Below are 57,671 nucleotides of genomic sequence, written 5' to 3'. Positions count from 1 at the left end.
TGTTTTGGCTACCATCGCTATTCCTCCTAATTTTTATCTTCTAAACAAACTTCTACCTAACAAACTTCTACTTCTGTATATATCTGATAATAACACAAGTGGAAGTTCGTGAGAATATAAAGTTAAATGTAATACAACTGTAATATTTGATGAAAGATCTAACCATAAGTAGAAAAGTAGAAATATCTACTTATGTGAGGATGAACTTGTTATTAACGTAAGTAGATAAGTAGAAATATCTACTTTTGTGAGAATAGAGATAGTTCTAACATAGGTAGAAAAGTGGGAATATCTACTTCATTTATAAACTGAGCTTAATTAGCTATAAGTAGAAAAGTAGAAATATCTACTTATGTGAGAATAGATTTATTATTAACATAAGTAGAAAAGTAGAAATATCTACTTGCGTTAAAATGAATTACTTTATAACAGAAGTAGAAATATCTACTTCTGTTATAAAGTAATTAGAAGAAATTTTAGTTTAAACCCTTAGGAGACAATGTTTGTAGACAATATAAAGTGCTCGTAAATTATCACGCTAACTACATAAGTAGAAAAGTAGAAATATCTACTTGTGCGAAGTTCAAACTAAATATTACGTAGGTAGAAAAGTAGAAATATCTACTTTTGTGAGAATGAAAAATATTCTAGCACAAGTAGAAAAGTAGAAATATCTACTTGTGCAATAATAATGATATATTCTCACTAAAGTAGAAAAGTGGAAATATCTACTTATGCTAGAATGCTCTCGTTTATAACATAAGTAGAAAAGTAGAAATATCTACTTATGCGAAAAAGAATTTTATTCTAACAAAAGTAGAAAAGTGGAAATATCTACTTTTGTGCCCTTGGAAACCCTGATATAACGCTATTTACAGACTCTATTCATTGCTTTAGGTTATGAGGTAGAAGGAAATCTGTAGAGTTATTATTGGATAGGGAAGGGGGCTGCTTTGTGTTAATGATGACTAATGTTTTTGAAATACTTCTCCATGAAGGAATCCATAGTTACAAGAAAAAAAACTCATCTGCCCCTCTTCCTCACTTAATCGAAGATCAGAAACAAACAAAGAAACATAAAAAAGGTGCGATTGGCGTTACGCGTTCCAAGGAAGATCTATCGACACCTGGTGGTGTCAAAGGGTACGTGATTACGTCGAAAGAGACTCTCTTGGAGGATTCTGTTGAACTTTCTCATTGGACCCCCAATGTACACAATTACTTAGGGTACGTCGATAAAGAAAAGTGGCATCTCAAGGGACACACCGAAAAGAACCTGCAGCAAATCAATACGTTCGTTGTCGACATCGACACGAAGAAACAGCCGTATACGGAAATTCTGACCGCTTCGCTCGATTACAGCGTGGGAATTCCAACGATGGTCCTGGAGACGCCGAAAGGGTTTCAGGTCTATTTCGTGCTGGAAACGCCGCTGTTCATCAGCAACCAGAACGACTACCGCGGCTTGAAGGTCGCGAAACGCATTTCCGAGAACATCCGGCGCAGCTTGGCCAAGGTGTTGCAGGGAGTGGATCTTTCCTGCAATGACTTTGGCTTTTTCCGCATGCCTTCAGAAGACAACGTCCGCTGGTTCTCCGAAAAGATGGTCTTTTCCCTGCACAACCTGATTTCGTGGTCGAAACGGCAAGACGATGACCAAAACCGTGGATTATTCGTCGTGGAAGCGAAAGAGGAGGCACTTGATCCGACACACGCCGAGTGGTTCCGCGAGTTATTGGCCACCCGTTACGTAAAGGGAAGCGCGGGGCAAATCGGCCGCGACAACTTGATGTACACAATCGCCTTGGCTTGTTACAGTGCCGGAAAAGGACAGGGGGAGACACTGGATCTGCTAGACGAATACAATTCCTCCCTTGAAGTGCCTGTGCGTCACAGTGAGGTTCAGAAAATCGTCAAGAGCGCCTACAAGGGCCGCTTCAAAGGTGCAAGTCAGACTTATATCCAGGAGTTATTAGAAGCCTGGTTGCCAGGGAAGGATATTCCGGTCACGAATCACCTCGGAGGTTGGTACAAATTCAAGAAGGATCGGAAGGATCGCGTCCGCAGCCACTACGACGAGTGGGAAGAGGATCTGCTTGCCTATATCCAATCGGAGACCAGTACGGTTCAGCCAATCAAATGGACAACCCAGAGCGCATTATGTGAAGCCGTCGGCATCCCCCGCAGCACGTTCAACGAAGTGGTCCGCAAATCCAAGAAACTGCTGATCAAACGAACCGGAAAAGGGCGCAGCGCACAGACGGGATTGACCTCTGTCGCCGTGCTTCTTCAGTGTGCTCTTGAATTCAACCAGCAACATCGTGCTCTGTACTATGAAGCAATCTCGTTAATGAACGGCTCACGTGAGAACGCAAGCGCTCTGTGGGAGCTTGAAGTCCAACTGGCTTTGCTGACAAGTTTCCCTGAAAACCGTTCTTCAAATGGAAAAAAATTCAATTCTTCTTAATTGTCCAATCTGCCAATACATATCTGTATACGTGCTCTTTTTTGAAATCCTTATTTTACCTACTGGTTTTTTTGTGCCTTAACGAATTGATTTTGGGGATCTTATGTCGACCTGTTAAACTAAATGTAAAGAAGGGCAGGGGAATGAAGATGCTGTATGGCTATGAGGAGTATCGATTAAAAGAAGGGATTTCTCCTGGTACGCTGGTGACGGAATTGGAATTGTTAAAGTCATTTGTTCGTTTTGTGAACTTGCGGAATGAGAAGCAGCTGGAGCTGTATGAAATCAAACCTGCGGATGTCCGGGCATTCTTGGATCAGGAGAAGGCGAAAGGGTTGAAGCCGGCTACGGTCAAACGGAAACTGTCCCATATCCGTCAGTATTTCCATTACTTGTGGAAGGTGGGGAAGGTGCCGGTTGATTTCATGCCTAAATTTGAATACCAACTGGTGATAGAGAAACCAGTGGCGCAGCTTGTGTATCTGGAATTTGTGCAGGAAAAGAAAAAGGTGCTGCAGCATCCAAATTTGATGTTGAATGCCAAGCTTTATTTCCTGTTTGCGATGGCCGGGTTTCGAATGCGGGAGATTGAACGGTTACGAAGTAGGCATTTTCATGATTTAGGGGATCGAGTGGAAATGAACTTTGTAACGTCTCAAGATGTTTTCTGGCAGCTGGTTTTTGAGGATCCGACAGACGTAGCGGTTATTGTACAGGCGATGGAGCGCGCGGTTTTTCGGGAGCATGATTACCTGGTTTCATCGGATAAGAAATACGGACCGGATTATGTGCGGAACAACATGAAGGATATCTATTCTGGTTTAACTGCGCTGTTACCCAAACCGTTTAAGACGGAAGAGGTTCGGATGGCCTATATTTACGACTTGTATAAGGTGCAGGAGAAGTCGTTTGATGAAATGGTGGGATTATTGGGAATTACGCCAACGTCGCTTACATCGGCTTTAAAGCTCGTTTTTGAGCGTTATAAGTGAATGTTGAATTACCAAATGAAATTAGGGAAAACTTTTGTTTAGTAATTTCATTTTAAAAAAGCAAATAGAGTTTAATTTTCTTCGCTCATTCCACGACTAGCGTTACAACTGATAAAGGTAATGGATGTTCATTTTGAAGGGGGAAGGTTTTTGAAAAATAAAAGAAATGCGTATTTAATAATAAATATCATTTTATTTTTAATATCTATAAATCCATTATGGCAATCATATCTAGATAATATAAAGTTAATTGAAATAGTACTGGCTTATTTACTAATTGCTATAATTTTCAATATAATGATTTTCGCTTCGGATTACTTATCAAATAAAATATTTAATTGGTATGAGAAGCGATTAAAAGCTAAATACACCTTGTATGAGTGGCTAGGTCACCCCTATCCATCGATAGATATAAAAAAACGATTATCCGATAAAAAAAATTTTACTGTAGAAGAATTTGAAGAGAATTGTAATATGATCAAAAAAGAAATCTCTTTAGAACTCAGAGATTTAAAAGGGTGGAAGAGCTATAAAAAGTACTTAGAACTTAAAATTAATAGCCCGCGCTTCCCTTCTCTTTTGAGTTCCTCTCAAAGTATATTAATTGCTTTAATTGGAGCCGCTGTAATCACTTTCTTAAATTTCTCAGATAAGAGCAATATACAATTAGTTATTAGTTATTTTTTTCTCTTAATAGCAGGGGTAGGTTTGGCAAAAGCAATTGATTTATGGAGTAGTATAATTGACCGAGACAGATTTCTACTTGTATTGGTCAATGAATATATTGAAGAAAAGGAAAATGAGATATTGCAGAATGAGGCAACCTAATATCCAAGTTTATATGTCTTTTCAGTTAGCTTTTATATGATTAAGGAAAAAGAAAATTTTTACTTATAAAAAGCTCAGGAGCCAATAAAGTAAAAAGGCACCTGAGCTTTTTGATGTAAACTGTTGTTTACATTATAATTTTTTTGGCTTTGGTGCGTTCATGGTTAGTTTTCAGTATTAGAAGAATAGTCTCTCTTAACGGTACTTGTACCTCTTTCGTTGTCTCGTTATGATGACGTCACCGCGGCCCTTATCTAAAAAAAACTAGAAGACATTGAAGAAGAGAACCGAAGTTTGAAAGAAGAGATGCGAAAGCGCGACTTCTTGTTCGTCGAAGTCTTGGAAGAAATGAAACACAAATTGAATCGGATAGGAGAGCATTAGCAGCAACTAGCTCACTATTGCTTGTGGAATTCAATATAGATGCGCCAGAATCCTCCTTATAGCAAAAAGAAAGTGAACCTCAGGCGATAACACCTCCAAAAGACACGCGAAATTTATGGGCAAGGATCTGGAATAAATAAGCGAAGGTAGTGTTCAGTGTGGAATGGAATTGGAATAAGACCAGTATTAATCTTCCTTATTCCTCTGAAAGTCTTAAAGCTCTTTTAGATGCCGTATGCAAGAGAGAAAACTCATTTCCTCAAGTAGATTTTTGCATGTGGTGCGATAATTTAACGATGGCTTGGAAAGATGAAGATTTAGATGAACAAGAAGAATTAGCTTTTGTTATTGCAAGAGATATTGAGTGTCAATGGGATTTGCATTGGTATGAGTTTTATTCTCATGAAAAGCTAATGAAGATGGACTTCTCCAAGTTAGAATTACCTCCCGATTGGTTTAAAGGATGGGCAGCTGAGTTAGATGGAAAATAACCAACAAAGACTAGGTTTTGAATGTAACTTAAGTGCAGTTAAGTTACATTCAACTATACATATAAGACGTTACTAAAAAGTTAAAACTATAGATTAGAGGGGCAGCTATGGATGAGTATAAAGTTGTTAAAAGTATCATTGATGAATGGGACCCGATTGGTTTATTGGACCCAGAAGGCCCTGAGAACGAATACAACCCTGAAATCAAAGATATTGTTGCACTCTTGCCTAATGTGGAATCGGTTGATGAACTTGCATTAAGAATCCGGCAAGTTTTCATAAAATGGTTTGAGATTTTTTTATCAATCGAAAAGTGCTATCCGATAGCTTTGAAAATATGGGAAGCTGCTAAAAAAACATAAGCTACTTATTATTGATTTTGAATGTAACTTAATGTGAATTAAGTTACATTCAGATATAGACAGGATGTAAATCAGAAGGAGGGGTATTTTGCTTAAAAAAATCTACTCGATTCTTTCAGCAATTTGTTTTGCTTTAATGATTTTACCGTTTGCACTTCCTTCTTCTCCAGGAAGCTTTGACCTTTTAGTATTTATCATGGAGATAAACTTCTATTTGCCGCTAATTTTCGGTGTAGCAGGGATCATTCTAGGATTACTCGGACTTAAAGGCAATGTAAGACTCTATTTAGTTTCGTTTAATGCTTGTGGTCTAGCCATATATCTATTCCTTACTTTTGTAGCCATCTATGGTTTTAAAGAACCTTAATCAGTTTTTTGAATGTAACTTATTAGCAATTAAGTTACATTCAGTTCTGCAATTTCTTTGGGTGGAAAACGGAAGACCGAAAATGGAGGTGCAACGGATGGAATACAGTGGTGGCTATTTTCTTCTTTCCTCAGCAAGTGCCAATCAACCCTTTTATCAAACCCAAGTGAATGATGGCGGATTCCACCTCGAAAAGCTGATTTCAATGGATGAGGAAGTGGGCGGTGTTTTTCCCAACATTTTTGACATTTGGGCGGACCGAAAGCCTAAAAGGCCGACACCCGTCTTATCTAAGTCGGTGCTGGATAAGGTCTTGGTATCCATGATATTTGGTACGCTGGAAGACGCACTGGAAGGCTATTGGGAAGCAAGACCCCAGGATTCATCGGTGAGTCTGGTCGGCATCAGCCTTGACGAGAAGCATCTTCCGGACTTTCACGACTGGCGGGACCCTATCAATGACGAAACTGGAGAAGAAGAGGGAGTCGTCTACTGCTTGAAAAAAAAGCAACCAACCAGCAGCGGTGGGATATTTGCAGGGTACGATATTGTAGGCTATGAGTTGGGCGGCCGGTTTCTCTCTTTCTTGGGTAATCATCTTTTCAAGGATTTTCTGGCATTTGATCCAAACCTTTCAATCAATACATACGGTTTGTTTCCGGAACTGCAAACGGCAGAAGCTCTTGCCCGTTACACGAATGAGGTGCTCGCTGAACAGGGAATGGCAGAAGAAGACTTGATGTGGCTACCATGGAAAATAACAATTTATGAAGGTTTATAAACGGAATTAAATCTTTCTTTTTTGAATGTAACTTAATACTAATTAAGTTACTTTCAAATTCCTGTCTTATAAGGACTTACGAAAAATAAAATAACCTCATTCTCTTTTTCAGTTATACTAATATTTAGAAATAGAGGGGGTTATTGGGGTGGAGAAAACGTTAGCTATTTATATCGCTTTTGGTGCAGCCATAGGATTCTTTTTCGGGGGGATCTGGGAGGCAATTGCGGCAATGGTCTTAATTTATATTGCGCTAAGAATTGATCATCTTATAAAAAAATTCGAATACAGAAGATAAACTCAACTAAAAAAGAATACGCAAATTAAAGGTCGTGTTCGAAAAAAAGAGCACGACTTTTTATTGAATTTGAATGTAACATAAGTGCAGTTAAGTTACATTCAAAATAGGAATTTAAAGAAAATGTTAAAACTATGAAGTGTCTATATACAGTTAAAATTCAAACAACAATTAAATCTTTTGCTAACACTGCTTACCTATTGTCAGATTATAGAAGTGTAAATCTGAAGTTAATATATACCAGAATTAACCCACTGAACAGACTCGTTTTTGTAAGAGTCTCTTTTTCAGTGGGCTATATAAATATCGGCTATTTATTAGTGTAAACTGTTACTTTAATTCAATTGTAACGGGACTCATAGAAGTTTCCTTATGCAAGTCTTCAGCTCCTTTTGAGTAGTAGATGATGGGCGTAATCGTCAGCGAAGTTGCTTCTTTGTTCAATGAGTAGATGGTTGTTTGGGATTCATTTGAAGTACCCTCATCATAGCTGATACTCCCATTTCCGCTAACTTCATATACGTTTCCTAAATTATCTTTCGCTTCAATCATTTCGATAGAGACAAACGACCACTCTTTCAGAACGGTTTCGTCAATTTCATATCCGAAGTCCAAAACTGCCGCTAGTTCAGATTGCTCCAATGACTTCATGGTTAACGTAATCCCGTCTTGTTTCGTTGATTCATCCAACGGAATAAGGCTAGTGGATAGACGGGAAAGTGCGAATTCAAACTTCCAATCGCCGTCGATTTTCTCATTCGTCTGGGTATTGGTCAATGATTTGGGAATCCATTGAACATGAATTTTGTTCGGACTTTCTTTCTCGAAGTCGGGGGACACTTTTTCTACTCCCACGTATGTGGTAGCGTTAATTTTTTCAATCGAGCCAGTTCCACTCATTCCATTTGCTTCTTTGATGTCAATCCAACCCTCTGCTCGTGGGCTTACTCCGAGTGCATGCTCTGTTTGAATGGCATAAGTAACCATGACATTGGTTCCGTCATAAACAGCATCCTTGATCATGACATCAACTCCGTTGCTCGTCTGGACCTGTTCCACGACTGTCGCAAGATCTCCATACGTATTGGGAAGCTCATCGTTTTCGAAGTATGCTAAGACATTTTGGAGGAACGGGACTTGTCCAGCAATTGTTGGCAGTGCAAAGTAACTGGCTGAAACAAGGCTTATTCCTAATATGGCAGCCGCCATGATTTGTTGAACATAGGCTTTTTTCTTGGGTGTCTTCTTAGCGTGTACATGCGCTTTGATATTCTTTTTCTGTTGTTTGGATAAAGGTTTCGGTTCAAGTTGATCGATGTCTAAATCAAACTGGCGTTTCAATCGATCGTTCATATGGATCGCTCCTTTAGATGGGGATGAATCGCGAGTTTTTTCTTTCCGCGATATAATCGATTTTCAATTGCTGGCACAGTAAGATGAAGTATTTCCGCTATTTCAAGGTTCGACAAAGACTGAAAATACTTCATGATAAAGATATCGCGATCGATGTCAGGGAGTGTACTCATTGCTAGCAATAACAGGTTCGTTTCTTCTTTTTTTAATAAGTGCAATTGGGCATCTTCATTAGTCGGATGCAGGTAAAGCAATTCCTCATTGGTTTCACGTGCTCGTTGTTTCTCAAGCTGGCGGAACCGATCGATGGCTTTGTATTTCGCGACTGTTCCAATCCACTTTTTAAAATCTTCAGGCTCCCCCTGAAACTGGCCTGCATGTTGCCAAACCGTCAAAAACACATCATTTACACATTCATCCACTGCTTCCTTGCTTATATCCGATAAAATTTTATAGCAAATTGCATTGATCAGAGAAGAGTAGTGTTCAATGATGTAGTCGAGAGCATCTTCTTTTTGCTTTTTTAATCGTTTCACAAAATTGGCCGCATTACTTCTCATGTAAATTCTCCTTCTTGTCGAAAAGCTTCTTCACTAACTATATCGAATCTCGATAGACATAACTCTCACCTTTTTCTGTATTAATAAAAAAGAAAGTGCAAAGCATAAAAATTATAGTTCGGGGGAGAAGTGAGACGGATGGCTCATAGGGCAGAACCAAAAATCAATGATCTACAGGGACTCATGTAACAGCATCTGCGAAGTAATCTGAACGAATTGAAAAAGCCTCTGCAAAATCCAAATGGAAATTTTGAGGCAAAGACTAGAATTTGAATGTAACTTAATGTGAATTAAGTTACATTCACTTTCCCGAAAGAATTACAGCGGAAAATGAATATAGGAGGTTGTTATGGAAAAACTCTATACAAAGAGAGATTTAGAAAACCTGGAAGATCGGTTTGAATTTTTATTTCCAGTTCCTTATGAATCGGATACGATACCAGACAGATTGAAGGAAATGCGAAAAGTTTCTTTTGACGCAATCACTAGCCAGTTAATCCAGAACGATTTTTCTTTGATTGTATGTATTCCCCACCTGCCAGTAGTTAAAGTATTAAAGCAAGCCGAAGTGCTTAGTACAAGCCATTCGTTTAGGTTCTTAAGAATACCGTCTCAAACTTACAATTCTGCCATCGAAGAATTTTTAATGGAAAACTCTACTGACTTAAAGTTTTTTTGGATAAAGGATATTCAGAAGTTGCAGTTCGAGTTGCCAAAAACCAGTTACGAAAGAATAAAACTAGTGAACATGAATCAAAATGAAATTTATAGTTTTTGGCTAGAAGATCGAGAATGTACAATTGCAACGTGGAATTAAATGCGTCTTGCCAATGCCTTATTTAAAATCTTTTCTTTTGACTTTACTTAATAAAATAGCCGAAAAACGAATGTAACTTAATGCTAATTAAGTTACATTCGCTTCTAAGATTTATTGGTCACCCCAGCACGTAAATAATCTAATGAAAAGCGAGGTAGAAATATGAGCAAGTATCACTTAAATCATGCTTTGATAGTTATCTTTTTTACAGCCATTTTAATTTATGATCTTTCAACAGGCGGATTTATTTTAACGGTAATCGCTGGTCTTTTAGGAATTACTTTGATCATCATAAATCACAAAAAGAACAGAAAATCTACACGAACCACTCCTAATAAAACGACTACCGGTAGTTAAATAGAAACAAAATTTATTGGACTACCGGTAGTCATTCAAAAGGCCAGATAAGAGAGCTCTCCTATCTGGCCTTCGTTGTTACTCTGCCTTATTTTCAAACTCTATTTTCTTCTGATTGCACTTTTTTACTAGGATGTTTAATTCTCCAAAGGAAAAACATAGTTAGTAAAACATAAAATACTGTAGCAATAAGAAAAAAGGGTTTATTTTGAGAATAGGAAAAGGAATGACTAGTGAATAAGATTAGAAAGTACACCGTCCACATTCCGACGATTTGAAGTAGCTGGTTCATGAGATTAGATTTAAACATGTCATCGTCCCTTTCGCTAGAAAAATTTTAATAATTTACTTGATATCATATATACCATTTTTCTCCAGTGAGGTTTCGTTTTTTCTCAAAATCAGATTTTAAAGTTTTTGAATGTAACTTATTAGCAATTAAGTTACATTCAGATTCAATGTTTATAACCCTATGATTTTCAGTTTATAAGCCAAGTATTGCTATGAAAATTAATGTGAACACGAAACTTGCAACGATGGACATTACCCAATGAGTCTTGTTCGTTATTCTTAAAAGTTTATTCACGATAAAATTAATGATGAAAATAGCTAAAAAGACGACAACGAACGTTACTAGAAAATAAATGAACAATTGGTTTCTCCACCTTTCATACATACGCTAAAGAAATAATAATTCACTTTTTTATACCTATTTATTTCCAGTAAGGTTTCGTTTTTTCTAAAAATGAATTTCATATGGATTTTTCTACTCAATCTGAATGTAACTTAATGCTAATTAAGTTACATTCAAATTCATTAACGACAAGGCTTGCTTTAAGAGCTTCTAAAGCAATACTTTGGAGAGGTCTTACCCTCTTATTAAGCAATAATTTTTGCAAACCAAGCTACATAATGGGCTCCTGGAATAAAAAGAATTTGGGCAAACACTGTGCCTAGTAGCCTTGAACTCATCATCATGACAGAAGCTCTTTTTAGCTCAGAATAATTCCCTTTTTTATTGATGACATCGTCGGCTAAAATGGAGATTTTAGGATCAATGAATATGATCAATAACATTGTAGCTATACCGTTTATCAATCCCGAGGCCATAATTGCCGTTGTTTTATACTCAGGAACCAACAAACTAGCATATAAGGCCGACAAAACCCCAATTGTATAAACAGCCGTAATGACGACGTTGATTACAAATAATTTTATCGGAATCTCTCTTATCCCTATTCCTCGTAAATAGGACAGGCTTGGCTTTCGTATATATTTGAATCCACGACGCATATAATCGAACGTAAAGCCTTTTTTCAATAAATTTGGGATGGAGCCTCTTTCATTCGCCAAATGAATAATAGCTCTAGAAAAAATGGCTACAAAAGTAGGCAAGCAGATAATGCCTAGTAAGGTACCTAGCGAAGCTGAACCTATGAGGATTCGGAATTGGTTTTCAACAAATATGAAAGCATTATCCGAAGGAGCTTTATCGATCAAACTCCCTGTAAAAGGTTGCTGCATCATATTTGATAACCTTGAAACCATCACCATTACATTAAAAAGTGATAAAGCTGATGCTAATAAACGGACGCGCGCCCCAGAAAGGCGCACTGCATAGGCTAATGTTTCGATTGAATGAATGATCAGGATGAATAGAGCGATCATGATGAGTTTTTCTGTTAATAATTCTATTATTTCCACCTGCCCAATTTATATTGTTAGATTTGGACGTTTTGCATTTCAGTAAGTTTCTTCAAAATTTTATAAAAAAAACCAATCATAAAAATCTGTCTTTGAATGTAACTTAATCCTAAGTAAGTTACATTCAAAACCCCCATTCCATTGACTTCTCAAAAAAGAACGAAGAAACTAAAATTACGAGAAAAAAAGATACATTCAAACCGTTGATTCCACTGGGCTCGAAATTCCTTGGCTGCGCTCTTTTTTCTTTTAACCAAAACATCTTGAGTAGTTCGCTACATATATGAATTAACCACTTAAAGACATACTTTACAATCTAATAGTACTAGCAAACAGAAATGACCATAAGGGGAAAAGGGTTTATGAAGAAGAAGCTTTTATTGGTATTATTGATTGTCAGTGTTGGCATTAATTTCTTTCTGTTGGGGGATTGGCTGCTATTTAAATATGGGACCCAGCCGACAGTGGAAGAAGGAATCGCGTTAAGCGAAATGGTCCAGAAAACGGTGAAAAGTGCCGATTACCAAACGATTGCGAGCGAGGAAAAGATTATTGCAATTGACAGGTTCATGGACAAGTCAAAAGGGGGCGCTTTCCCCTATTACTTTGCTGTAAATGTTTACACGGATACGCAAACACATATTTTTTCTTGTACGGATGCTGCATGTTCTACCATGGAAAGTGCAGGAACCATGTATTCGATTTACAAAGACGAAGACCGATGACTGCCCTTTAACTAATAAAAGTCTTGAAAGAAGTACCACTATGTGAAATAAGCAGAGTGAAATTAAAGCTGCCGTTTCCTTAGACTGAATGTCACAAAAACGGATACCATCTCTGTCTAGAGACGGTATCCGTTTTAATCTGCATATCTTGCTGCTTTTTTCCTTCAAATTTAGTTAAAGCAGAATTAGCAGGTGGATTTAATCTTCCCAAAGCTCATCCATTAACTCTTCGATCTCTTTTCTTCGCTTCTCGGTTTCCTCATTAAGAAGGGTCACTCGATCTCCATTGATTTCAACAAAGTCACCCGGCTCCGCTGTGGCTGGAAAGATGCTCTTGTCGAAGTCGCGAGTCATCCCTTCAATTTCAACAACTGCAATGTTCTCCTCAAACCGATCGATGATTCCTTTTAAGGGCTTCATGATTATTTCACCGTAGCAACTGTGATTTTGGTTCCGGTTGAAGTGAAGATAATGTTGCCTTTTTGGTCCGTCCGATAGATAGTCGTCTTATACGGCTTGTATCGGTTCAGCACTTCAGTGGATGGATGGCCATACGAATTCTTTCCAACGCTAATCACCGCATATTTCGGCTGTACGACTTTTAGGAAGTCCGCATTGGAGGAAGTCTTGGCTCCATGATGACCGACCTTAATGACATCGGCAAGGAGCGTCTGCTTGGCCTTAACCATGTCTGATTCAGCTGTTTTTTCGGCATCACCAGTAAACAGGAACTTGTTCTTGTTATAGGTGATATGAAGTACAGCACTCCAATTGTTTAAATCGCTTTTCCCATAGTCGCGTGTCGGTCCGATAAACTTGGCCGTCCCAGTCTTCAGAGGAAGTTTCACACCGGCCTTGGCTGTCTTGATAGTCAGTTTCTCTGCCTTGACAGCAGTCAGGAAATTCTTATAAGCATCGGTCGTATGGGCCACTTTCGGTGCATAGACCGACTCGACTTTGTAGGCTTTGAGCACTTCATCCAGCCCACCCAAGTGGTCAGCGTCAGGATGCGTGGCAATCATAATCTCAATGTCATCGACTTTCTGTTTCTTGAGATAAGCAATGACTTCATCTCCCTGTCCTTGACGCCCACCGTCAATCAGGACGTCCTCGCCGCCCGGCATCTTGATGTAGGTAGCATCACCTTGGCCGACGTTAATAAAATGTACTTTCATTGTTGGGGTAGCCGCCGTCGAAGCGGAAGGCATAGAAACAAGCCCAGCCAACAGGATGACGGACATAAGGATACTTAGGGGCTTTTTCAACAAATCTCCTTCTTTCCTGTAAGTTATTTACATCTTCATCATAAGCTACGAAGATCCAACCGACAATACATTTCTTCTGGTTTTCTTGAGTATTTTCAGCATTACAACGGAACAAGCAATGGAATCTAAAAAAGATGACCCCGGCCCAATACCGAAGTCATCTCCTCGCAGCGTAGCTGCAGGGTGCTTTTATTAAGTTGTCCATTAAATGGGGCACAGTTCAGCAGAGACGTATCTGTTTTTTATTCGTAAATATCTTTTCGATGTCCGACATCGATGATGGTAATAATGATTTTTTCGTCTTCGATTAACGCCAGGATGCGGTAATCACCCACACGGTAACGCCACTTGCCCTTGTGGTTTGCGACCAAAGCCTTTCCATGTGTTCGTGGATCGCTGGCATCCTGCAAGTTCTTTTCGATCCAGCCAATCAGGAGAGAGGCCTGGTACCGGTCCATCTTTTTTAATTTCTTCAACGCGACATCTGAAAAATGAACAGCATACATCGTCTGTTATAAACCTAATTCTTTTTTGACGTCATCCAAGGAATGGGTTTTTTCCATATTGGCAAGGACCCGGTCAAAATTCTCTACGTCGATTTCATCCTCAATCTTTTCAATGATGGCATTTCTCATTAAATCAGAAACAGATGTCTTTTTTAGTTTGGCGTAGTCGCGGATGAGTTTGCTGTCGCGATCATCCACACGCAAGGAAATGGTGGCCATGGATAAAACCTCCTTCAGTTCTTTGTAATACATTGTATTACAAATTCTCTTGTTTGTAAAATGATTGACCTCAACCTCTTTATGTAAATAGTATCTTTATAGGTTCTATCCATATACAAGTATCAGTATGAATAATAGAAGAATACGCAGCATTATACAGATTTTATTGGGTACCGAATTTATTGAAAATGAAGATGCTTTAACTTTACCTTTGAAACGTCATCATAATGGTGGAAAGTCATTGAAGATTATGGAGGATTTTTTTAAGATTGTTGACCATTATTGCGGCAAAATTTCTTTACCAGAAAGCTTAAATTCATATCAGTGGTTCAAGAAACTCTATTATGAGAGTAACGTAGGGTATATCGACTCGGGATTTTATAGAGAAGGTTTTTCGGATCACAAGAAAATAATTTGCAGCAAGAGAATAGATTACCGCGAACTGGGCTGTTCAATACTGATTTTGGATGGTACAGCTTCTTGTACAAGAAAAATTTACAACGAAGAATTCGAAATTTATTCTCTGCCAATCCATACAAAATATGAACGAATGACGATATACCAGAGAAGCATAAATACTTCTGCCAGTAAACGGAGAAGCTCTTCTCAATCAGTACAACGCTTGATTGCAAATGACATACATAAAATTCAAATGGAAAAAGGAATTAAGCCTTTTCCATTAATGAATAAATTTGAAGTAAAAGAATACGTCAAGCTCAATGCAGTTAGTAAGGAAGAGTATGAACAATATTTTCAGGTTTCGCTTTTGGATGAACAGACCTTACCGATAAATATTTTAAATACAGTTGGGAAAAATCATTTGGCAGATCGCAACAGCCTGTACTTAACCTCGTTGCCGAACCGTCCTCCTAGCTACTATCAAGCCATAGCCATCAGTTTGCATAAAGATGGAGACATACCGTTAAACTTGTCTACGAATAAGCAGAATACGAAAACTAAAACATGGTTTGCAGATGAACGTGTGGAAGAGATTTATAAGGAATGTTTGCTGGGCGAAATAATCCAAATTATACATCGTAGTAATACCCGCAACCTGATGGTACCTTCCAATGAGAAAGTTCACATCTTTATTGCCACTCAGTACGATAGTTTAATACAACGGCTACTGGAATCTTTAGATAAAGAAGTTAGTTTTGAACGTAATAATGTAGAAAAACTGTCCGATTTTACGAAAAAACTTGAAAGAGAAGTCGCGAAAATTACAGAGAAGATTAAAAGAGAGAAAATTACCTTGCCTAAATCAGTAGGTAGAATCGAAGATGGCGCAGTAATGAAAAATATGTTTCAAAAGAACTGGCCAGACAATGAAAAAAGAATGCAAATTAAAGCGGTTTTTCGACAGCATAAGTTGGACGTTATTGAGGTACCAACAAAAACTAATCCTGAAAAGATGGAGAAAAGAATTGTGCACTTTGTAGAAGATTGAACTGAACCCTCTTTTAGCTAGAATTTATTTAAGTGCTTAATATTTGGAGAGAAGACCAGAAAAAGATCTGTTCTTCTCTCTTTTAACTTCCGGGTTTAGCTATCCCAATCGAACATACAATGGGCGCATCTGCTATTTGCTACGACACCATCGCATATCTGGCATCTATAAGATTGACTGTAAGAAGGACGCACAGCATATTCGAAATCAGAAATATCTATAGCACGGTCGAACTCATTTCTGGAAATGCGTTTCTCTGGTATAGGAACTTCACCTTGTGTCGAAACAGAAAAATAATCTGTGAAAACTTCAGTAATCGATAAGATGAAATACTCTTTAAAAAAAATGCCGGCTTCGACGCTTTGATTTACTATTTTCCACGAATTTGAGCCAGGTTCAACATTTAAATTCCATCGGTATTCAATTTGATTGCCATCTTTACAATGGATTACGTAATTTTTGTAAGGTTCTATTATCATATTTTTATGTCTCCTCTAATAGCAGTTTTTTAGATAGGGACCGAGTAGATTTCAACTCAGCCCATATAAATTTAATTAGCAAGATATACAGTACGAATAACAGGATTTCGGGAATTCGTAGAATCAACGATGTATATAATGCCCTCATATTCTCTTTTTTCAATTCCATTCATACTGAAAAGATGGTTGCTAGCATTAACGTTTGATTCAATAAATGTCTGAATAAATTCAGCAGATTCATCTGTAATCCTTTCTTTAAATCTTTTAATTGCATGGTTAGTTATAGTCATTGATATTCCTCCTTAGTCCTGAGTGATTATTTTTAATCTTCACAGAATCCTCCCGGAGGGAGTTCTTTACCAATTTTAAGTGGTTTATAAATTTACTTATATAGAGTTATTAGATTCACTTTTGGCATTTTAAAATGCTTTAGCATGGTAAATTAAGGAATAGTTATCATGAAAATGTGATGTTGTTTGGGGAGTAACTACAAATAAGTGGCCTTTTTTGCTGCTAATATGGACTCAGTTTTATTGAAGGATTGGATTGGAAAGATTAACATCAATATTAATGAGGTATTGTCGATTTATATGATACTTCTTAGTATGAAGTTTGCGCATGGAACCGTTTTTAAAATTTATGGACATTGAAGTCGATGCATCATGTTTCTTGTAATCTAAGAACATGGTAATTTCGGTCTGAAAGAGCGAAGTGACTTCCATCTCCGCATGCGACGGAAAACTTCGGAAAGATTTTCTTTTTTACTAGAGCTTGCATAATATCTGTAATAAACTGAGTGGTAGGGAAGGTCTCTTTTCTATTTATTCATTTGCCCAAAATATTTTACGCTCACAGATTTATAAATCAAACAGAGAATGGAGATAAAATAATGGATTTAAGTAACTTAATCGCAACCATAGTAACTTCAACCGCTGCCCTAATAGCGATTATAGGTGGATTTTTGATTAGCAGAGTTATCACCCTTGCAAGTGAACAAAGTGGAATAAGAAGAAGATTAAGAGAAATACGGAACGACGTCTTTGCTAAAGACATGATATTGCGAGATTTAGAAACTAACTTATTAATTGAAGATGGAGTAGATTTCGTTGAGATTTATTATAAAAAAATAATTTTTAAAGGAAAGTCAATAGACGATATTTTAACGGAAGAAGAGGGATTTAGAGGAAGAAAAATAAAAGAGTTGGAACCATATGTACAGGAATTACATAATGTGTATCGTGATATATCTGAATTAACAGACATGGGAGATAAGATGAATGAAACTTTCAAGGATTTTGCAGATTCTCATGAATTCAAATTTCCTCACAGAAAATATTGGTACAAATTGTTGTTTGACGAGTTGGAACTAATAGAACAAGAGAAAGCGAAAGAAATGGAAAATGCAAACTTGCCTTGGGTAACTGCCATAGCAGGACAAAGTTTTAATGTCATTAGTACGAGTGTTTCAAATATAGAAACAGAAAAATATGAACGAAAAAAAAGAGATCGTACTAGATTAAAAGACGAGTTAACGGTTCTGCGAATTCAATTTACAGAACAAAATCAAATTTTTGAGGACTATGGTAAACCGAAAGGGCTGTGGTGGGGATTATTCGTTCTCGCCTATGCAAGTATTGTAGGTATTGCTTACCCAGTATCACTTTTACCTTATGTAACAGGAACTTATGATGATGCAACTACGAAAACATTCCTTCTAGGATTGTTTTATAGCCAATTGGCTGTTTTATTCATCTATTTAGGTATTTACATGTTTGCGTTAACAAGGAAAGAGGCAGAGCCAACACTAGATTTAGATACTGATGACATAGACGCCTTAAAACGTAATATAAAAGAAACGAGAAGATTATTTTTCCTTCATTCTGATATGAAGAAAAATAGATGAAACAAAAGTACCCGCTTTACATAAATTGATGAATGTAAAGCTATTTCTCAATGAAACTATTAGATACAGAATAAAATAGCTAAACGCAAGAATTTCCGTCGTAAATCATTTTAAAGTGAGGTAGAAAAATATGATAAATTTAAAAATTGATCAAGTAAGTATCGGCAATTCATATGAATTCGAAAACCAGTGCGGTTACTCTAAAGTATCTAAGCGGTTAGTTTATATTCGTTTGAAAGAAACTAAAGAAAAATACAGGTTTTTCATATACCTAGATCCAAAGTTAAAGGAATGGAGACCTCAACAGTCAAATCCTATACATGCAAGCTTAGAGTGTTCAATTTGCAAAGAGAAAGGTAAAAAATATGATAAAGGAAATATGTGCAACGGATTAGAAATAAAAGATTTAGAAGATATTTGGAATAAAGTAAAAAATAAAGGTCAGGTTAAATTCCAGTTAGTTCATAAATTGAAAATGAATAAAAGAACATACGGGTATAGAACTCTTTAATAAAACTTTTGTAAATCTCCCTTTCTAATTTTTTGAGAATACTTCAAAAAACCTTCCAAGAATATGGAGAGTTTTAATGAAGAATAGAATTTTTTAATGATAAAAGTCAATTGAGTTTTACGAACATTTGGAGCAGCTTAGCACTTCAAATGAAAAATCTGTTGACGCGTTTTTTGACCGGCATAACCTCAAAGTGGTGGAAGCATCCCTTGAATTAATTCAAGGAAAAGTGGAGCCAACAACTTTGCAACTCTTTAAGTTAGGGAGCAAGTTATTTCTCACTCACTTAGAGAAGGTTTTTTTGATGTGAAAAATTCAATAAAAGCATAGAGGACAATCAGGAGGAATTCTCAAGAGTGATTAAGTTTCTTCGGAGAAAAGATTCAAGTTGCGACGAAGCCATTAAACAGTTAGAGGAATTTATCCGAAACAACTATCGAGTGGCTACTTTTGTAGAAATTTAGAAATGGTTTGTGCGGCCGTTATCTTTCGATATTTGTCAATTGGCAAAAAGAATACAACAAAATGACAATCTTAGCTTCATAGAAGAATGTCGTCAACAGAAAGAATTAGAGTTATAAAAAACCGAAAGGAATTATTCCTTTCGGTTTTTCTAATATTAATTAGTATAGGAAATAGAGGATTGTGATAAATAAAGCTGCATTCCCCTAATTCGAGGAAATGCAGCTTTATCTACTAATAGGTTTAATGACTCCTTTCCCACAAATGAATCACTGCCTGCTCAATCGCTTGCCAGGTGATATCCGCAGCATATGGATATTGCTTCTGATACCGATTCCATAATTGCGCCATATGCTCGCTTTCGAAAACTTCCCTTAAAATCGCATCGCCTTCTTCCAGTAAACCACCCGATCCGCGGTGGTTTGCGGTAGAGAGGAGTGCTTTTTTTACCTGGCCGGCCAGCAAGTTTTCTTCCTGAGTACCGAACAAAGCATAGATGTCGTAGAAGTCTCGAAGTCTGGTATTGGCTGTCCCACGAGAAATCATCGTCTCCAGCTTTTCGGCAAGTACCGTTTCAATCGTGTAAGCGAGGATGTCGATTGTTCGCTCTTCCAGCAACAGCCGGTAGTGATACTGAATTTCTTTCGGCGTGATTTTGTCACCTGTCGTCAAGTCCACTTTTAGAGGCAGACGCACTTGATCCATTTGTGCAAGTATGGACAAGCGGAAGCCATTATACTCCGCTTCGTCCCGAATCGGTTCCACTTTTTCTAAACTTAAGGTGACACCATCTTCAAGGGGGGTGGCCACGATATCTAGGAATGCTTTTTCAATGGCTTCCCGGTTCATGGGGTACCCTTGGATGGTTGCATCCATGTCCATGGTGGAACGCAAATCTACCCCGATTAGGGAAGCTACGAGGACACCGCCTTTTAGCACAAAGTGCTGATTAAAATCCGAATGAACAATTCGCTCAAGCAAACGCTCGAATAGATAATTTCGGAGAAGCAGTTGTGGATTGATTCCTTTTTGTTTGGACATATTTTTAATGAGGTCTTTCACTTGGCGCGAGCTCTTCACAGCAGAATCTCCACATATTTTCGAATTGGGGTAGATACCCGCAACTGTTCAGCGTAGCGCAGCAGCTGCGGAATATTCTTCTCTTTCCGCGCTAAGTAACGCTTCATGCTGTCGTTCAATAGGTCGGCATCCACTTTGTTCCGCTGTCTGAACAGGTCACAAAGCGTCCGTTCCGCATTGTAAAGTCGAATCGGCCGGCCATGGATTGTAGCGGTTTCGGTTACGCCAAGCTCATGCCATTCTTTTTTTACTGAATAGACCTGTACACCGTTGTCAGTGAGAAGCTGACTGTGATATCCCAGTGGTACGGTAACGGAATAAGTAATCGGGTCCCTGTCCGTTAAGTCGTGCAGATACAGCGCCGTTTCGTGAGAAAAGATCAATTGCGGGCTCCGTGCCTGCAGTATATACAGATCGTCTCCCAATGTGTCAGGGGTCACGTAAATACCGTGACTGACACGCTCGATCACACCTTCTCGTGCCAATACCGTTAGATAATGCCGGGGAATTCCCGCGGCTTCAGCATCTCGCGTCAAGACGAGGCCATCCTGCTGCTTGATCAAGTCGAGGAGTTGAGTTTTATACGGCATCTATAGCACCCCTTTTTTGCATTTATACTTATATTATATAAGAATTAAGTATAAATGCAAAAATTCTAGACTTAACAGTTCTTTTTAATCTCTAAATTCATGCGGAATGTAAAGATGATAAAAAAACGACCCACCGTGGTCCGCATTGTGAAGAGGCGTGGTGGGTTCTATAAATACCAAGATATATTTAAGCATTTGAAGCGTCCATTTTTTCTTTTGTTCTATTAATAGAGGATTAACAGTAGTTATAGGGAATTACTTCTAAAGGGATTATAATACATTTTAGTGAATCAATATAATTAAGTTGTCGTTATAATTGTATTTCACAGGATGGCAATCTCTTAACTAAAGAAAAGGGGAAAGAAATGAGTTATTTATATATTGATGAAAAAGGGCCGCAAGAAACAATAAGAGCATCGAATCCTTATAACGAAGAAAAAAAGATTAAATTAGGAAATGACAACATGCATGTTTACGTTGCTGATGTAATAAAAATCAACAAAAATAGTCTTTCCGTAATTGAAGAGAATTATAAGTTGTTAGAGAAAAAATACATAGCTTCTAGAAATTTTGATAAGGAATTAAAAGGAAAAGATATTTTGGATAAGAATTTTAAGTTCGGAATTGCCAGCATGAAAAATCGAGAGATAGATTTTTATAATTCATTAATTGATTTGCTGCATGAAAATCAGGTAGATAATTTATTATTGTCTATAAATAAAATGTCGTTAGTTGCTGACAATCGGCTAACACACTGGATACTTGAATTAGAAAAGAAAAGGTTTATAGAATCAGCTTGGCTGCTAAAATACTCCTTGGTTAAATATTTAGAAATTGAAGCGAGTGCTAGTGTGATTCTATCCATTTTCGATTCGAATAAAAGTAACAGAGAAGTTCTTACAGAAATACAAAAAGACTTGGGAGCTTTTATCGAAAGAAACAAAAATATCAATAGAATGAGAGGGCAAATAGGAGAATATAAGATGTTAATCCAAACTATTAAAACCAAGAAGCATTTAATTTCAACTTCTTCATTTGAGGAAGTTTTATTTGATTGGGAAAAGTTGAGCTTTGATATTGACTTGTGGATGACAGAAATGAGCCAAAATACCAAATTCCATATACAATCTACTGAACTCATCCTTGATGAGGGAATACCTTTACAACCATTTAACAAATTTGATTTCTTATCAGTTAAAGAAGAAGAAGATTCGGTTGATCATGTCGGACTTCGGATTTCTGATGTTTTGATTGTATTTATGGGTAAAATGATTTCCAAACTAGCGAATGACGTAAGATATGATAAAAAGCAACCCGAAGAAAGAAAACTGCTCTCCAAATCTTGGTTTGCATTAGAAGAAAAACAGTTTGAGTTGTTAAAAAAAATGAAGGAGTATTTTTTTCCTGATAACTCAACCTACTGTTTTGTAGTGGATGTCTATTTTGATGATGCAGCCTTACTGCAAACTTATTTTGAATATGTCAGTACTTATGAATCATTTGATAGCTATAAAGCTCAGGCTGAAAACCATGTAGATAATCACTTCACACATTTTTTTGCAGTACTCAATTCTAGATGGGCTCTGGCAATGAGAAATGAAAAAGTGATCAGGAAGGAACACGGAAGCATGTTTGCTGCCATAGAAGCCGGAGTAATGCGTCCTCTATGAATGAATTATAATTATATTGAATCTATAAAAATCAGTTCAATACTAGATTGAGCAGAATTAATTTCTCATTTGTATTTGCTCTTAACCAGTGGATATATCTAAAAGATAGCTTTGAATTTTTATTAATTATGCTTTTCATATTAAAATAGATTATTTATTCAGCACTTTATGTTTCTTATAGTAACCAAATAGGGGTGAGAAATTGTCTGTAATGTACGATTTAAAAAAAGTTGATCAAGCTTTAATTACTACTGACGAGGAAACTCTTCTAGAAGATGTAGATGTCCGATATTCTCTAACCATTCCATTTTTAGATCGAAAAGAAGGCTTATCAGTAGGTATCATATTAATGAATCCATCAAAAGCCAATAAGAATATATCAGATAGTACTATTAATAAGCTAATAAAATTCTTTTATGACTATCAGGTAAATAAACGCCCAATTAAAGATATTACCGTTTGCAATATTTTACCCATCTATGCCAGTAATACAAAATCAACTATGAAAAAAATTAGGGATTTACATTCAGCAAATATTCTAGATAAAGTTCAAAATTGTAATGAAGATAAGCTGAAATTGAAAATGGAGAATAAAAATCTAATAGTATTAGCATGGGGGAAACCAGGAGTTAGAAGTATACCTAATTTACTTTATTACAAAGAAGTTCTACGCGTTGTTAATTTAGTTTCTACATTACACGGGGATACTTCATATGTCTTAGACATTGAAAATGCTAAGAGCACTTTTACTGAGAATGGAGACTCACGGCACGCTGGACGTTCTGTTACTTTAAAGGGTTTGATAAAGATAGAAGCATCAGAATTGTTTGGTCTATAAAAACTGTAGTTCCATTTTGAACATCCATTGATTAACTTGTTCTGTTGTAGGAAGCTGTTTCTTCTTTATTTCACAATTGAGCCAAAGGAAGGGCGTTGAAAAGCGTTAAAACGTTGTTGGCTGTCAAATGTGTATCAATTGTAAGTTCTAAATAGTTATGAACATTTTGATAGGCTGTTTGAGTACAAAATATTTGTTTGGACACTAAGCATTAATAATACCTACTTAATTGAATTATACCTAAGCGAAAAAGAGGATTTCAGTAAATTGAAATCCTCTCTTTATTTGAGTTTCTTCTATATTATAGTGTAACGGATTCTTCTTCTAATACTCTCACTAATTTATAGAAGCTCGTCTTTTTCACTCCAGCTTCCTGCATGGCTTCCACAGCAGTTAATTCTTTTGCTTTCCATTTTCTATAAACCTCTTTGAATTCTTCGGAGACAACGACAGGGGTTCTGCCAAACTGAATGCCATTTTGCAATGCTAGGTCGATTCCTTCCCGCTGACGTTTCCGGATGCGCTCCCGTTCCTCTTCAGCCATCCAGGAAAGAATCTGCAAAACCAAGTCTGCAATAAATGTTCCCATGCTATCTTTATATTGAGTTGTATCCAATAACGGCATATCCAACACCACAATATCTGCTTCAATATTTTTCGTGAGGTCATTCCATTCCTGGAGAATCTCTTCTTTGTTCCGGCCGAACCGATCCAGCGAATGGATATACAAAATATCTCCTTTTCGAATAACCCGTTTTAGCAGCTGATAGTTCGCACGCTCAAAATTCTTCCCACTTTGCTTGTCCAAATAAATGTCCCGTTCAGTGATACCCATTTTCCGCATGGCTTCCAATTGACGGCCTTCGTTTTGATCCTTGCTGCTGACGCGTATGTAACCAAATTTGCGATGTTCCATAATTCACCTCTATAAACGATTCTTTTCCTCTCATTATACCTGAAAAGCGTTCGTAAAAGTGTATGCAATTTCGCGAACGTTCGTAAAGTCGTTTGACACGTTTACGAACGCTCTTTTCGGCCATTTTCAGCCCTTTTCAAAGCGTTCGTAAAAGTGTACTTTTACGAACGCTTTATTTTTAATAAATGACTATTTTAAATCTAGTTTTAGTAACTTGAATTTTATATATAAGAAGAAAGTATTGAAGTGTAGCTGTTTGACCATGTACCTAAGTACATGGTTTATACTTTCTCTGAGGTGAAGAAAGTTGAGCTATCGAATCAGTGAACTTGCAACCCTATGTGAAGTGAATAAGGAAACCATCCGGTACTATGAACGAAAAGAGCTATTGCAAGAACCGGCCCGGAATAATTCGGGGTATCGGATTTATTCAAAGGAAACGGTCAAACGGGTAGGATTTATCAGGCGACTGCAGGAACTGGGATTTTCGTTGAATGAGATTTATAAATTGTTAGGGGTGGTCGACAAAGACGATGTGCGCTGTGAAGATATGTTCGATTTTGTTTCCAGAAAAGAAGTGGAAGTCCGAAAGCAGATTGAGGATTTAAAGCGTGCGGAACGGATGCTGAGCGAGTTGAAAGAGCGGTGTCCAAATGAAAAAGAGCTGCATGAATGCCCGATTATTGATGTTTTGATGGAGGAGGAGTAGAACATGAATAAATATCGAGTGGATGTCCAAGGGATGACCTGCACAGGATGCGAAGAACACATTGCAGTCGCGCTTGAAGCGATTGGCGCAAAAGAAATCCAAGCTGATTTTCGAAAAGGTGAAGCTATATTTGAACTGCCGGAAGACATGGAGGTTGAAAAGGCAAAAAAAGCAATTGCTGATGCCAAGTATCAGCCGGGAAAAGCAGAAGAAGTTCAAAAACCAAAAGCGATGCAACCGGATGAAGAAGGCGAGTATGACTACATCATCATCGGTTCCGGGGGCGCTGCCTTTTCTTCCGCCATCGAAGCTGTAAAACACGGGGCGAAAGTGGCGATGATCGAACGGGGAACGGTAGGCGGTACCTGTGTGAACATCGGCTGTGTTCCTTCCAAAACCTTATTACGGGCGGGAGAAATCAATCACTTGGCCAGGAATAACCCGTTTATCGGGCTGCATACCTCTGCGAATGAAGTGGATTTGGCTCCGCTGGTCAAACAGAAAGAGGAATTGGTAACGGATCTCCGGAACAAGAAATATGTCGATTTGATTGAAGACTACGGTTTTGAGTTGATCAAAGGGGAAGCCAGGTTTATAGATGAACATACTATTGAAGTGGATGGCCTGAAGCTATCTGCCAAACGGTTTCTGATTGCGACGGGGGCAGCTCCTGCTGTGCCAGCCATTTCGGGTCTGGAAGAAGTGGATTACCTGACCAGCACGACCTTATTGGAGTTAAAGAAAGTGCCGAAGCGCCTGACAATCATCGGTTCCGGCTATATTGGTGTGGAACTGGGCCAGCTATTTCACCACCTCGGATCCGAAGTCACGCTGATGCAAAGAAGTTCGCGTTTGTTCAAGGAATACGATCCGGAAATCTCGGAAGCCCTTACGAAAGCGTTGACCGCGCAAGGCATTCGGTTAGTGACCGATGCCTCGTATGAGCGGATTGAACAGGTCGGAGAGGTGAAAAAAGTTTACATCGAGGTGGACGGCCAGAGGCGGATCATTGAATCCGAACAACTGCTGATTGCAGCCGGCCGAACACCCAATACGGAAAGCTTGAACCTGCAGGCGGCGGGTGTTGAAACAGGGCGCCTTGGGGAAATTCGGATTGATGATTATGCCAAGACCTCCAATGAACGGATTTATGCAGCAGGTGATGTTACGCTCGGCCCTCAGTTTGTCTATGTCGCGGCTTATCAAGGGCGAGTGGCTGCTGGAAATGCGGTCGGTGGGCAGAAGGCAAAACTGGATTTGGCCATTGTGCCGGGTGTTACGTTTTCAGCGCCGGCGGTTGCCACCGTCGGTTTGACGGAGCAACAGGCAAAAGAAAGCGGCTATGACGTCATTACTTCCGTCTTGTCGTTGGAGGCCGTTCCGCGAGCGCAAGTGAACCGGGAAACGACCGGGGTATTCAAACTGGTGGCAGATGCGAAAACACGCAAGCTGCTGGGCGGGCATATCGTAGCGGAAAATGCTGGAGATGTTATCTATGCGGTGACGCTTGCTGTGAAATTCGGTTTGACCATTGAAAATCTTAGCGACACCCTTGCGCCGTATTTGACCATGGCGGAAGGGGTGAAATTGGCTGCTCTCACGTTCGACAAGGACGTTTCTCAACTGTCTTGCTGTGCCGGTTAAAAAGGGGTATACATTCATTATCTTAAACAAGTGAATTCTAATGGAAAATAGTATTCCCTAGTTGATATGGTTATGGTTAAGTAGATTGAAATCAGAAAAGAATCTATTTGCCAATAGAACTCAAAGGTTGAAGGGAGTATTGAAGTTGATTTATACGATTTTCTTATTTGTCATCGCAGGAATAGCTGAAATTGGTGGAGGGTATTTAATTTGGTTATGGCTGCGAGAAGGGAAGCCTGTATATTTAGGGATTTTTGGCGGCATCGCATTAGCCTTATACGGAATCATCGCGACTTTCCAATCGTTCTCTTCATTTGGCCGTATTTATGCTGCCTATGGAGGAGTTTTCATTATACTTTCCGTTTTATGGGGATGGGGAATTGATAAAAAGACCCCGGATCTCTATGACTGGATCGGGGCAGGTGTTTGTTTAGTTGGTGTTTCTGTGATTTTATGGGCTCCACGTGGATAATAAAATCTAATTGGTTTGCATACCAGCAATTAATAGGAGCTACATATTTCAATAAAGAAGGAACGGAATATTTATTCTAGCATCTGTCTCATTCTTAAGGTAAAAGCTTATACTAATACATATAGAGCTACCAGAAAAAAGACGCTTGAAAATCGAGCAATTTATGGCTTAAAAGCTCTGTATGCCCTTAATGTGCCAATCACGGTTGAAAATTGTCCCGTTTCTTCAATTGCAGCGAATCCGGTTTCTTTTAGGAGACTTGGAATAATGCCTTTGACATGAGGGGAAGTGGTCTCGAATCCGTCTAACAACTGGACGGGGAAAAATGCAACACGCATTAAACCGTTTTGCGGCTTCTCAAAATCAATAATATGGAATTGGCCGCCCGGTTTGAGTGTCCGGCGAACTTCCTCAAAAGTTTCCTTCTTCTTCTCCAGCGTCAAATGATGAATGAATAAACTGGTAAAGACATGATGAAACAGGTTACTAGAAAAGGGAAGCCGGTCAGAAAATCCTTCCTTGAAGCTAATGCCGTTAGTTTGATTTCTGTTGATTTTTTCTTTCGCAATTGCCACTATTTCCGGGTCTGCATCGACTCCAATCACTTGAACATGGGAGTGTGATTGCCGTATTAAGAGGACCAAGGTTCCTGTGCCGCAAGCCAGATCCATTACCACTTCCCCAGGTTGAAGGACTGCTTGATTGACCAAATGCATTTTAAGCTTTTTTTCCTGCATCCCCCATTGGATTAACGGATCATAGAACCGGGTCATCCAGCGGTATTTGAGTGCCGGGATATACGCTTTGTTTTTATCTGCCTTCATGAAGTTCGCATCCTTTCAATTAAGTGGATTTTTGTTCCGAATAAATCCGGTTTGAAAAAATAGGGAAATCGCCAACTTATTTGATTTATCATCACTTCAGAAAGTCAGAGATACTCTTCTAAAATCCATACCCTTTATCTTGAGGAGTAATAAAAGAATGTTTCAGATTCGTCATACTATGTAGTTCAGAAAAGAGCTTTCCATTTGGCTGGAAAGCTCTTTTCGTTACTCTTTTACGCGCATCAGCCGTAAGCTGTTGAGCGCGACCAGAAGGGTAGCACCCATGTCTGACATAATGGCGATCCACAGGGTCAGCCAGCCCGGAATGACCAACAGCAACGCAATCACTTTGATGCCGATTGCGAATGCAATGTTCGCTTTGATGATGTTCAGGGATTTCCGGCTCAACTTCACCGTGAACGGCAGTTTGCTCAAATCATCGCCCATCAAGACCACATCAGCGGTCTCCATCGCGGTATCGGTTCCAGCACCGCCCATGGCAATTCCGACAGTAGAAGCAGCGAGTGCCGGAGCATCGTTCACGCCGTCTCCAATCATCGCGACGTTGCCGTATTCAGCTCGTAAACGTTTGATGAAATTCAATTTATCCTCCGGCATCAGTTCGGCCTGGATTTCGGTGACGCCGATTTGCTGGCCAATGGCCTGACCGGTACCTTTGTTGTCACCGGTCAGCATGATTGTCTTCTTGATGCCCATTTGATGCAGCTTCTGGATGACTTCCTTGCTGGATTCACGGACTTCATCTGCCACGGCAATGACCGCCAGGATATTTTGTTCCGTTCCGATGATCATCGCCGTCTTGCCCTGATTTTGAAGAGTTGTAACGTTTTGTTCCAAGTTCTTATCGGCACTTGCAGCGCCCAGCTCATTGAAGAGAATCGGGCTGCCGATGTAGTACGTAATCCCTTCGACAGTTCCCTTAATCCCTTTGCCGGTAATGGAAGAGAAGTCCTCGACCAAGACCGAAGAATAAGAAATGTTTTCTGCGTCCGCTTTTTTCATAATGGCCGAAGCAAGAGGGTGCTGTGAGCGATACTCCAGCGCTGTGACGATGGAAAGCAGTTCTTTTTCATTGAGATCCTTGTTCAATACCTCAAAGTCCGTGACGACGGGAACCCCTTTGGTCAGGGTGCCGGTCTTGTCAAACGCAATCGCTTTGATGGCGCCCATTTCTTCCAGGTACACGCCGCCTTTTACCAGAACGCCTTTTTTCGCTGCGTTGCCAATCGCGGATACAATCGAAATTGGAGTCGAAATGACCAATGCACACGGACAACCTACGACTAGCACAGCCAGCCCTTGGTAGACCCAGGTTTCCCAGCTGGCGTCAAACAAGAGGGGAGGGACAATGGCCACGAGTGCGGCAACGGCCATGATGATCGGTGTATAATATTTGGCGAATTTATCGACAAACGCCTGTGAAGGAGCGCGTTCGCCTTGCGCTTCCTCGACCAGGTGAATGATTTTCGCAATGGTCGTGTCTTCGACCAGTTTGGTGATTTTAACTTCCAGCAGACCTTCTTCATTCAGCGTGCCGGCGAAGACTTCATCATCCACCGTTTTGGCGACGGGCACGGATTCACCGGTAATCGTTGCCTGATTGACTGCCGAGTAGCCGTTGACCACCATACCGTCCATCGCAATCTTTTGCCCGGGTTTGACGATCATGATATCCCCGACGGCAATGTCGTCCACCGAAATCAACTGTTCTTGTCCATTTCGACGAACCAGTGCCTCTTTCGGGGCAATGTCCATCAACGAACGGATGGATTGTCGGGCCCGGTCCATGGAAAAGCGTTCCAATGCTTCACTGATGGCGAAGAGAATCACCACGATGGACGCTTCCGCCCATTCGCCGATAAAGGCCGCCCCGATGACGGCAACCGTCATGAGTGTCTTCATATCGAAATCCAAGCGTATTAAATTCTGGAAACCGACTTTAAAGAGCGAGTATCCGCCAATAACAATCGCTGCCACGAACAGGAGGGACGTCATCAAGTTTTCTTCCCCGTTGACGAACTGGGAAATGTATCCGAAGACAATTAACAGGGTGGAGTAGAGCAAGACGTTGTACTTTTGATAGAACGGCACTTTTTTCTCTTTTATAGCTGTCGCTTTATCGGTTTCCGTTTTCGAACCAGCTTGCCGACTTGTGATTTCAGGAGCGACCTTCAAGTTTTCAAAAGCACCGGCTTTTTCCAATTCTTCAACCGAGGCCGCCCCGTAAACGGAAATTTTCGAGGCCCCAAAATTCACTTTTGCATCTTGGACTCCGGGGATTTTCTTGACGTTGCTCTCAAATTTCCCTGCGCAGTTCGCACACGAAAAGCCTTCCACACGGAAGACGTTTTTGTCTTCGACTGCCACGTTCACTTCAGGAGCCGCCTGGCGTTTCGGTTTTTCCGGTGCCACTTTCAAATTCTCGAAAGCGCCGGCTTTTTCCAGTTCCTCGACAGTCGCCTCGCCGTAAACGGAAATTTTAGAAGCGCCGAAATTCACTTTCGCATCTTCCACACCGGGAATTTTTTTGACGTTCTTTTCGAACTTCCCGGCACAGTTGGCACAAGAAAATCCCTCAACACGATAGACAGCTTTTTCCTCTTCTATCTTTGCTTTCTCAACCAACTTCAACAACCCCCTTCTGATGAGCGAAGGCCACTTGAATCAGATGTTTCACATGTGCATCATCCAACGAATAATAGACCAATTTTCCTTCTTTGCGGTATTTTGCTAATCCCATATTTTTTAGCAATCGTAGGTGATAGGAGGCGGTGGCCGTAGAAGAGCCGATGATATTGGCTACGTCGCAAACACAGAGTTTGTCCTCCAGCGATAAGGCATAAGCGATTTTGATTCTCGTATCGTCGGACAATGCCTTGAAAATTTTCGCCACTTCCAACGGATTTTGTTCTGCCAGCTGTTGCTGGACTCTTTCCACCTTTTCCTCGTCTACACAGACCACATCACAAATATCTTTTGCCAATTTCTTTCACTCCTTTTTCTGACTCGCTGTTTTACAGCAGTCTTTCTCTTCTATAGAAACAAAGAGCATTAAAAACCAATTCAGTTCATCAAACTCCAAAGGAAACGGAATGTCCCATTCTCCACCAGGATCATAATGCCCAATCCAATAAAGACAACCGGCACAATCCAACGTTCCCACTTTTCGATTGTTTCAGAGACAGCTTTAACGGATGCCAAACGGTAGCTAAGATAACACAAGACGGCGACCATGACGGCAAAGACAACCAGCATCACAACGGTTTCACTCAAGTTCAAGGTTGAAAAGTAGGGTATGTAAACGCCGATGTTGTCGCCGCCGGCCGCCAGTGTAATGACCGTGACGGTTACAAACAAGCGATTGGACTTTCCGGAAGATAAGCGGGATAAGATATCCTCTTCATCATTTTCTTCTTCTTTCAACCACACTTTAATTCCCAGATAAATCGGAATGAGTCCGAGTAGCCCGACCCAATGTTCTGGCACGAGGGCAAGGCCGTATGCAGCCAACAGACTGACGCCCACCAATATGGCTGTTCCCAGATATTGACCGATGACAATGGACTTTAACTGACCCTTTTTCATCGTCTGCGAAAACAGGATCAGCAAAATGATGACATAATCAATGCTGGTCGCAACGTAAGCTGCAACAGCGGAAAAAATCGTCGTAATCAGCACCACCAACTCCTTTATGGATACTAGAGCCAACTAATATCCTTCTAATAGTTAAACATTCAAACGAACGTTTGATTAATGCAAGTGTACAAATATTTCGCTAGATTGTCAATGATACATTCAAATGATTGTTTTAATATTTGAACATGCTTGTTAGAATGAACGAAGCAATAGATTTTACGATTATGAATACATTACGTGACGAATGGAAAACACCACCTGTAATCTATGGCAAATCAGTAGTGATAGGAAAACAAGTTGAATATTAATTTAGCCATTGAGTAAGCACGACCACATGAACGATTGGCCACTTATTAATGTTATGCATATTTTGATGTTTCCGGGGAATAGATGACTAAAGGACAGATGATTCTGCTGTGCATTTAGAATCCACGTAATTTTTCTAAAATCGAAACTAAAACAGGAGTCAGGGAAAGGGGACGTATCATGGCAAAAGCTCATAAATCCACCAAGAATATCAAGTTGGCTTTCATGATCAACCTTCTATTTTCAATAGGAGAACTCATTGGCGGCTTTTTAATTAACAGTGTCGCAATCATGTCTGATGCTATTCATGATCTAGGAGACGCTATTGCTTTAGGGATTTCTTGGTTTCTACAAAACTTTTCAAATAAAGAAGGGGATGAGAAGTTTTCGTTCGGCTATAAACGTTTTTCCCTTTTGGGCGCATTAATCAATGCAGCTGTTTTGATTGCTGGCTCTATTTATATTTTTACTCAGGCTATCCCTTTGCTGTTTAATCCGGAACATTCCAATGCCCAAGGGATGATTTGGTTTGCCATTGTAGGCGTTCTTTTAAATGGTTATGCAGCTTTCAAGTTACATAAAGGAAAATCAGTAAATGAAGGAGTCCTGTCCTGGCATATGCTCGAAGATGTTTTAGGATGGGTGGCAGTACTGATTGTCGGCATTGTTCTGCTGTTCAAGGATATTCATATCCTCGACCCGATTTTATCCCTGGCAATTGCCCTGTTTATTTTAGTGAACGTTGTGCGCAATCTTACTAAAACCATGAAAATTCTGTTAGAAGGCGTGCCCGAAGGAATTGATATAGAAGAAATACAGGCGAAAATCGAGAAAATTCCAGGGGTATTGTCTGTCGGGGATTTAAATATTTGGTCGATCGACGGAGAAGAGAATGCACTGAATCTACATCTTTCTGTTGAGGGAGATAACCTTGCGGATTCAGCCGCTATAAAAGAAAAAGTAAGAAAGGCTACTTCCGACCTGAGGATTGTCCATTCCGCCATTGAATTGGAATGGAAAGACCGCTAATAACCTTCCTTTTAGTGCGTATGATTTCTAAGGGAACTTTCAATAGCTTTCTAGGAGTTGCTTAAGTAAAAGAGAGAAAAGGGCAAATTTAAAAGCCTCTTTTCTCTCTTTTGGTCTGTATAAGTTTGTAAAAAAGTACTTTTACAAACACTTTATAGTAATCCTATTTTAAAAAAGTCTGGACCAGATTATCTAGATCTTAACAAACGAAGCCCATTGAGAATTACAACCAATGTACTTCCTTCATGAATAATGACGCTGATTGCTATATCCGTTAATCCTAATAAGGTAACGATAATTAGAAATGCTACAACTGTCATTGAGAAAATAATATTTTGCCAAATAACACGATTCATTTTTAAGGAAATCTGATGAGCTTTTACTAATTTGGATAAATCGTTTTTCATTAAAACTAGATCAGATACATCTACTGCAACATCCGTACCATCTCCCATAGCAATTCCGACATCTGCTTTCACAAGAGCAGGTGCGTCATTTACACCATCGCCCACCATAGCGGTTATGCCATAGTTTTCTTTTTGTTGATCTATAATATTAGATTTGTCTTCCGGCATAACATTAGCGATAACTTCATCCAGTCCTAACTGTTCAGCAACCGCCTTCCCGGTCATTTCAGAATCACCAGTAATTAAAGTAGTGTGTATACCTAGTTTTTTAAAATACTCAATAGTTTCTTTCGCATGTTCACTTGGAATATCCATTAGCCCAATCAGACCAATCACTTCTTCATCTTCTGCTACATATACGACTGTCTTACCTTCTGACGCCCATTCACTATTTAAATGAATATATTCATCTGAAACACCGTCAAAAGAAGTCGGCTTTCCTATTCGATAATTTTTACCTTTGTAATCTCCTGTCAATCCTCTACCAATCTGATTTTCTACTTCAATAGCTAGTTTATTTTTTTGTTCAAACTTTCTTAGAATAGCATCTGCTAAGGGGTGGTTGGATTCCTTTTCAAGAGCCACTACGATATCAATAATATTTTCTTCGTTTACAGAATTAGTAAAATAATAATTGGTTACTTCAGGTTTTCCTTTCGTTAAGGTTCCCGTTTTATCAAAGGCAATTGCTTGAATCCCGGCTAATTGAGACAAATATGAACTTCCTTTTGAAAGTACGCCTCTTTTAGCTAGGTTTGAAGTGGCTGACAAAGTTACGGATACGGTAGCTGCAGCTAGAGCACACGGTGAAGCTGCGACTAGAAGAACTAATCCTCTATAAGTACTTTGTGACCAAGTCCAATCCAAAATCATAGGAGTGAGTATAATGAAGAGCGGTATTGCCATTAAAACAACTGTAACGTATTTCGGTTCAAATTTCTGGATAATACTGGCGGCTTTTGTTTGATTATTTTGATTTTGATTGACTAGTTGTAAGATTTTTGAAAAGACAGTATCTTTATTTTCTTTTGAGACTTCCATTGTGAAAGTTCCTGTTCCATTAATCGTACTCCCAAAAACCACGTCTCCTTTTGATTTTTCTTTAGGGATACTTTCTCCATTGATAGAAGATTCATCAATGGAGGTATTTCCAGATAAAATGACTCCGTCAATGGGTACTTGATCTCCATTCAATACTTGGAGCCGATCTCCCACTTTTAATTCATTAACATCAACAATCTTTGTATTGCCATCAGAAATGATCAATCTGGCAGTCGTTGGATTCAGTTTAAGTAATTTTGTGATTTCTCGTTTGCTTCTACCTTCAGCATAATCTTCTAAAAAATGCGCACCAGAAAATATGAGAATCAGCAACGTTCCTTCCCAAAAATTCCCTATCAGTGAAGCACCAAGTGCAGCTAATCCCATTAAAATGTGGGAATTAGGTGTAAATTTATTTTTGGCTTTTGTATTTTCAACTGTTTCTCCAATTCCTTCAAGAAGAATGACATGATAGCCCGCACTAATTGTTGCAATTGAAAATAAAATGTTCTTAGTAATTGTATACTCTCCATTTAAAAATAAAGCAATAAGCGCTAGGGCTAAACCAATGAAGTACAAAATAATGGGCATCTTTCCGTGATCATGGTCATGGTTATGTGTTTCATGAGATTGTTGTTCTTTAACTGTCTCCATTTCTATCACCTCTTTAAATGTAGTCTCTTTGGTTTTCGTACACTTATTGTTTGTGTCCATAAATTTTGTGGACTTATTCCCTCTAAACTAAAAAAAGTGGCGTGTAATATCATCTATATAAGTTGAATTAATGTTTACTAATCTAACGCACAACCGATCAATCGTTTCTTTTTTCGGCGCATGACGTCCTGAAGAAACGCACTGATAGCCAGAATAATTTTCTGGACGTTGCCAAAGAATACATTGTTAATGACTGTTTCCTTTAACTATTTCCAGACACCTTACATTAACATTATGTTCAATATGGGACTACACGGAGGCAAAAAGACCATTTGAGGGCGACATCGATTTTCTTCCAAGAATGGCTGAATCAATTTGGCGTGGTGAATCCTAGCGTTGTCTAGAATCATGACAATTTTACCCGTTGATTAAATCGCTCAGATTCTCGAGAGGAAACGTAGAAAAGCATGGGCATTATACTATTCTTCTTCGATGCAGAAAATTGCACCGGTCTCATAATCCGCCGTACCAATCAGCTTCACGCCCTTATGCTGGCCATAGGTGGGAATGAGTCGCTGTTTTCCTTTGAGGAACCAGGTACCGGTCTTGGTAATCACGAATCATCTTCAAATACAGGTGATCAATCTCACCGTCTATCAATTTTTTTAAATGTTGGAAAGGTCTCTTAAACTAAAGTGTCTGGCTTTTTGGGATCCGATTTTTGAAGTGTATAAGTCGGTCGTGTATAACTTAATCCCATTGAATGCAGGAGATTGGAAGCATCTTTTTGTAATCGGTTATGATCATGTGCCATTTTTTTTACTCCTTTCAACGCATAGGATGTCCAGCTGTGAATCTTGTAATTAAACGTTTTTCAATGATGGATCGCGTGTTCAATGGCCTGCTTTAAAAGATTCATGACATGATTATCGTCTTCCGAATAGTAGAGTGTGGTTCCAGCTCTACGATATTTCACTAATCGCAACTGTTTCAGAAAACGCAGTTGATGCGACACCGTGGATTGCCCCAAATTCAACTTTTCTGCCAGGTCATTGACGGAGTATTCACCGGAACACAGCAGATTCAAAATGCGAATTCGAGTAGGGTCACTTAATGCTTTAAATGTTTGGGAGACGACAAAGAGGGTTTCTTCATCTAACCGGCTACTCGTGACGGAAACTTCTTTTTTTTCAAAATCCATACTCATCTTCTAAAGACCTCCAAAGATATATTTTAACCTTATAATCAATATATGAGCATATGTTCATATATTGATTATAAGGTTTTCTTTTATTAATTGTCAAGTATATTCCCAGAGTATTCTTTTTAGCTTAAAATTATCGAATTGCACCCGTATAACCAGCTGAATCTCATTGGAAAAGCCAAATCTCTATAACGAAATGTATCTTTCTGCCCAGGTGTTCCGATTAAAATGAAAAAATAAAATAAAAATTAAATATAATGTCAGATGTGTATTCAAGTAGAAACAGTTTAAAGTATATTGTAGGTATAAAATAGGAGGTATTATGAGTTGAAAAAATGGATAATAATGCTTTTAATGATTTTGCTAGTCTCGATATACACGCCAAAAAGTTATGCAAATACAAATCTCACTTTCGTAGACGTAGCTAATCATCGAGCTCAAGCTGAAATCTCGTATCTCGTGACTCGTGGTTTTGTCCACGGGGTAACGGCAACAACTTTTGTGCCTAACCGACAGGTAACCCGAGGTGAAGCAGCCGCTATGCTCGGCAGAGCACTAGGGTTAAGTGGAGTTAAAAGAAATACCAAATTCTCTGACGTAAGAGTAGGCAACTTCGCTTCAGGGTATGTGGATGAATTAGTTCGGAAAGGGATAATATCAGGTTATCCCGATGGCTCGTTTCAACCATATAAAGTTCTATCTCGTGGAGAGATGGCTCTTCTGATAAATAGGAGTTTTAATTTGGGTGGAATCAGTATCTCTACTTCGGTGGACAACTTAATGCGAAAAGGAATTGCACAAGGCTTTCCTGATGGCAGTTTTCGAACGGACGAGACCATCATTCGAGCAGACTTTGCAATTTTTTTGGCAAGAAGCTTAAATGAAAATTTCAGAGTTAAACCGGAGGGTGTTTCATTTAGCAAGACAATGTATGTTAATACAGGTGCTGATGCTTTAAATATGCGTTCTGGTCCCAGCACTTCGGATAAAGTAATAAGCAGTTTGAAACATGGAACAACCGTTAATGTCGCTTCATCAAAAAATGGCTGGTCACATGTTCAGGTGAATGGTGTTATTGGTTACGTCAGTACAAATTATCTTGTAGCTTTAAAGCCAACTGTTCCAGCGCCAGTTTCCACTTCCCTAGGAACGAGTGATTTGAAAGTTATTATAGATCCCGGTCATGGAGGGACAGATCCGGGATCCGTCGCTAATGGTTTTCAAGAAAAGATGATTACTCTAAATGTCGGAAAACACATGAAAAATTATTTTGATCAAACACCGATTGCTACTACAATGACACGCAGTACCGACGTTTTCATTGAGTTAAGTGACCGTGCTAAGGCAGCAGCAAAAAATGATGGAGATGTTTTTGTTAGCATTCATACCAATAAATTTAATGGCGAAGTAAACGGACAAGAAACCTTTTACTATGCGAAAACAACAGCGACAAATCCGAACGTCCAAGAGTCACGTGCGCTTTCCATTTATCTGCAGGCACGCATGCAAGAAGCGTGGAAGTTGACCAATCGTCAAGTTAAAGTAGGGAATTTAGCCGTGCTGCGTGAAAACACAGTTCCTGCCTCCCTAACTGAAATAGGATTTATCGATAATTCGAAGGATCTTCAATTTATAAAATCGGAGTTGGAGCGTCAAAGAATGGGGAAAGCGTTATTTCTCGGTACACTGGACTATTTTTACCATTATGAAAAACGAACTGATGTATTGCCATACTACAAAAAAGCTGGAGCTTCGCTCAGCAAAAAGCTGCATTGAGCTACAACTATTTTTAAGTACTGCTTCTGTAATGAAGGAAAAGATTGAATATCTTGTATTTGAATAATTTTCAGCATTTTTCGCCAACTCTTTTTAATGGAGAAGGATGAGTTTTATATGAATTTACCGTTTGTCCTGTTCGGATTCGAAAGAAATTCTGTCATTAAGTTTTTTTAAAACTGTTTTTAGTTTCAGCAAGTTGTTTAACTAGTTGTTGGTGGTAAAACACTTTTGACCAAAGGTAAATAGCCAGTCCAATAAGCAAAATGGGCATTTGCCATCCCGTTTTATCATTCAAAACAAAATCATAAAGGGCCCAAACAAAGAGAGCCACACTATAAAAGAGGAATCCGTATGTTGAGGATCTCTCTTTTTTTTGTTTTCTTTTGTTCTCTTTTTTCGTTGCTGTCATCTTTTTCCTCCCTCACTTCTTCTGTTTAGGTATTTTTACTAACTGAACTTATCTCGTCAGGTAACTCTAACTCTAATGGATTTAGGCGATTAATCAACTAAGTAATAAGGCAATTCTATGAAAAAAGATATGTGCATTGGTACTGAACTGGATGGGGAATCAACCATGAAGCAAACATCTTTCTTCACAGTTTCGACGAAACTAAGCTAGAGATACTTGATTTTTGATAATATTGCATAGTAGCGATGCCTGCTGTTTGATAAACTAGACCGGACGTAAGGAAATCGATGAGTTTTACCGAAGGAGGAAGTTGGATTGAAAGCAAAGTGGTTTTTAGCAATTATAACTGGAATTTTATTAGTGAGCTTAGTAACTCCAGCAGCAGCAAATGAAAAGAACTCATTGCAAGATGAAATTATATACGATTTGTTAGTCGATCGTTACTTCAACAAAGTTATACAGAATGATTACGAAGTGGACTCGCGGGATTTAACCGCATTCAATGGTGGCGATTTTAAAGGGTTGGCCAGCGAAATGCAGTACATCAAAGACATGGGCTTTACAATGGTATCGATTGGTCCGGTATTTTCCACTGCTACTTATGATGGGAAAGAAGTAATCGACTATCAACAGTTTGAACGCCATTTTGGTACAAAGGAAGAATTTCAAGAGGCCATTGATAGCATCCATGAATTGGATATGAAAGTCATGATCGATCTTCCGACTCAACGGGTCAGCAAAGAACACGTATGGAACAAAGAGAATCCGGAGTGGTTCTCTGAAAATGAAGATGGAACGATGGCACTGGATACAACAAATCCGGAAGCTCAAAGAAAATTAATTGATTGGTTCAGTGAATTTGTCGAAGAATATGAAATAGATGGAATTCGCCTACAAACCGCAGATCAATTGGATCAAGATTTTATTAGTCAATTTTCAGAAACCATGAAAAGTATTCGGGGTGTCTATATCATAAGCGACTTAGAAATGGGACCTCAATCCGGACTGGATGCGGTTGTAAAGCCTGGTATAGAAGAGGATTTGCGAAGCAGTTATAAAAATTTCGATCCCCTTTCAACAACTTCTCCGGACTTTGAAGAGACGGCTGAGGGCCAATTAACTCGAGTGGATTCTCTTTTAAGCAATCGCTTTACATCTGACATCGTGGCAGTGAGAGGGTTTCCCCCAACGAGATGGAACTTATTGATGTTTCAGTTATTGACCATGCCCGGAATCCCGATTGTTCAATACGGCTCCGAGATTGCTATGAACGGAAGTGCCCCCCCTGAATCTCACTCAATTTTAAATATGGGGGTAGACGAAGAACTGATTGACCATATTATAAGTTTGACTTCGCTTCGGAATCAATCAGAAGCACTTCGGACAGGAGAAACGGAAGTTTTGCATGAAAAAGATGGCTGGCTTGTCTATAAACGGTCCAATGAGGAGGAGTCATGGATTATCGCCATAAATAATTCCTCTTCGACCAAGAGTTTAACGTTGCCAGCTGAAGTAATTGGTGATGACAAAGAAATGCGTGGATTGTTTGAAAATCACGTGGTTCGTCAGAATGACGATGGCACTTACCAAATCACATTGGATCGTGAGTTAGGGGAAGCCTTCAATGTCATCGAACAAAAGGGATTTAATAAAGCCTATATTGCTGCCTTAATTCTTCTCTATACGCTGTTTATAAGTTTTCTTGTGTTGGCTTGGCGTAGAGGACGAAAACGGAACTTAGCTAAAGGAAATAAATCAAAGAATAGTGATGTTGAAGAATTCCCAAAACCTAACCATGGGTGAAACGAATTTCACATGTCAACGCCCAAATTTTGTTATAAGAGTAATGATAGTAAATAAGCATACAAGTAAGCAATCCGACTTATATTTATGAGTCGGATTTTTCTATCCCCTAATATTTTCAAGTAAAAATGTTAAATTGTTATTATTTTAAACCAAAATGAAATGTGACTGTAACAAACCAAGTCATATGAGGTGTTACAATAACAGAGCCGGAATTTATAGAGAACTAAAAATAGTGATATTAAACTAGGTTTTAAAACTCATGAAGTTAACTGATAGCTACTTAGTAAATGACTTTAACGGATGTACACGCATATTTTAATTTTTATAAATAGAACGATATAGAGAGAAATGAAGTGGGATTTGAAAGGGGAAACGAAACATGATATCGAAATGGATGTTGACTGGTTTGACTTCTGTGTTGGCTTTATCAATGCTAGTACCAACAGCAAGTGCTGATACACTAAGTGAACTAGAACAAAAGAAACAGCAAGTTGAACAGAGGCAAGGCGAATTAAACTCTGGAATCAACGAAAAGTCGAATGAAATATCTAAAAATAAGTCCACATTGGAAGAAATCATGGCACAAATTCAGGTACTTGATGCTAAAATTCAAGAAACTGGAGCGAAAATCGCTAGCGTTGAAGGCACTATTGCACAAACAAAAGAGGAAATTGAAGAATTAAAGGCTTCAATTGTTGAACTTGAGCAAAAAATTGCTGAACGTACGGAATTACTACAAGAACGGGCACGTGCCATCCAATTAAGTGGAGGCTCGGTGGATTACATAGATGTATTACTTGGCGCAAACAGCTTTGTTGATTTCATCGACCGTTTTTCAGCCGTGAATACGTTAATCGAAGCAGACCGTAACATCATGCGTGAACAGGCGGCAGACAAAGAATTGCTGGCTGAGCAAAAAGCACAAGTTGAAACAAAACTTGCTGAGCAAGAAGAACGTCGCGCAGAGTTAGAAACTCTTAAATCTTCACTTGATGGGCAAAAAGCGGAGCAAGCAGGTCTTGGGAGAGAATTACAAGCTGAACAAGAACGTTTAGCAAGTGAGAAATCCAATTTAGAGGGTCAGCGTGCTGAAGCTCTGGACATCAGTGCGGAACTGGAAACACAAATTGTGAATGAACAGAAGCGTCTTGCAGAAGTGGCAAGAAAAGCTGAAGAAGAACGTCAGCGCAAGTTGGCAGCAGAACGAAAAGCTGCGGCTGAACAGGCGGCGGCTGAACAACAAGCAGCTGAAGAAGCAGCTGCCGCGAGACAAGCTGAAGAAGAACGAAAAGCTGCGGCTGAGAGCAGTACAAAATCAGCAGCTGTAAAAACACCGAGCGTGGAAAAATCCGTAGAAGCGAATGCACCAGCCAGTGAGTATGAAGCTCCTGCAGCAGCTTCGGGGTCTCCGTTTATCCGACCAGCAGCAGGCAGAAACACCTCTAATTTTGGATGGCGTGATATTGGAGATGGACCTGAATTTACCGCAGGCATGGACATTGCTAATGTTCCAGGTACACAGGTAATGGCAGCAGCCAACGGCTACGTTTCAAGTGCTGGTACGATGGGCGGACTAGGTAATGCCGTTGTCATTACACATTCAGTCAATGGGCAAACGATGACGACGGTATATGGCCATTTGAACTCGATTGACGTTTCTACTGGTCAGGCAGTATCTCAGGGACAACGAATTGGTGGCATGGGGAATACCGGGCGTTCGACCGGACCACATCTACATTTCGAAACACATATCGGCATCTGGAACGGTTCAAGTTCCAATGCAGTTGATCCACGAAATTATATTGGATCTTAACAAAAACAGCCGACATCCCAAGAGATGTCGGCTGTTTCTTTATTTCATTTTCTCTTTAAGTTATCTTCTTAATATTTATTCTTCATCAGTCGAAGAGAGTTCAATACGACAATTAATGTGGTGCTCATGTCAGCGAAGATAGCCATCCAAAGAGTGAGCAACCCTGGGATGATTAAAAGCAACGCCAGTATTTTCAATCCTAGTGCAAAGGCACCGTTTCGAAAAAAAGGGTCAAATGATTTTCTCACTTTTTCCAACTGTTCATATAGAGGCTTCACCGGCAACTGAGATTTTCGAAGCGCCGCAATTCAACTGAACATCTTGAACAGAAAGAATGTTCCGAATGTTTTTCTCGAATTTTGCCGTACAGATTACGCATTTGATAACCATTCGTTTCTTTGCTCATTTGTATCGATCCTCTTTGGCGTGCTCCAACGCAATGCGTACCAGTTGCTTTACGTGATCATCTGTCAGTGAGTAAAAGACCAATTTCCCTCTTTTTTCATATTTCGCTAAGCCCATATTTCGTAAATAGCGAAGATGATGAGAGGCTGTGGCCGTTGTAGTCTCGAGAATATTGGCGACATCACATACACATAGTTCCTTTTCCAGCGTTAACGCATAGGTGATCTTTAAGCGCGTTGCATCCGAAAGTGCTTTGAAAAGCAATTCAACTCCACTGATTCCAACGAGCTTGGGCTGAATTCGCTCAATCACTTCTTCGTCATAGCAAAAGGTTTGGCAAGTATCTTGTTTTGTTCCAACTTTAACTTTGATTTTTATTTCATCCATGGTTCCACCTCATTCAAATGTTCGTTTGATTATGTCCAGTGTAGGAAAAATTCGAAACTTTGTCAATCTTATATTCAAACGATTGTTTAAATGTTGTTGTTCGCCTGTTAGAATGAATGGGGAATAAAAAGAAAAAGTGCTGTAAAAGCATCAGTTTTACAAGAAAAAAGTTACGAGTAAAGAGGTGAAGTCTAGTGAAAAAAGTGGTCTTATTCCTATTATTTTTCTTATCTCTAACATCATCAGCCGTCTTTGCGCACACCGCATTGGAAAGTGCTAACCCTGCAGAGGGAGATGTAGTCACCGAGGAATTGCAAGAAATGGTATTGGAATTCAATACCGACTTGGAACAAGGAAGCTCTTTTACGGTGGAAGATGAAAGAGGACAGGAAGTTCCAATAGGTGTTGAAATTGGTGGACAGTCCATGACAGGGACGTTAGGGGCGGCAATAGCAAACGGCACCTATACGGTCAACTGGAAGATCATCGGAGCTGATGGCCATCCCATTGAAGGAACTTATGCCTTTACCCTAAAAGTCAGTGAGGACTTAATCTCTTCAGGGATAACAGAAGAAGCTACGCCGTCCACTGAGGACGAACTGGCAGACCAAGGGGAAACGGAAGAACCTCTAAATGAAAATCTAGCGGCTCCTCAGGAAACGACTAATGCACCTTATGTGATGGTGATTGTGTTGATGATACTGGCAGTGATTGCTGTTGGCACGTTGATGTGGGTGTCGAATAAAAGGGGAAATAAATGATTTGGATTTATGTAACAGAGACTCTGCTGTATCTATGCTTTTCCCTGTTGATCGGTACATTGGTGATTCAACTGGTTCCGTCTCACCTAAAGCCCCACTTGAAAATCAACAAACGTGTGTTGCAAGTGGCCATTCTGGGAATCGCCTTCTTGTCTGCGGCACCGGTCATTCGATTAATTCTGTTTCTCTATGAAGATATCGGTCTTTTAGTAACAACTCAAAATGTCATAGGAGAATTCGAAGTTGGGCAAGCCTGGACCGTAACTGTTTTTATTTCGGTATTTTTCTACCTTTTTGTGTCGCTTGTTCCAGTCTTTAAAAGAAAAGCATTTATAGGCATTGCGCTTGTTTTTTCCTTTATTCTGCTTTTGGCGGTGGGATGGGCAAGCCATGCAGCTTCCCTGACCGACTGGAGTGGCTTTGTTGTTCATACGCTGCATTTTACAGCTGTCGCGGTTTGGGTAGGCTTGTTGTTGGTGGTGAGTTGGTTTTCGACTACTGCACAAAACTGGCTGTCCTTTTTAAAATGGTATACACCGGTAGCCCTCAGTTGTTTGGCGATTGTCGTCGGTTCAGGAATTTTTATCATGACATTGGCGGTGGATGTAACGGAATATCAAGATGCTTGGATGATGCCCTACGGCCAGGCAATCTTGCTGAAGCATTTACTGGTACTCCCTGTTTTGTTGTTCGCTTGGATTAATGGGGTCTGGATGAGAAGAAAACTCCAACGTGGAGAAGACATAAATCCGGTTCCTTGGTCAAGGGCAGAAAGCGTCGTCTTGCTGTTGATTTTTGCGGCAACTGCCGTATTGGGCCAGCAAGAGCCTCCTCATTCCATTGAAGCCTACTTGAAGGGAAGTGGTGCCTCCGATCTCTTCCGTTACTTTTATTCGGGGCAGATCGATCCCGCGATGCACCTGCAAGTTGATTTCACTCTTCTGGGCTCGTTGTTCTTTGGGGTAGCTGTCATTTTTGGTTTTCTTGTTCTCTACTGCTTTAAGCAGAAGGCACCTTCATTCGTTTCCTTATTAATGAGCCTATTTAGTGTGTTGGCATTGTATGTAGGATTGATGATGAGTATTTCTTAAATAAACCTATACAGAAAAGAGGAAGATTATGAATAACAATCAGAAAAAAGCTAAGCCATCCGGCTTGAAGTTTGCGGTTCTCTTAACATCTTTAGCAGTTGTGATTTTGGTTGCGATTGTGGTTTTGACTAATCAACAAGAAGCGCCAGCAGTGGAAACGGCACAAATCGATCTCAGCGGACAGCCGATTTTAGGCGAAGAAGAAGCTCCAGTTACAGTCGTCGAATTTGGAGACTTCAAATGTCCTTCTTGCAAAGCGTGGGGAGAAACGGTTTATCCGCAACTCGTTCAGGATTACGTGGACACAGGAGAGGCGAAGTTTTCCTATATCAACGTTCTTTTCCATGGAGAGGAATCTACGTTAGCTTCTCTAGCGGCAGAATCCGTTTATCAACAAAGTCCGGAAGTTTATTGGGATTTCCACAAAGCTCTATTTGCGGCACAGCCAGAAGTAAACCATGACGGGGCCTGGATCACTCCTGAAAAAGTTCTGGAAGTGGCAGCAGTTTATCCATCAATCGATCAAACGAAATTGAAAGAAGATATGGAAAAGCAAGCCACAATGGATGCTGTGGAAGTTGACACAGCGTTAGTGGAAGAAGCTGGAGTTGCCCAAACACCGACGATTGTTATCAATGGGCAGACATTAGAAGATCCGTTTGACTATGAAGCGATTAAAGAGCTGATTGAACAAGAATTGATGGGTGAGGAGTAATGGAGAAAGAAAGAATACAATCCAGCCAAAATGCGATTTTGTTATACGGTGCCTGGTTTGTGGCATTGATTGCGACACTTGGCAGTCTGTACTTCAGTGAAATCAAAGGATTCATTCCTTGTGAACTTTGTTGGTATCAACGAATCGCGATGTATCCACTGGTCTTGATTTTAGGAATTGCCACATTCCGGAACGATGCAAAGGTATTTATTTACGTCTTGCCTTTATCGCTTTTGGGAGGAAGTATTTCGATTCTCCATTACCTGGAACAAAAAGTACCTGGCTTCGGGGGGATTAAACCCTGTGTTAGTGGTGTTCCCTGCAGCTCTGAGTATATCAACTGGTTTGGATTTGTGACAATTCCTTTCCTCGCGCTGATTGCCTTCATCTTGATTTCAGTAGCCATGGTGGTCTTAGTGGTCAAAAACAAGAAGGATTGACCTTCGATTTTTCAGCGTTACCTATCGATTCCGCAAGAAGTCCGTTTAAATCATAAGCAGGTATGACTGGTTCATGCTGTAAATTTTTATAAGGAGATGACCATGTGGCAGAAGTCAGTTTACTTCTAGCGTTTGGTGCAGGACTGTTATCATTTCTTTCTCCCTGCTCCCTGCCGCTGTATCCAGCTTTTCTCTCGTACATTACCGGTGTTTCAGTGAATGACTTGAAAACCGAAAAAGGCGTGATGAGGCGCAATGCGTTGATTCACACCATTCTCTTTTTAATCGGCTTTTCCATCATTTTTTTGGCATTAGGATTATCCACTTCATTTATCGGATCGTTCTTCTTGGAAAACCAAGCTCTTTTACGGCAATTAGGTGCGATTTTGATGGTATTTTTCGGTTTGGTACTTACAGGTATTTTGAAGTTTGATTTTTTGTTGTCAGATAAAAAAGTCCATTTCCAAAAAAGACCCTCTGGATATGCCGGTTCTGTTTTGATTGGTATTGGATTTGCGGCAGGGTGGACGCCTTGTACGGGACCGATTTTGGCAGGGGTCATTGCACTTGGCGTAGCCGATCCGGATAGAGGGCTCCTCTATATGCTGTTTTATGTGTTAGGCTTTGCGATTCCCTTCCTTTTGATGTCCCTGTTCATTGAGAAAATGAGCTTTCTAAAGAAAAAGAGTGCGCTTTTCATGTCAATTGGCGGCGCATTGATGATTCTGATGGGTGTTTTATTGTATTTTGATATGATGACAGAAATTATTGCTTTCCTTTCTCAATTCACAGGAGGATTTACAGGATTCTAACTGATTAGATAGAAATGAGGGTTTTTACATGACAGTTAAAAAGAAAAAGCGGTCTTATGTACGGGCGGCTATCTTACTGGTGATGGCAGGAGCCATCGTTTTTACGATTTACAACAGCTTTGCAGGTGAAAAAAGTGAACTATTGCAAGTGGGAGATGAAGCTCCGGACTTTGCCTTAGTGGATCTTGAAGGTAAAGAACATCAATTATCGGATTACCAAGGTCAAGGCGTGTTTGTGAACTTCTGGGGGACTTGGTGCAAACCGTGTGAGAAAGAATTTCCGCTGATGGAAAAACAATATCAAGTGTACAAGGACCAAGGCGTTCAAATCTTAGCCGTCAATATTGCTCAGTCCGATTATGAAGTGAGACAATTTGCGGAACAACGGGATTTAACCTTTCCGATTGTGATTGATAAAACCAAAAGTGTAATGGAAGCTTACAACATTCGTCCCTTGCCGACTACACTGCTGGTCAATCCTGAAGGGAAGATCACGAAAATCATTACCGGGGAGATGTCTGAAGAGGACATTGCCAGCTACATGGAAGAAATCAAACCCGAATAAGGAGATTTTTTAGATGGAAAACGTACAATGCCAATGTGGCCATACGAATCCTCCTGGCACGAAGCTTTGTGAGTCGTGCGGGCGCTCTTTGACTGAAAAAGATCAAAACAGCAAGCTAGTGGATATGCGTTATGAGGGCACAGCCAGACGTTCCCAAACCTATAATAAATCCATCATCGATAAAATTTGGAACTTCTTTTCAAGTGTCAAAGTAGGAGTCAGCATTATTGTCGTCCTGTTGGTAGCTGCAGCCATTGGCACGATCCTGCCCCAGCAAGCTTTTGTTCCAGCGAGTACCGAAGCAACGATCCAAGCTTATTATGCCGATACGTACGGCAGTGTTGGACGCGTCTATCATGCGCTTGGGTTCCATGACTTATACAGCTCCTATTGGTTTATCGCATTGGTCGGGATGTTGGCCATTTCGTTGGTAATTGCCAGCTTGGACCGTTTCGTCCCGCTTTATAAGTCGTTAAAGAACCAACGGGTTTTGCGCCATCCAAGCTTTATGGACAAGCAGCGCATTTATGGCAGCGGCCCTGGGGCTGAAGATGCACTGGAAAAAGCAGAAACGAAATTAAAAGAGTTGAAATACACTGTCCGGACAGAAAAAAATGGACTATTGGCTGAAAAAGGCCGTTTTTCCCGATGGGGCCCCTACGTCAATCACATCGGTCTGATTATTTTCCTTTTCGGCGTCATGCTGCGGATGATGCCCGGATTTTATGTCGATGAAACGCTTTGGCTGCGCGAAGGCGAAACCAGAGCGATTCCTGAAGTGCCGGGCTATTACCTGGAAAACAAAAACTTTAAATTGGAAACGTATACGGGCGAAGGAGAAGACGCGAAGTTCGGGGAAGCAATCGATCGGGTGGGAACGGTCGTGAAGAACTACCAAACAGATATCGTTCTTTATCAAGAGCCGGAAGATAGCCTGCCCGGTGCAACCGATAACTTGGAAGTCGTTCAAGAATACCCGATCCGTGTCAACCAGCCGTTGAAATTTGATGGCTATGCCGTGTATCAAATGGATTATAAACTGAATGAATTAAAGGCAATGACATTCGCGTTGACGAACAAAGAAACGGAAGAATCATTGGGGGAATTGACAATCGACTTGATTAATCCGGATGCACTGTACGAATTGGAGACTGGATCAACAGTAGAACTGCTTGGTTATTACCCAGATTTCTCTGGTTTTGAAGATGGAGAACCGCAAACTGCGACCCCTTTGCCAAACAATCCCGGTTTCCTGGTGGAACTGACTACCCCAGAAACACCGGAAGGGGAAACAAGCTTTATCACCATCCAGAATACGGTGGAACCACTCGGTGAAAATCAATACAAATTAACCTTTCAGAATGCGGATACGCGTAATGTCTCCGGTTTAACGGTTCGCAAAGACAGCACCTTGCCGATTCTTGGCCTTGGCGGTTTGATCTTCATGATTGGTGTCGCGCAGGGGATGTACTTTAACCACCGCCGTTTCTGGATTCAGCAGAAGGCTGATGGCACGATCCTGCTTGCTGGCCATACCAATAAAAACTGGTTCGGCTTGAAGAAAGACCTGGATCGAGTGGTTGACTCTGCTAAATTGCCTGCTTACACAGATCAGCAGGATGAAATCGATAAAAAAGAGAAAGCGGAAAAGGAAGGTGAGTCTTCGTCATGACATTAACCGAGATTAGCTCGAATTTACTGTACGCTGCGTTCTTTGCTTACCTGATTGCCACTTTCGTTTTTGGTGGAGCTGTTAAAGGCAATAAGAAAGGAACGTTCAACTCGGAACAACGCTGGGGAAAAGTAGCGATTACGATCACCGTGATTGGCTTTCTTGCAAACCTCGGCTATTTCTTCACCCGGTGGATCGTATCGGGACATGCACCTCTCAGCAATATGTTTGAATTTACGACAGCGTTCGGCATGACGCTTGTAGGAGGATTCATCATTCTTTATTTCCTCTATAAAACACCCGTTTTAGGAATGGTTGTATTGCCGGTGGCCTTGTTGATTATTGCGTATGCAAGCATGTTCCCGAGTGAAGTCAGCCCGCTTATCCCGGCGCTTCAAACAAACTGGTTGGCGATTCACGTCAGCACGGTTGTCATTGCGGAAGGGATCTTGGCCATGAGTGCGGCAGCGGGGTTGATTTACTTGCTCAAAGGGGTGGATTTGTCAAAAAAGTCAAAGCAGCGATTTTGGCTGGAAGGAATTCTGTATTTTTTGGTATTAGTCGTAGGTTTTGTTATTTCAAGTTCTTACTTCACCCTAACAAATTATGAAAACACCTTTCAGTATGTGAACAAAGATGATCAGGAAGCCACGATTATTTATAACATGCCCCCTATTTTCGGTATGAATGAATCGGTTCCAGTAACAGAGGATGCCATGACACCACTAGTCGAAACCCCAGCGTTAGTAGATGCTAGTAAACTGACGACTGTCACGTGGTCTTTGTTAGTTGGAACTGTTCTATATGTCCTAATTAGATTGATTACCCGCCGGAGAATATCGCAACTTATTCAACCACTAATGAAAAATGTCAATCTTCAACTGATGGATGAAATTAATTACCGTGCAGTGATTATCGGCTTTCCATTATTTACTCTGGGCGCGCTGGTCTTTGCCATGATTTGGGCTCAAATCACCTGGTCCCGTTTCTGGGGCTGGGATCCGAAAGAAGTCTGGGCGTTGGTTACTTGGTTATTTTATGCGGCCTATTTGCATTTACGTCTCGGCAAAGGTTGGCACGGTGAAAAATCAGCCTGGTTGGGTGTAATCGGTTTTGCGATTATCATGTTCAATTTAATAGTTGTCAACTTAATCATTGCGGGACTGCATTCATACGCGTAAAAAAAGCGCCTCTAGAGCGCTTTTTTTCCTGTCGACTTAATTTATGAACGCCTCTGGACACGACTCAACCAAGTTTTGTTGGCTTACGGGCAACTTGTCAAAACATCTTCATTTTCTGTTCATTCGCTGCTCAATTGAGCGATTTTTTCTTTTGTATCAGAAACTCTAACCAAAACTAGCCACAATACAGAAAACTGAGGTGGAAAATATGTTCAGGAAATTAGTGATTTTATTATTCGTCGTATTTTTCATGGTGCTGATTATTTTTACAGCTATCATGTTTTTGAAAAATGAAGTCGAGGTCTATTCGGATAAAGAAGTGACGTTGGCGATTGAAAAGCCTATGTTCATCAACTTAAGTGAATCGGTAACCACTGAAAAAGGCAGCGATAGGACAGTTGTCTATGACATGTCTTTGCTTGGCTTGAATGTCGGAACTTACACATTGGTCGAACGGACACTGGAAAACGGGACATCGCTCATTTTCGAAGAAATTGAAAATACCGGATGGATTCCCTATGCACTATCCTTGAATGTCAAAAATCTAGCTGAGTCCGAATTCAAATCTTGGAACCCGGAAGCTGCGGCAAGCCTGGACGAGGAAATCTACGGTCCAGACCCGACAACCAATCCGTATGGAGTCTTCACTAGAGGAAATACAGAAATTTTGCAGGGGAATGTCTTCGTTTCACGTAACCTGCAGCTGGGCAATGGGGACTGGGTACAAGAGCTTCGCCACGAAATCCCTGAATTTACTTTAGAGGAAGGTGTTTTAGCTAAAAATTACTGGCTGCCGCCAAAACATCAGAGCCAAACCTGGATGATGATCGGGCAAGAACCATTGTTCGAAACGGAAGAAGCAGAAGATGGGTGGATCACTTTTTCGCTTGAAAACCGTCTAGCCCAGTTAAACTGGCTGACGCCTGAAGGGCCATTGGTCAAACTGCAGTTGACCGATGATCCTCGTACACAACTGGCTTATGGCTATACAACCGAACGGACAGCAAACGTAAGTTTCAACGAATGGAATGAAAACTCGCCTTCTCTGTTCTTTGAATCCATGATGTTGAATTCAGAAAACGACTTGCAGCGATAATCGATAAATTCGTTGAAATTGATACTTTGCTTTAGCAAGTTTCCAATTATGTACGGATGTTACCGCTAAGCCCATAACGACATTTAATTTCCATTCATTGGGATAGCTATCAAGGTTCCAAGCAGCACCGTCACATAGATATTCCCTTTTATAATTGAAAATCCAGATCGATTTGCAAAAACTATTAGTTTTCTTATTTGCTAGACGAGTAAAAGTTTACATATGAGGGATTATCGGAAGGATAGAAGCGATAGAATTAGCTTCTTTCCTTCCTTTTTTTCGTTTAAGTGTACTTTTACGAATGCTTCAGTGTATATAATAATTATATCCAAAGATATTTTAAAAGAGAGATTCAGTTGAAGAAGACAAGACAGAAACTTTATCTTAGTCTTTTATAAAAATAGAAGTTATACTTATGACCAAATCACACTAAGGGTATGGTATAAGAATATTATATACGTTAGTGAATCATCTGGATAAATTCTTATGTAATCAGCCAAGTATACTTAGAACAAAAAGTGAAAAGCAATAAATCCTTAATCCTTTAAAATGAGTAGAAGGTCAAGCCCATGATATCCAAAGAATGTTTGATGAAGATTGTAATTATGTGAATATATTAATTCAAATTAATGCTATTCAAGCTGGACTAAAAAATGTAGGGTTTTCGACAATAGAACGCCCTATCAAGCGCTGGGTGGATAAGTAACGCTATTCAATCAAAGATAGATAATAAAACGATTGAGGAATTAATGTATGGAATAAAGGAGTTTTCGAAGTAGGGATAGAAAGATAACAAATGAAAAATGTACAACATTCGTTATAACGGAAACGACTTGTGCTGCCTGTTTATTCGAGTTAAAATTGTCTGAAAATAACTAAGTTTCTATATTAGAGGAGGAAAATAAATGACTACAAGATTAGCTATTAATGGGTTTGGACGTGTAGGAAGAACAACATTAAGAAGATTATTAGATACAAATTCAGATCTGGAACTAGTTGCTGTGAATGATTTAGCTAATATTGAAAACTTAGCTTATTTATTAGAATTTGATACAACTTATGGGCGATTAAAGCAGGATGTTCAGGTACATGAAAATGTCTTGGTTGTTGGTGAGAAGGAAGTTAAATTCTACCAAGAAGCTGATGCAAAGGATCTCCCATGGAATGAGTTGCAAATTGATATCGTGTTAGAAGCAACCGGTATTTATAAAACGGCTGATAAGGCTCAGGCACATCTTGACGCAGGTGCTAAAAGAGTAATTATAACTGCTCCAGCAGATCAGGAAACGAAGATGATCGTTTACGGTGTTAATGAGGGCATTGTTACAAAAGACGACATGATCATTTCTTCAGCTTCTTGTACAACTAATGATTTAGCTCCAGTTGCGAAAGTATTACATGATAACTTTGGAATTGTAACTGGTTATATGACTACAATTAAAGCCTATACACCTTCGCAAAAATTACATGATAGCCCTAATAAGGATATGAGACGCGGACGGGCAGGGGCGATGAATGCAATTCCGACTTCTACTGGAGCAGCAAAAGCTGTCGGAAGAGTCATTCCTGAATTAACCGGAATTATTGACGGAACGGCAGTGAGAGTACCACTTTTAGGTGGGGCAATAGTGGAGTTTTATACAAACTTAGAAAGAAAAGTAACAATTGAAGAAGTGAATGAAGCCATGAAAGAAGCTGCGAGTCCCTCGTTTGAATACTCTGAAAAGCTAATTGTGTCCTCAGACGTTGTTGGAACCTCAGCCGGAGGTATTTTTGATGCCACATTAACTGATATCGTTGAAAATGGGGATAAGCAGCTTGTTAAAACTGTTTCTTGGTACGACAGCGAATATGGATTTGTATCTAATCTGGTTCGTTTGACTGAACATTTTGCTCAAGTCATTAAATAAATGTCAATTGAAATAGCCGGTTTTAAATCTTCAAAAAGGGAGGTGAGAAAACATGCAAACCAAAACTTTAGATGTTAGGGGAATGACTTGTGGCCACTGCAAAATATCAGTAGAAGGCGCGCTAAAAGGTTTAGAAGGAGTATCTGCTGCAGAGGTAGATCTAAACTCTGGTAAAGTGGAAGTTACCTATGACGAATCAAAAGTTTCCTCAGAGAATATGAAAGAAGCTGTTGAGGAACAAGGCTATGACGTAGCATAAAAATAGATGATATAAGTGAGTTTCCTATATTGAAAGCTCGGTTTTTTTGAAATTTGCTTATTTGAGGTGGACGCCATCCAAACATCACCATCTGGTATGCCGGTTAGCAAAAGAGACCTCACTATCCGGTACGTTTCGCCTGCCTAGTTCCGTGACATTTAGGTTTCGATTTGCAATCTATTTGTGATTTGGTAAATTTCCATAATTTCCGCATTTGTATAGTTGCCGTTGCGCTTCATCTGGATGACATTGGATTTCTTTCTCAGGATAGAGTTGTTTCAGTACCCTTTTTTGCCCCCTTTTTGAAGCCATACAGAAAAACGCCTTGCATAGAATTTTGGTATTTTCATACCTTTTTTCAATGCAAGGCGTTTTTTAGTTTATGTTTTTAGGTTAATGTCCAAAGTGATACCGAATTAATTTATGCTCTTTCTTGCAAGTTAATTTCTATCAGCGACTTTCATGACAAATGGAAAAGCGAGAACGCCCGCGTCTGAGAATTTGAATTCAACCCATAGTTTATAAAAACCAGGTGAAGGGAACTGAGCTTCAAATACGGGTTTGTCTTCTGATACTGGATGGACGTGGATAAATTTTTCTCCTTGTTCATCCAGCACAACTACATGGCCTAATGCCCCTAAGTAAGGCAAAGGAGTTTCGCCGTTTAAATCAAAAGATAGAGCAGCTGATTTTCCGGCAGTCAGCTTTGGATGGTGAAACGTAACGGTTTTACCCTCGACTTCTTTTGTAGCACTATCCCTTTCCGCAAGCATCTCCCAATCGATGCTTGGGGTGTCAGTAACCTTGCCGACTGTTATCGTAATTGGCTCGATAACATAAGTCATTCTTACAGGATTGATATCCGCGAAAGCAAGGTAACTTCCCGGAGGCAGTTCCAACACCACTTCGAAATCTCCAGAAGCATTTTCGATGGGGTGGACATGTAAAAAAGTTTCTAAATCTGCACTGGTAATAACCAGGTGCATTCTTTTTTCGTGAGTTTCAGTTAAAGCTACAGCATTGTTTTCTTTATCACGAACTTTAATCGTCACTATCCCGTAGTTATAAGTGATATTTATTTGGACTTCGGGAAGTTTTTCATCCATATCATGATATTTACGATTTTTGTGATGTTCATTGTGATGTTCATGTTCCAAAAGAAACTCCTCCTTTTTTCTCCATTAGTAGTTGTTTGCATTTGTAGACATGTTTTCTTTAGTTGTTTGTGGATGGCATTGTGCCTCAGGTTCTGGTGCTTTCTCCAGTGCCATCCATCTCCCGCGACTGAATTGAATCACTAACACTACTGCACGAAAAGCAATATCAATGCCTATCGCCATCCACACGCCAGCCAAACCCCAGCCCAACTGTATTCCTAACAGGTATACAAGCAGTGTGCGGATGGCCCACATACCAAAAGCGGTCAGATACATAGGAAATTTTGTGTTGTTCGCCCCTTGAAATGCCCCGGTCAAGACCATGAGTACTGCAAGAAATGGTTGAAAAACACCCGATATTTTTAAAGCTGTTCCGATATCATTGATCACTTCGGGGTCTTCTGTAAAGAAAGTGGCGGCCCATTCTCCAAAGAAGAACAAGACTCCCCCCAATAACGTCATACATACTACCGTGAACTGAGTGGAAAGCTTCGCATACTTTTTGGCTTCTTCCAGATTGCCGGCACCAATCTGCTGGCCAACCAAAATCGTTGCCGCGGTAGCAAAGCCATATCCGATCATGTAAGAGAATACTTCAACATTTCCGGCAATTTGATGAGCCGCAAAGGCATTGGTTCCAAGTGCGACGACGAAGCCGAAATAGACAATCTGTCCGGCCCGCATGACCAATCGTTCACCTGCTGCAGGAGCGCCAAGAGTAGAGAGTTCCATTAGATGTTGTTTGTCTGGCTTCCAATATTCTTTTCTGAATGCCAGCACTTTTTCTTTGTTGATGTAATAGAAAAGGGCTAAAGTGCCAATCAAACGGGAAATTACCGTAGCTATGGCAGCCCCGGCAATTCCGAGTTCCGGAATGAACAAGAAACCGAATATCAACACATAATCAAGCAAAGCATTGATGCCGTTAATAACTATACTGATCTTCATAGGCGTTTTAGTATCACCGGCTCCACGCAGAATTGCACTCATTACAAACATTAAAGACATGATGACAGAAGGGATTCCGACAATCCGGAAATACTGCGCCCCCAACTCCAGGACTTCATCTTCAATGCCCATGAGCCGAAGCAGCGGCTCTGCAAAGAACCACGTAGCGAGACCGGTGAGAATTCCAAAAAGAACAGCTAGAATAATGGACTGCTGGGAAATGTGCCTGGCTTTTTCTGGTTGGTTCGCACCCAGAAAGTTAGCAATTCGAACATTGGCTGCAACACCGATTGCCATAAAAAGGGCGAAGTAAACCGCAAGGACCGCATTCGTGATTCCGACTGCTGACACGGCTGCCAAACTAAGGTGAGAAACAAAGTACGTATCTACGAAACCCAGCAATGTTTGAAAGAAGTTCTCTATTACAGCGGGTATAGCTAAAATGGCAATTATCTTCAGTCGTTCTCTGTCTGTCTTAGGTTGAAGAGGTTGGTGGGTCAGCAACTGCTCTTTCATCGATTTTCTCCTTCCCGGAACTCCTGCTTACAAAACAAAAGCACACGTAAAGTGTGCTATGTTCCAAGCTTTAAGAATTCTAAGATGTCGTGTTACAGCTTACAAAACCTTTTCAGAATGAAGTAAGTTGGAAACCTTTTATAGAAAGTGATTTTTTTACTTTCATCACAACAATTCTTGTTTCACTGCTGTAGAGGTGATTTAAAACTGTAAACTTAAAGTCGACTATTTATTCCTAAGGTGCTTGAAATATTCCAGCACTTTTGCTGCTCATCAGGAGTGCATAAAGGGGCGATTTCAGCTTCTTTTTCTTTGCTAGTACACTTCAACTTGCCCCATCATGCCATTATCTTCATGTTCCAAGATATGGCAATGAAAAACGAAAATACCTTCTTCAGGGAATGTGACAAGTAATTTCACCCTTTCACCAGGCTCGACCAACACGCTATCTTTTAACCCTTGTTCATTCGGTTGCGTTTCCTTGCCATCACGGGAAATAATTTTGAATTGAGTGCCGTGAATATGGAAGGGGTGGATCATTCCGCCCATCATATCAGGTTTATTATAAATTTCCCATACTTCTGTAACGCCTTTTTCCTGGCGCAAATCAATGCGGTCCGGATCAAATTTCTTCCCGTTGATCGTCACCATATCCATCATTCCAAACAACTCAATTTCCTTCGTGACAGGCATCGCTTTTTCCTGTTCGCTCAGGAATGGCTCATCAGCTGTCCACTTTTCGGTTGAATCAACGGGAGAACCATCGAGAGCTACATCAAACGGTAGTAATTCTGCGCCTTCATCATTGATAATGGCGAGGGACTCCTCATCAGTCATTGATGAAAAGTCGATAAGAATTTCAGCGCGCTCCGAAGCTGCTAGTGTCAACGTTTCGATTTCAACAGGTTCATCCAGCAAGCTCCCATCAGAAGCGATTTGAGTGAAGCTGGCGCCGTTGCTCAAGCGGAATGTGTAATTTCGCGCATTAGCTCCGTTCAAAAGCCGAAAGCGCATGACGGGTTTGGTGACAGTCAGTTTGGGATTAACGGTTCCATTGACGATGGAGGTATCGCCTAAGGTTCCGTCAACGTCCATAAGACTGTCGTAGTTCAATTGCTTGTTTTCATCAAACAAGCGGTCCTGGAAAATGAGGGGGATATCATCAACTCCGTACTCATTAGGAAGCTCTGATTCAGAGCCAGAGGCCTCATCAATGAGCAGCATCCCGGAAAGGCCTTTGAAAACTTGTTCGGCTGTCGAGCCATGAACATGAGGATGGTACCAAAGGGTGGCGGCCGGCTGATCCGCTTCTAAAGTGATGATTTGGCTGTCACCGGGCTGAATTTCACCGCGTGGACCGCCATCTATTTCACCAGGAACTTCAAGACCGTGCCAATGGAATGTTGTCGGCTCATCCAATTCATTTGTGATTTTGACATTTACACGTTCGCCTTCTTCCAACCTAAGCGTGGGACCAAGCAGATTGCCGTTATACCCATAGGTGTCAGTCGAGACGCCCTCGAAAAATTCAGTGGCACCTTCTTGGGCGGTGACTTCATAATCGAATTCTTGACCTTGCTTCTTTTCCAACACAGGGGGAATAGGCAGCTCGTTTATTCCCTCAGAGGAT

At 40.0% G+C, this 57,671-nt stretch carries 60 protein-coding genes (1 of these 60 running past the window's edge); 35 read left to right on the top strand and 25 right to left on the bottom strand.

Annotated elements, in window-relative coordinates:
- Positions 1 to 15 carry the start of a ParA family protein gene (locus tag AC1MEO_RS19465; protein ID WP_149456994.1) on the bottom strand. Its footprint begins 795 nt before the window's first position, so only the first 15 of its 810 coding nucleotides appear in the window; its start codon is at positions 13 to 15; the stop codon falls past the left edge of the window.
- Positions 16 to 961: 946 nt separating this feature from the next.
- On the opposite strand from AC1MEO_RS19465, the gene AC1MEO_RS19460 reads away from it, so the two are divergent.
- The 8 genes from AC1MEO_RS19460 to AC1MEO_RS19425 all read left to right on the top strand — a co-directional run bounded on the left by AC1MEO_RS19460 (position 962) and on the right by AC1MEO_RS19425 (position 6,970).
- Positions 962 to 2,467, top strand: a complete 1,506-nt coding sequence (locus AC1MEO_RS19460; RefSeq protein WP_480336251.1) for a primase C-terminal domain-containing protein — start codon at positions 962 to 964, stop codon at positions 2,465 to 2,467.
- Between the two features lie 143 nt (positions 2,468 to 2,610).
- Positions 2,611 to 3,459, top strand: a complete 849-nt coding sequence (locus AC1MEO_RS19455; protein ID WP_203341303.1) for a site-specific integrase — start codon at positions 2,611 to 2,613, stop codon at positions 3,457 to 3,459.
- Between the two features lie 150 nt (positions 3,460 to 3,609).
- Positions 3,610 to 4,287: a hypothetical protein gene (locus AC1MEO_RS19450; protein ID WP_203341304.1), complete on the top strand. Its 678-nt coding sequence runs from the start codon at positions 3,610 to 3,612 to the stop codon at positions 4,285 to 4,287.
- A gap of 542 nt (positions 4,288 to 4,829) precedes the next feature.
- Positions 4,830 to 5,162, top strand: coding sequence for a hypothetical protein (locus AC1MEO_RS19445; RefSeq protein ID WP_203341305.1), 333 nt, complete (start codon positions 4,830 to 4,832; stop codon positions 5,160 to 5,162).
- 107 nt (positions 5,163 to 5,269) lie between these two features.
- A complete protein-coding gene (locus AC1MEO_RS19440; RefSeq protein ID WP_290214350.1) occupies positions 5,270 to 5,524 on the top strand; it encodes a DUF1871 family protein in 255 nt (84 codons plus the stop codon).
- Positions 5,525 to 5,612: 88 nt separating this feature from the next.
- Entirely contained in the window at positions 5,613 to 5,891 is a 279-nt protein-coding gene (locus AC1MEO_RS19435) for a hypothetical protein (RefSeq protein ID WP_191716971.1), read from the top strand.
- Between the two features lie 97 nt (positions 5,892 to 5,988).
- Positions 5,989 to 6,672, top strand: a complete 684-nt coding sequence (locus AC1MEO_RS19430) for a hypothetical protein (RefSeq protein ID WP_480336200.1) — start codon at positions 5,989 to 5,991, stop codon at positions 6,670 to 6,672.
- 148 nt (positions 6,673 to 6,820) lie between these two features.
- Positions 6,821 to 6,970: a hypothetical protein gene (locus AC1MEO_RS19425; RefSeq protein WP_480336198.1), complete on the top strand. Its 150-nt coding sequence runs from the start codon at positions 6,821 to 6,823 to the stop codon at positions 6,968 to 6,970.
- Positions 6,971 to 7,300: 330 nt separating this feature from the next.
- Here the strand turns inward: AC1MEO_RS19425 and AC1MEO_RS19420 are convergent, their stop codons facing one another.
- Together AC1MEO_RS19420 and AC1MEO_RS19415 are read right to left on the bottom strand one after the other, a co-directional pair.
- On the bottom strand, positions 7,301 to 8,323 hold the full coding sequence (locus AC1MEO_RS19420; protein WP_480336197.1) for a DUF4179 domain-containing protein: 1,023 nt from the start codon (positions 8,321 to 8,323) through the stop codon (positions 7,301 to 7,303).
- Positions 8,320 to 8,883: a sigma-70 family RNA polymerase sigma factor gene (locus AC1MEO_RS19415; RefSeq protein WP_480336195.1), complete on the bottom strand. Its 564-nt coding sequence runs from the start codon at positions 8,881 to 8,883 to the stop codon at positions 8,320 to 8,322. Before AC1MEO_RS19415 ends, AC1MEO_RS19420 begins: the two co-directional genes overlap by 4 nt.
- 349 nt (positions 8,884 to 9,232) lie before the next feature.
- On the opposite strand from AC1MEO_RS19415, the gene AC1MEO_RS19410 reads away from it, so the two are divergent.
- Together AC1MEO_RS19410 and AC1MEO_RS19405 are read left to right on the top strand one after the other, a co-directional pair.
- Positions 9,233 to 9,700, top strand: coding sequence for a hypothetical protein (locus AC1MEO_RS19410; protein ID WP_191716957.1), 468 nt, complete (start codon positions 9,233 to 9,235; stop codon positions 9,698 to 9,700).
- Between the two features lie 162 nt (positions 9,701 to 9,862).
- Entirely contained in the window at positions 9,863 to 10,057 is a 195-nt protein-coding gene (locus AC1MEO_RS19405; RefSeq protein ID WP_191716958.1) for a hypothetical protein, read from the top strand.
- An 879-nt stretch (positions 10,058 to 10,936) separates the two neighbouring features.
- Here AC1MEO_RS19405 and AC1MEO_RS19400 read toward each other — a convergent pair.
- Positions 10,937 to 11,725, bottom strand: a complete 789-nt coding sequence (locus tag AC1MEO_RS19400) for a lipid II flippase Amj family protein (protein ID WP_225218506.1) — start codon at positions 11,723 to 11,725, stop codon at positions 10,937 to 10,939.
- 398 nt (positions 11,726 to 12,123) lie between these two features.
- Here AC1MEO_RS19400 and AC1MEO_RS19395 point away from each other — a divergent pair, with 398 nt between their 5' ends.
- Positions 12,124 to 12,486, top strand: a complete 363-nt coding sequence (locus tag AC1MEO_RS19395) for a hypothetical protein (protein ID WP_480336193.1) — start codon at positions 12,124 to 12,126, stop codon at positions 12,484 to 12,486.
- A 198-nt stretch (positions 12,487 to 12,684) separates the two neighbouring features.
- Here AC1MEO_RS19395 and AC1MEO_RS19390 read toward each other — a convergent pair whose 3' ends face one another.
- The 4 genes from AC1MEO_RS19390 to relB all read right to left on the bottom strand — a co-directional run bounded on the left by AC1MEO_RS19390 (position 12,685) and on the right by relB (position 14,476).
- Complete coding sequence (locus tag AC1MEO_RS19390; RefSeq protein ID WP_480336192.1) at positions 12,685 to 12,906, bottom strand: DUF3006 domain-containing protein; 222 nt, start codon at positions 12,904 to 12,906, stop codon at positions 12,685 to 12,687.
- Positions 12,907 to 12,908: 2 nt separating this feature from the next.
- Positions 12,909 to 13,754: a ComEC/Rec2 family competence protein gene (locus AC1MEO_RS19385; protein WP_480336190.1), complete on the bottom strand. Its 846-nt coding sequence runs from the start codon at positions 13,752 to 13,754 to the stop codon at positions 12,909 to 12,911.
- A 239-nt stretch (positions 13,755 to 13,993) separates the two neighbouring features.
- A complete protein-coding gene (locus AC1MEO_RS19380) occupies positions 13,994 to 14,257 on the bottom strand; it encodes a type II toxin-antitoxin system RelE family toxin (RefSeq protein ID WP_191715263.1) in 264 nt (87 codons plus the stop codon).
- 6 nt (positions 14,258 to 14,263) lie between these two features.
- Positions 14,264 to 14,476: a type II toxin-antitoxin system RelB family antitoxin gene (relB, locus tag AC1MEO_RS19375; RefSeq protein ID WP_480336189.1), complete on the bottom strand. Its 213-nt coding sequence runs from the start codon at positions 14,474 to 14,476 to the stop codon at positions 14,264 to 14,266.
- 127 nt (positions 14,477 to 14,603) lie between these two features.
- Between relB and AC1MEO_RS19370 the strand changes: the two genes are divergently transcribed.
- Positions 14,604 to 15,923, top strand: a complete 1,320-nt coding sequence (locus AC1MEO_RS19370) for a hypothetical protein (RefSeq protein ID WP_480336187.1) — start codon at positions 14,604 to 14,606, stop codon at positions 15,921 to 15,923.
- A gap of 95 nt (positions 15,924 to 16,018) precedes the next feature.
- Here AC1MEO_RS19370 and AC1MEO_RS19365 read toward each other — a convergent pair whose 3' ends face one another.
- Entirely contained in the window at positions 16,019 to 16,402 is a 384-nt protein-coding gene (locus AC1MEO_RS19365) for a hypothetical protein (protein WP_480336186.1), read from the bottom strand.
- Positions 16,403 to 16,473: 71 nt separating this feature from the next.
- On the bottom strand, positions 16,474 to 16,692 hold the full coding sequence (locus tag AC1MEO_RS19360) for a hypothetical protein (protein WP_480336184.1): 219 nt from the start codon (positions 16,690 to 16,692) through the stop codon (positions 16,474 to 16,476).
- 599 nt (positions 16,693 to 17,291) lie between these two features.
- Here AC1MEO_RS19360 and AC1MEO_RS19355 point away from each other — a divergent pair.
- Together AC1MEO_RS19355 and AC1MEO_RS19350 are read left to right on the top strand one after the other, a co-directional pair.
- Positions 17,292 to 18,305 (top strand): hypothetical protein, encoded by a 1,014-nt coding sequence (locus AC1MEO_RS19355; RefSeq protein WP_480336182.1) that lies wholly within the window; start codon positions 17,292 to 17,294, stop codon positions 18,303 to 18,305.
- A gap of 130 nt (positions 18,306 to 18,435) precedes the next feature.
- A complete protein-coding gene (locus tag AC1MEO_RS19350; RefSeq protein ID WP_480336180.1) occupies positions 18,436 to 18,816 on the top strand; it encodes a hypothetical protein in 381 nt (126 codons plus the stop codon).
- Between the two features lie 705 nt (positions 18,817 to 19,521).
- On the opposite strand, the gene AC1MEO_RS19345 is transcribed toward AC1MEO_RS19350, so the two are convergent.
- Complete coding sequence (locus AC1MEO_RS19345) at positions 19,522 to 20,358, bottom strand: nucleotidyl transferase AbiEii/AbiGii toxin family protein (protein WP_480336179.1); 837 nt, start codon at positions 20,356 to 20,358, stop codon at positions 19,522 to 19,524.
- Positions 20,355 to 20,948, bottom strand: a complete 594-nt coding sequence (locus tag AC1MEO_RS19340; protein ID WP_480336177.1) for a type IV toxin-antitoxin system AbiEi family antitoxin domain-containing protein — start codon at positions 20,946 to 20,948, stop codon at positions 20,355 to 20,357. The genes AC1MEO_RS19345 and AC1MEO_RS19340 overlap by 4 nt, the downstream gene beginning before the upstream one ends.
- A gap of 365 nt (positions 20,949 to 21,313) precedes the next feature.
- Between AC1MEO_RS19340 and AC1MEO_RS19335 the strand changes: the two genes are divergently transcribed.
- Positions 21,314 to 22,618: a hypothetical protein gene (locus AC1MEO_RS19335; protein WP_480336175.1), complete on the top strand. Its 1,305-nt coding sequence runs from the start codon at positions 21,314 to 21,316 to the stop codon at positions 22,616 to 22,618.
- A 211-nt stretch (positions 22,619 to 22,829) separates the two neighbouring features.
- Positions 22,830 to 23,456, top strand: a complete 627-nt coding sequence (locus AC1MEO_RS19330; protein WP_480336249.1) for a DUF1643 domain-containing protein — start codon at positions 22,830 to 22,832, stop codon at positions 23,454 to 23,456.
- Positions 23,457 to 23,757: 301 nt separating this feature from the next.
- Here the strand turns inward: AC1MEO_RS19330 and AC1MEO_RS19325 are convergent, their stop codons facing one another.
- The gene (locus AC1MEO_RS19325; protein ID WP_480336173.1) at positions 23,758 to 24,372 is read right to left on the bottom strand and encodes a recombinase family protein; all 615 of its coding nucleotides are present in this window, start codon (positions 24,370 to 24,372) and stop codon (positions 23,758 to 23,760) included.
- A gap of 307 nt (positions 24,373 to 24,679) precedes the next feature.
- Between AC1MEO_RS19325 and merR the strand changes: the two genes are divergently transcribed.
- The 3 genes from merR (at position 24,680) to AC1MEO_RS19310 (ending at position 27,197) form a co-directional block, all read left to right on the top strand.
- Positions 24,680 to 25,081 carry an Hg(II)-responsive transcriptional regulator gene (gene merR, locus AC1MEO_RS19320; protein ID WP_191715282.1) on the top strand — a complete coding sequence of 134 codons (402 nt, stop codon included), beginning with the start codon at positions 24,680 to 24,682 and terminating at the stop codon, positions 25,079 to 25,081.
- A gap of 3 nt (positions 25,082 to 25,084) precedes the next feature.
- Positions 25,085 to 26,725 (top strand): mercury(II) reductase, encoded by a 1,641-nt coding sequence (merA, locus tag AC1MEO_RS19315; protein WP_191715283.1) that lies wholly within the window; start codon positions 25,085 to 25,087, stop codon positions 26,723 to 26,725.
- Positions 26,726 to 26,870: 145 nt separating this feature from the next.
- On the top strand, positions 26,871 to 27,197 hold the full coding sequence (locus tag AC1MEO_RS19310; RefSeq protein ID WP_480336171.1) for a YnfA family protein: 327 nt from the start codon (positions 26,871 to 26,873) through the stop codon (positions 27,195 to 27,197).
- 161 nt (positions 27,198 to 27,358) lie between these two features.
- On the opposite strand, the gene AC1MEO_RS19305 is transcribed toward AC1MEO_RS19310, so the two are convergent.
- The 4 genes from AC1MEO_RS19305 to AC1MEO_RS19290 form a co-directional block, all read right to left on the bottom strand.
- Positions 27,359 to 28,021 carry a class I SAM-dependent methyltransferase gene (locus AC1MEO_RS19305; RefSeq protein WP_191715285.1) on the bottom strand — a complete coding sequence of 221 codons (663 nt, stop codon included), beginning with the start codon at positions 28,019 to 28,021 and terminating at the stop codon, positions 27,359 to 27,361.
- Between the two features lie 225 nt (positions 28,022 to 28,246).
- On the bottom strand, positions 28,247 to 30,667 hold the full coding sequence (locus tag AC1MEO_RS19300) for a heavy metal translocating P-type ATPase (RefSeq protein WP_480336169.1): 2,421 nt from the start codon (positions 30,665 to 30,667) through the stop codon (positions 28,247 to 28,249).
- Entirely contained in the window at positions 30,660 to 31,025 is a 366-nt protein-coding gene (locus AC1MEO_RS19295; RefSeq protein WP_101805598.1) for an ArsR/SmtB family transcription factor, read from the bottom strand. The genes AC1MEO_RS19300 and AC1MEO_RS19295 overlap by 8 nt, the downstream gene beginning before the upstream one ends.
- 80 nt (positions 31,026 to 31,105) lie before the next feature.
- Positions 31,106 to 31,717, bottom strand: coding sequence for a CadD family cadmium resistance transporter (locus tag AC1MEO_RS19290; RefSeq protein ID WP_101192235.1), 612 nt, complete (start codon positions 31,715 to 31,717; stop codon positions 31,106 to 31,108).
- Positions 31,718 to 32,164: 447 nt separating this feature from the next.
- On the opposite strand from AC1MEO_RS19290, the gene AC1MEO_RS19285 reads away from it, so the two are divergent.
- On the top strand, positions 32,165 to 33,013 hold the full coding sequence (locus AC1MEO_RS19285; RefSeq protein WP_101191820.1) for a cation diffusion facilitator family transporter: 849 nt from the start codon (positions 32,165 to 32,167) through the stop codon (positions 33,011 to 33,013).
- Positions 33,014 to 33,201: 188 nt separating this feature from the next.
- Here the strand turns inward: AC1MEO_RS19285 and AC1MEO_RS19280 are convergent, their stop codons facing one another.
- From AC1MEO_RS19280 to AC1MEO_RS19270, 3 genes are all read right to left on the bottom strand, one after another.
- Positions 33,202 to 35,115: a heavy metal translocating P-type ATPase gene (locus AC1MEO_RS19280; protein ID WP_101191819.1), complete on the bottom strand. Its 1,914-nt coding sequence runs from the start codon at positions 35,113 to 35,115 to the stop codon at positions 33,202 to 33,204.
- 281 nt (positions 35,116 to 35,396) lie between these two features.
- Positions 35,397 to 35,525, bottom strand: coding sequence for a transposase (locus tag AC1MEO_RS19275; protein WP_101191818.1), 129 nt, complete (start codon positions 35,523 to 35,525; stop codon positions 35,397 to 35,399).
- A 464-nt stretch (positions 35,526 to 35,989) separates the two neighbouring features.
- Complete coding sequence (locus AC1MEO_RS19270) at positions 35,990 to 36,322, bottom strand: ArsR/SmtB family transcription factor (RefSeq protein WP_480336167.1); 333 nt, start codon at positions 36,320 to 36,322, stop codon at positions 35,990 to 35,992.
- Positions 36,323 to 36,646: 324 nt separating this feature from the next.
- Here AC1MEO_RS19270 and AC1MEO_RS19265 point away from each other — a divergent pair, with 324 nt between their 5' ends.
- On the top strand, positions 36,647 to 38,095 hold the full coding sequence (locus AC1MEO_RS19265) for an N-acetylmuramoyl-L-alanine amidase (protein WP_225218476.1): 1,449 nt from the start codon (positions 36,647 to 36,649) through the stop codon (positions 38,093 to 38,095).
- Between the two features lie 163 nt (positions 38,096 to 38,258).
- Here AC1MEO_RS19265 and AC1MEO_RS19260 read toward each other — a convergent pair whose 3' ends face one another.
- Complete coding sequence (locus AC1MEO_RS19260; protein ID WP_225218477.1) at positions 38,259 to 38,507, bottom strand: hypothetical protein; 249 nt, start codon at positions 38,505 to 38,507, stop codon at positions 38,259 to 38,261.
- A 315-nt stretch (positions 38,508 to 38,822) separates the two neighbouring features.
- On the opposite strand from AC1MEO_RS19260, the gene AC1MEO_RS19255 reads away from it, so the two are divergent.
- Together AC1MEO_RS19255 and AC1MEO_RS19250 are read left to right on the top strand one after the other, a co-directional pair.
- On the top strand, positions 38,823 to 40,310 hold the full coding sequence (locus tag AC1MEO_RS19255) for an alpha-amylase family glycosyl hydrolase (RefSeq protein ID WP_427695046.1): 1,488 nt from the start codon (positions 38,823 to 38,825) through the stop codon (positions 40,308 to 40,310).
- Between the two features lie 382 nt (positions 40,311 to 40,692).
- Positions 40,693 to 42,126, top strand: a complete 1,434-nt coding sequence (locus AC1MEO_RS19250) for a murein hydrolase activator EnvC family protein (RefSeq protein WP_427695047.1) — start codon at positions 40,693 to 40,695, stop codon at positions 42,124 to 42,126.
- A gap of 402 nt (positions 42,127 to 42,528) precedes the next feature.
- Here AC1MEO_RS19250 and AC1MEO_RS19245 read toward each other — a convergent pair whose 3' ends face one another.
- Complete coding sequence (locus AC1MEO_RS19245; protein WP_101805597.1) at positions 42,529 to 42,918, bottom strand: ArsR/SmtB family transcription factor; 390 nt, start codon at positions 42,916 to 42,918, stop codon at positions 42,529 to 42,531.
- 194 nt (positions 42,919 to 43,112) lie between these two features.
- Between AC1MEO_RS19245 and AC1MEO_RS19240 the strand changes: the two genes are divergently transcribed.
- The 12 genes from AC1MEO_RS19240 (at position 43,113) to copZ (ending at position 53,420) form a co-directional block, all read left to right on the top strand.
- Positions 43,113 to 43,679 carry a copper resistance CopC family protein gene (locus tag AC1MEO_RS19240; protein ID WP_101191814.1) on the top strand — a complete coding sequence of 189 codons (567 nt, stop codon included), beginning with the start codon at positions 43,113 to 43,115 and terminating at the stop codon, positions 43,677 to 43,679.
- Positions 43,676 to 44,770 carry a copper resistance D family protein gene (locus tag AC1MEO_RS19235; RefSeq protein WP_101191813.1) on the top strand — a complete coding sequence of 365 codons (1,095 nt, stop codon included), beginning with the start codon at positions 43,676 to 43,678 and terminating at the stop codon, positions 44,768 to 44,770. The genes AC1MEO_RS19240 and AC1MEO_RS19235 overlap by 4 nt, the downstream gene beginning before the upstream one ends.
- 28 nt (positions 44,771 to 44,798) lie before the next feature.
- Positions 44,799 to 45,485 carry a DsbA family protein gene (locus AC1MEO_RS19230; RefSeq protein WP_149456927.1) on the top strand — a complete coding sequence of 229 codons (687 nt, stop codon included), beginning with the start codon at positions 44,799 to 44,801 and terminating at the stop codon, positions 45,483 to 45,485.
- The gene (locus AC1MEO_RS19225) at positions 45,485 to 45,925 is read left to right on the top strand and encodes a disulfide oxidoreductase (RefSeq protein ID WP_101191811.1); all 441 of its coding nucleotides are present in this window, start codon (positions 45,485 to 45,487) and stop codon (positions 45,923 to 45,925) included. The genes AC1MEO_RS19230 and AC1MEO_RS19225 overlap by 1 nt, the downstream gene beginning before the upstream one ends.
- Positions 45,926 to 46,029: 104 nt before the next feature.
- Positions 46,030 to 46,737: a cytochrome c biogenesis CcdA family protein gene (locus AC1MEO_RS19220; RefSeq protein ID WP_101191810.1), complete on the top strand. Its 708-nt coding sequence runs from the start codon at positions 46,030 to 46,032 to the stop codon at positions 46,735 to 46,737.
- A 28-nt stretch (positions 46,738 to 46,765) separates the two neighbouring features.
- Positions 46,766 to 47,302, top strand: coding sequence for a thiol-disulfide oxidoreductase ResA (gene resA, locus AC1MEO_RS19215; RefSeq protein ID WP_101191809.1), 537 nt, complete (start codon positions 46,766 to 46,768; stop codon positions 47,300 to 47,302).
- A gap of 13 nt (positions 47,303 to 47,315) precedes the next feature.
- On the top strand, positions 47,316 to 48,974 hold the full coding sequence (locus AC1MEO_RS19210; protein ID WP_101191808.1) for a cytochrome c biogenesis ResB family protein: 1,659 nt from the start codon (positions 47,316 to 47,318) through the stop codon (positions 48,972 to 48,974).
- Positions 48,971 to 50,155, top strand: a complete 1,185-nt coding sequence (ccsB, locus tag AC1MEO_RS19205; protein ID WP_480336164.1) for a c-type cytochrome biogenesis protein CcsB — start codon at positions 48,971 to 48,973, stop codon at positions 50,153 to 50,155. Before AC1MEO_RS19210 ends, ccsB begins: the two co-directional genes overlap by 4 nt.
- 208 nt (positions 50,156 to 50,363) lie before the next feature.
- A complete protein-coding gene (locus AC1MEO_RS19200) occupies positions 50,364 to 51,251 on the top strand; it encodes a hypothetical protein (protein WP_480336163.1) in 888 nt (295 codons plus the stop codon).
- 583 nt (positions 51,252 to 51,834) lie between these two features.
- Positions 51,835 to 51,957 (top strand): metal-sensitive transcriptional regulator, encoded by a 123-nt coding sequence (locus AC1MEO_RS19195; RefSeq protein WP_262499811.1) that lies wholly within the window; start codon positions 51,835 to 51,837, stop codon positions 51,955 to 51,957.
- Positions 51,958 to 52,156: 199 nt separating this feature from the next.
- Positions 52,157 to 53,161, top strand: coding sequence for a type I glyceraldehyde-3-phosphate dehydrogenase (gap, locus tag AC1MEO_RS19190; protein WP_149456933.1), 1,005 nt, complete (start codon positions 52,157 to 52,159; stop codon positions 53,159 to 53,161).
- 52 nt (positions 53,162 to 53,213) lie between these two features.
- The gene (gene copZ, locus AC1MEO_RS19185) at positions 53,214 to 53,420 is read left to right on the top strand and encodes a copper chaperone CopZ (protein WP_101802113.1); all 207 of its coding nucleotides are present in this window, start codon (positions 53,214 to 53,216) and stop codon (positions 53,418 to 53,420) included.
- A 440-nt stretch (positions 53,421 to 53,860) separates the two neighbouring features.
- Here copZ and AC1MEO_RS19180 read toward each other — a convergent pair whose 3' ends face one another.
- The 3 genes from AC1MEO_RS19180 to AC1MEO_RS19170 all read right to left on the bottom strand — a co-directional run.
- Complete coding sequence (locus tag AC1MEO_RS19180; RefSeq protein WP_298829992.1) at positions 53,861 to 54,577, bottom strand: hypothetical protein; 717 nt, start codon at positions 54,575 to 54,577, stop codon at positions 53,861 to 53,863.
- Positions 54,578 to 54,601: 24 nt separating this feature from the next.
- The gene (locus AC1MEO_RS19175) at positions 54,602 to 56,041 is read right to left on the bottom strand and encodes an MATE family efflux transporter (protein WP_142830107.1); all 1,440 of its coding nucleotides are present in this window, start codon (positions 56,039 to 56,041) and stop codon (positions 54,602 to 54,604) included.
- A 315-nt stretch (positions 56,042 to 56,356) separates the two neighbouring features.
- Positions 56,357 to 57,671, bottom strand: a 1,315-nt coding sequence (locus AC1MEO_RS19170; RefSeq protein ID WP_480336160.1) for a multicopper oxidase family protein, incomplete at its 5' end; no start/stop codon positions are given.

The sequence above is a fragment of the Planococcus sp. BI3 genome, from assembly GCF_056680115.1.
The sequence above is the reverse complement of the archived record's forward strand: the minus strand, read 5'-3'. Positions and strand labels throughout refer to the sequence as shown.

Excerpts from the sequence above, each read along its gene's own strand:
- AC1MEO_RS19460 (WP_480336251.1), top strand. The coding sequence starts at position 962 with ATGATGACTAATGTTTTTGAAATACTTCTCCATGAAGGAATCCATAGT.
- AC1MEO_RS19455 (WP_203341303.1), top strand. The coding sequence starts at position 2,611 with ATGAAGATGCTGTATGGCTATGAGGAGTATCGATTAAAAGAAGGGATT.
- AC1MEO_RS19440 (WP_290214350.1), top strand. The coding sequence starts at position 5,270 with ATGGATGAGTATAAAGTTGTTAAAAGTATCATTGATGAATGGGACCCG.
- AC1MEO_RS19430 (WP_480336200.1), top strand. The coding sequence starts at position 5,989 with ATGGAATACAGTGGTGGCTATTTTCTTCTTTCCTCAGCAAGTGCCAAT.
- AC1MEO_RS19420 (WP_480336197.1), bottom strand. The coding sequence starts at position 8,323 with ATGAACGATCGATTGAAACGCCAGTTTGATTTAGACATCGATCAACTT.
- AC1MEO_RS19415 (WP_480336195.1), bottom strand. The coding sequence starts at position 8,883 with ATGAGAAGTAATGCGGCCAATTTTGTGAAACGATTAAAAAAGCAAAAA.
- AC1MEO_RS19410 (WP_191716957.1), top strand. The coding sequence starts at position 9,233 with ATGGAAAAACTCTATACAAAGAGAGATTTAGAAAACCTGGAAGATCGG.
- AC1MEO_RS19405 (WP_191716958.1), top strand. The coding sequence starts at position 9,863 with ATGAGCAAGTATCACTTAAATCATGCTTTGATAGTTATCTTTTTTACA.
- AC1MEO_RS19400 (WP_225218506.1), bottom strand. The coding sequence starts at position 11,725 with ATGATCGCTCTATTCATCCTGATCATTCATTCAATCGAAACATTAGCC.
- AC1MEO_RS19395 (WP_480336193.1), top strand. The coding sequence starts at position 12,124 with ATGAAGAAGAAGCTTTTATTGGTATTATTGATTGTCAGTGTTGGCATT.
- AC1MEO_RS19390 (WP_480336192.1), bottom strand. The coding sequence starts at position 12,906 with ATGAAGCCCTTAAAAGGAATCATCGATCGGTTTGAGGAGAACATTGCA.
- AC1MEO_RS19380 (WP_191715263.1), bottom strand. The coding sequence starts at position 14,257 with ATGTATGCTGTTCATTTTTCAGATGTCGCGTTGAAGAAATTAAAAAAG.
- relB (WP_480336189.1), bottom strand. The coding sequence starts at position 14,476 with ATGGCCACCATTTCCTTGCGTGTGGATGATCGCGACAGCAAACTCATC.
- AC1MEO_RS19370 (WP_480336187.1), top strand. The coding sequence starts at position 14,604 with ATGAATAATAGAAGAATACGCAGCATTATACAGATTTTATTGGGTACC.
- AC1MEO_RS19365 (WP_480336186.1), bottom strand. The coding sequence starts at position 16,402 with ATGATAATAGAACCTTACAAAAATTACGTAATCCATTGTAAAGATGGC.
- AC1MEO_RS19360 (WP_480336184.1), bottom strand. The coding sequence starts at position 16,692 with ATGACTATAACTAACCATGCAATTAAAAGATTTAAAGAAAGGATTACA.
- AC1MEO_RS19355 (WP_480336182.1), top strand. The coding sequence starts at position 17,292 with ATGGATTTAAGTAACTTAATCGCAACCATAGTAACTTCAACCGCTGCC.
- AC1MEO_RS19350 (WP_480336180.1), top strand. The coding sequence starts at position 18,436 with ATGATAAATTTAAAAATTGATCAAGTAAGTATCGGCAATTCATATGAA.
- AC1MEO_RS19340 (WP_480336177.1), bottom strand. The coding sequence starts at position 20,948 with ATGCCGTATAAAACTCAACTCCTCGACTTGATCAAGCAGCAGGATGGC.
- AC1MEO_RS19335 (WP_480336175.1), top strand. The coding sequence starts at position 21,314 with ATGAGTTATTTATATATTGATGAAAAAGGGCCGCAAGAAACAATAAGA.
- AC1MEO_RS19330 (WP_480336249.1), top strand. The coding sequence starts at position 22,830 with ATGTACGATTTAAAAAAAGTTGATCAAGCTTTAATTACTACTGACGAG.
- AC1MEO_RS19325 (WP_480336173.1), bottom strand. The coding sequence starts at position 24,372 with ATGGAACATCGCAAATTTGGTTACATACGCGTCAGCAGCAAGGATCAA.
- merA (WP_191715283.1), top strand. The coding sequence starts at position 25,085 with ATGAATAAATATCGAGTGGATGTCCAAGGGATGACCTGCACAGGATGC.
- AC1MEO_RS19305 (WP_191715285.1), bottom strand. The coding sequence starts at position 28,021 with ATGAAGGCAGATAAAAACAAAGCGTATATCCCGGCACTCAAATACCGC.
- AC1MEO_RS19285 (WP_101191820.1), top strand. The coding sequence starts at position 32,165 with ATGGCAAAAGCTCATAAATCCACCAAGAATATCAAGTTGGCTTTCATG.
- AC1MEO_RS19280 (WP_101191819.1), bottom strand. The coding sequence starts at position 35,115 with ATGGAGACAGTTAAAGAACAACAATCTCATGAAACACATAACCATGAC.
- AC1MEO_RS19275 (WP_101191818.1), bottom strand. The coding sequence starts at position 35,525 with ATGATTCTAGACAACGCTAGGATTCACCACGCCAAATTGATTCAGCCA.
- AC1MEO_RS19270 (WP_480336167.1), bottom strand. The coding sequence starts at position 36,322 with ATGAGTATGGATTTTGAAAAAAAAGAAGTTTCCGTCACGAGTAGCCGG.
- AC1MEO_RS19260 (WP_225218477.1), bottom strand. The coding sequence starts at position 38,507 with ATGACAGCAACGAAAAAAGAGAACAAAAGAAAACAAAAAAAAGAGAGA.
- AC1MEO_RS19250 (WP_427695047.1), top strand. The coding sequence starts at position 40,693 with ATGATATCGAAATGGATGTTGACTGGTTTGACTTCTGTGTTGGCTTTA.
- AC1MEO_RS19245 (WP_101805597.1), bottom strand. The coding sequence starts at position 42,918 with ATGGATGAAATAAAAATCAAAGTTAAAGTTGGAACAAAACAAGATACT.
- AC1MEO_RS19235 (WP_101191813.1), top strand. The coding sequence starts at position 43,676 with ATGATTTGGATTTATGTAACAGAGACTCTGCTGTATCTATGCTTTTCC.
- AC1MEO_RS19230 (WP_149456927.1), top strand. The coding sequence starts at position 44,799 with ATGAATAACAATCAGAAAAAAGCTAAGCCATCCGGCTTGAAGTTTGCG.
- AC1MEO_RS19225 (WP_101191811.1), top strand. The coding sequence starts at position 45,485 with ATGGAGAAAGAAAGAATACAATCCAGCCAAAATGCGATTTTGTTATAC.
- resA (WP_101191809.1), top strand. The coding sequence starts at position 46,766 with ATGACAGTTAAAAAGAAAAAGCGGTCTTATGTACGGGCGGCTATCTTA.
- AC1MEO_RS19210 (WP_101191808.1), top strand. The coding sequence starts at position 47,316 with ATGGAAAACGTACAATGCCAATGTGGCCATACGAATCCTCCTGGCACG.
- ccsB (WP_480336164.1), top strand. The coding sequence starts at position 48,971 with ATGACATTAACCGAGATTAGCTCGAATTTACTGTACGCTGCGTTCTTT.
- AC1MEO_RS19200 (WP_480336163.1), top strand. The coding sequence starts at position 50,364 with ATGTTCAGGAAATTAGTGATTTTATTATTCGTCGTATTTTTCATGGTG.
- AC1MEO_RS19195 (WP_262499811.1), top strand. The coding sequence starts at position 51,835 with ATGTTTGATGAAGATTGTAATTATGTGAATATATTAATTCAAATTAAT.
- gap (WP_149456933.1), top strand. The coding sequence starts at position 52,157 with ATGACTACAAGATTAGCTATTAATGGGTTTGGACGTGTAGGAAGAACA.
- copZ (WP_101802113.1), top strand. The coding sequence starts at position 53,214 with ATGCAAACCAAAACTTTAGATGTTAGGGGAATGACTTGTGGCCACTGC.
- AC1MEO_RS19175 (WP_142830107.1), bottom strand. The coding sequence starts at position 56,041 with ATGAAAGAGCAGTTGCTGACCCACCAACCTCTTCAACCTAAGACAGAC.